This is a genomic window from uncultured Leifsonia sp., from assembly GCF_945957465.1.
GTDB lineage: Bacteria > Actinomycetota > Actinomycetes > Actinomycetales > Microbacteriaceae > Leifsonia.
In genome coordinates, this window is sequence record NZ_CAMFLC010000034.1 from 1 (window position 1) to 41148 (window position 41148).

A 41148-nucleotide genomic window follows, 5' to 3' on the forward strand; every position below is an offset into this window, starting at 1 on the left:
ACCGGCTCACCGGCGAGGAGATCGGCGTGAAGCCCGCCGGCGGCATCCGCTCCTCCAAGGACGCCATCAAGTACCTCGTCACCGTCGCAGAGACGGTCGGCGAGCACTGGCTGCAGCCGCACCTGTTCCGGTTCGGCGCCTCCAGCCTCCTGAACGATGTGCTGCTGCAGCGCCAGAAGCTGCGCAGCGGCCACTACTCCGGCGCCGACTACGTGACGATCGACTGAGACGGACGACAACGACATGAGTTTCCTCGAGTACGCACCGGCCCCCGAGTCGCGCGCGATCCTCAACCTGCGCGACCAGTACGGCCTCTTCATCGACGGCGAGTTCGTCGACGGGCACGGTACGCCGTTCCAGACCATCTCCCCGGCGACCGAGGAGCGCATCGCGACCATCGCGACCGCCGACTCCGCCGACGTCGATCGGGCCGTCGCCTCCGCTCGCCGCGCCTACGACCGGGTCTGGTCGCGCATGAGCGGCAGCGACCGCGGCAAGTACCTGTTCCGTATCGCGCGGATCATCCAGGAGCGCGCCCGCGAGCTCGCCGTGGCCGAGAGCCTGGACAACGGCAAGCCGATCAAGGAGAGTCGCGACGTCGACGTTCCGCTCGTGGCCGCGTGGTTCTTCTATTACGCGGGCTGGGCCGACAAACTGGAGCACGCCGGCCTCGGCCCCGCGCCGCGTGCGCTCGGCGTCGCCGCGCAGGTCATCCCGTGGAACTTCCCGCTGCTCATGCTGGCGTGGAAGATCGCCCCCGCCCTCGCGGCGGGCAACACGGTCGTCCTCAAGCCGGCCGAGACCACGCCGCTGACGGCGCTGCTGTTCGCGGAGATCGTGCAGCAGGCCGACCTGCCGGCCGGCGTGGTGAACATCGTCACGGGAGCGGGGGAGACCGGGCGCGACCTGGTCGCCCACCCGGACGTGAACAAGGTCGCCTTCACCGGCTCGACCGTCGTGGGCCGCGAGATCGCGCGCTCGGTGGCCGGCACCGACAAGAAGCTCACGCTCGAGCTCGGCGGCAAGGCCGCGAACATCGTCTTCGACGACGCACCGATCGACCAGGCCATCGAGGGCATCGTCAACGGCATCTTCTTCAACCAGGGCCACGTGTGCTGCGCAGGCAGCCGGCTGCTGGTGCAGGAGAGCATCCACGACGAGGTCGTGGACCGCCTGAAGCGCCGGCTCTCGACGCTCCGCCTCGGCGATCCGCTCGACAAGAACACCGACATCGGCGCGATCAACAGTGCTGAGCAGCTGCAGCGCATCCGCGAGCTCTCCGACATCGGTGAGGCGGAGGGTGCCGACCGATGGACCGCCGAGTGCGCGATCCCCGAGAACGGCTTCTGGTTCGCGCCGACGATCTTCGACAACGTGTCGACCAGCCACCGCATCGCGCGCGAGGAGATCTTCGGCCCGGTGCTCTCCGTGCTGACCTTCCGGACGCCCGCGGAGGCGATCTCCAAGGCGAACAACACGCCCTACGGCCTCTCGGCGGGCATCTGGACCGACAAGGGCAGCCGGATCCTCGCCGTCGCCGACAAGCTGCGCGCCGGCGTGGTCTGGGCCAACACCTTCAACCGCTTCGACCCGGCGAGCCCGTTCGGCGGTTACAAGGAGTCGGGCTACGGCCGCGAGGGCGGCCGCCACGGCCTCGGCGCCTACTTGATCCCCGGGCGGTCGCTGCCGGCGGTCACGGCGGCGCGTCCCTCCGCCGCGCGCACCTCCACCCGCCCCTCCACCCGCAAGGGAGTCACGAAATGAGCCGACTGGCCGTGCCGAAGACCTACAAGCTCTACATCGGCGGGAAGTTCCCCCGCTCCGAGTCCGGCCGCAGCTACGAGGTCGTGTCGTCGAAGGGCGCGTTCCTGGCGAACGCCGCGAAGGCCTCCCGCAAAGACGCTCGCGACGCCGTCGTGGCCGCGCGCGCCGCGCTCTCCGGCTGGGCCGGCGCGACCGCCTACAACCGCGGTCAGGTGCTTTACCGCATCGCGGAGCTCATGGAGGGCCGCAGGGCGCAGTTCGTCGATGAAATCCAGAAGGCGGAGGGCGCCTCTGTCGCCGCCGCCGGTGCGCAGGTCGACGAGGCGATCGATCGCTGGGTCTGGTACGCGGGCTGGGCGGACAAGTTCGCCCAGGTCGCCGGCAACGCCAACCCCGTCGCCGGCCCGTATTTCAACATCTCGGTGCCCGAGCCGACCGGCGTGGTCGCGATCATCGCACCGCAGGATTCCAGCCTCCTCGGCTTCGTCAGCGCGATCGCGCCCGCACTCGTCGCGGGCAACACGGTCGTGGTGGTGGCGAGCGAGCGCTTCCCGCTGTCGGCGATCAGCCTGAGCGAGGTGCTCGCGACGAGCGACGTCCCCAGCGGAGTGGTCAACATCCTCACCGGTTCGCCGGCCGAGATCGCGCCGTGGTTGGCCTCGCACGCCGACGTGAACGCGCTCGACCTCGTCGGGGCGGGCGCGCTGGAGTGGGTGGACCTGCAGATCGCCGCCGCGGACACGTTGAAGCGCGTGCTCGCACCCGAGAACGGGCCGGACGCCGCTGCACCATCGCTCGATCGCATCGCGTTCTTCACCGAGACCAAAACGGTGTGGCACACGAAGTCGCTGCTTTAGAGTCACCTGTGCCTCCCTTCCGGCGCTCCCTCAACTGAGGGAGGATGGGGGGATGAGCGACGGCTGGGGATCGGAACACGGGACGCTCGCCCTGGTGGGCGACAGTCTGACGCAGGGCGGCGACTGGGAAGCCTGGCTGCCCGGCGAGGACGTCCGCAACTTCGGCGTCGCAGGCGACACCACGGACGACGTCGTCGCACGGCTCGACGCGGTGATCGAGACGCGACCGGCCACGGTCGCGCTGTTGATCGGCACCAACGATCTCGCCTGGCGGAGGTCGGCCGAACATGTGGTGCGCAATGTGGAGACCATCCTGGTCACGCTGCGCAAGGAGCTTCCCGAGGCGCGCATCCTGGTGCAGTCGGTGATGCCGCGCGGCCACGAGTTCGCCGATCAGATCCGCGACATCAACCGCCATCTCTGGCAGTTCGCCCCGACCGTCCATGCGGCCTGGCTCGACCTGTGGCCGGCGATGGCGCTGGAGGACGGCGAGCTGAACCCGGCGTACACCGACGACCGGCTGCACCTCAATGCCGACGGTTACCGGGCGTGGCTGAACGAGCTCGTGCCGGGCCTGGAGCGCGCCAGGCAGCTGCCGCCGAACAGTCGGGCGATCCAGCTGCCCGACCTCGGCGGGGCCGCCTGATCGTCGCCGCCGCTGATCAGAGCGAGCGCAGCAGCATCTCGTAGAACCGGATTCCGCGCAGCCAGGTGGTGACGCGGATGCGTTCGTTCTTGGCGTGCAGGGTGCCGCGTTCCTCCGAGCTCATCTCGAACGGGGTGAAACGGTAGACAGCGTCGCTGATGGTCGTGAAGTGCCGACCGTCGCTGGCGCCCAACATGATGTACGGGGTCACGACGGCGTCCGGGTGAACCGCACCGATGGCGGCGGCGACGCGCTCCCACTGCGGTCCGGAGGTCGGCGAGACCGGCGACGGCTCGTTGGCGTCGACGGCCTCGATCCGCACCAGCGGGTCATGGACGGCGCGTCGCAGGTGGTCGAGGGTCTCCGCAACGCTCGAGCCGACGGCGATGCGGACGTTGACGACCGCCTCCGCGGTCTCCGGCAGCGCGTTCGCCGCCAGGCTGCCGCTCAGTTGCGTGACGGCGGTGGTGGTGCGCACGATGGCGCGGGTCTCGTCGCCCAACCGGGCGAACACCGCCCGGAGCACGGGCTGGAGCATCCGGGCCCGGGCGAACACGAACCGCAACGGGCCGCTCGCGTGCCCGCCGAGTGTCTCCACCATCCGCAGATTCGTCTCGGTCAATCGGGCGGGGAACGGGTGCGCGTTCAGCCGGGTGATGGCCCTGGCCAGGCGTACGGTCGCCGTCATCCGTGGGGGAGTGGACGCGTGGCCGCCCTGCTGTTCGACGGTGAGCCGGACCGTGGTGATGCCCTTCTCGCTCACACCGACGACCGCGATCGGTTTGCGGACTCCGGGGAACACCTTCTCGATGACCGCGCCGCCCTCGTCGACGACGATCGCCGGGCGGACGCCGCGCTCGCGGAGGGCGGCGACGATGGCGCGCGCGCCGGATCCCACGGTCTCCTCGTCGTGGCCGAAGGACAGGTACACATCGTTCTCGGGAGTGAACCCGTCGGCGAGGAGGGACTCGACGGCCTCCAGGATGGCGACGACCGCGCCCTTGTCGTCCAGCGTGCCGCGGGACCACAGCAACCGCTTCTCGCCCTGTCCGGTCAGCTCGGCGGCGAACGGCGGGTGCTCCCACCCGTCGGCGGTGGCCGGCACGACGTCGTAGTGCGCCAGGAGGACGGCCGGGGGCGCTTCGGCGTCGCGTCCGTGCCAGTGGTACAGCAGGGCATGACCGAACCGCTCGCGTTCGAGGCGGGCGTGGAGCAGCGGGTACAGGGTCGGCAGCGTCTCCACGAACTCGTCGAACGCGGCCCAGTCGGTCGCCTCGACGGCGTTGCGCGACATCGTGGGGATGCGCAGCAGAGCCCGGAACCGCTCGAGCGCGGCGTCCTGCGCGCCCGTCACTCGCCGGCCGCCCGGCGGAAGGCGGTGAGGGCGTCTTCGTTGAAGAGCACGAACCGTACGAACTCGACCGACCCGACGCCGGAGGAGAGCACCGCGCGCACGGTGCTGATCGCGATGCGGGCGGCGTCCTCCAGCGGCCACCCGTAGACGCCGGCCGAGACGGCGGGGAAGGCGACGGTGGCGGCACCGAGCTCGCGAGCGACCCGCAGCGAGGAGCGGTAGGCGTTCTGGAGGTCGGGCGTGCGATCGTCCTCACGCGACCAGACCGGCCCCACGGTGTGGATGACCCACCGCGCCGGAAGATCACCGGAGGTCGTCGCGACCGCCTGCCCTGTCGGGAGTCCGTCGGGCAGCGTGGTGGCCCGCAGCTCCCGGCAGGCGGCGAGGATGGCGGGGCCGCCGCGCCGGTGGATGGCGCCGTCGACGCCGCCGCCGCCGAGCAGCGAGCTGTTGGCGGCGTTGACCACGGCGTCCACGGCCTGGTCGGTGATGTCTCCGCGGACGATCTCGATCGGGTCCGACACGTCAGCCTCGGTTGTTCGAGAGCTCGTAGACCTTGAGGAGTTCCGCGATGGCGTCGTCGCGCTTGTCCCCGCCCTCCTCGAACATCGCGGAGACATGGGTCTTGAGGTGGTTCTCGACCAGGAGCTTGTTGAGCGAGCCGAGCGACTTCTGGATGGCGAGGGACTGGGTGATGATGTCCACGCAGTAGTCCTCGTTCTCGATCATCTTCTCGAGCCCGCGGAGCTGTCCCTCGAGGATTCGCGTGCGGTGGAGGGCGCGCTTCTTGATGTCTGCGATCACGGCACCAGGATACCGCTGCGCGACGATACCCCTGCGAGGTATCCGGCGCCCGGGGATGTATCCGCCTTGCGGCATGGTGAGCAAAGTTCATATTCCGCGAGGTTCATGCAGACGTATCAGATCGGATGGATCGGCGCCGGTAAGCGGATCGGCGCGTCGCGGTGAGGCCCCCTAATGGGGGGTGGGGGAGGACATACCGTTGGGTCTATCCTCCCCGTAGGGGTTGAGAAATATTCGTTTTACAGGAAAGGCCCGACTTTGCTGAAGAACCTCAGCCCGCTGCTGTCCGGCGCGCTCTTGAGCGCGCTCGACGCGATGAAAGATGGCGACACACTTACCCTTGTCGGCAGCGGCTATCCCGAAGAATCACTCACAGCGCCCATCGTCCACCTGGGGGAGGACGTCACCACTGAAGCGGCCGCCGAGGCCATCCTCAGTGTGTTCCCGCTCGACACCGCCGACCCGTCGCCGATCGTCTTCCTCGACCTCGCCGACGAGCCGTACGACGTACCCGACGTCGCCTTCGCGGTGAACGGCATCGCCTCGGACGCGGAACTCCGACGCATCCCGATGACCCGGCTCGACCTCGAGCCGTTCGTCGAGCTGGCGTCGCACTCCGCGGTCATCGTCCGGGTGGGATCGGACGCGCCGCCGTGCGCGTTCCTGTTCCGCCGCGGCACCCTCTGAGGCGGATCGCACGAACAGCCCACCGTGCCCCCGGGACAGGTCTCGTCCCGGGGGCGCGGACCGTGTCACTAGAGTTGACGCGTGCCGTACACCCCGCAGCCGCCCGCCTACAACCGCGCCGCCCTCGCGCCGGGCCTCATCGGAGCGCTCGCGCTGCTGTTCGGGCTCGGGATCGCGTCGTGGTACGTGTGGGTGCAGTACGTGGTCTGCGTGCTCGCGCTCATCCTCTGCGTCTTCGCCTGGCAGGCGAAGCGCCGTTGGTGGCTGGCCGGCCTGATCCCGATCGCGGTGCTCTGGAACCCCATCTGGCCGATTCCGGGTCTGGCTCCTGCGCTCGCCGTCCTCAGTCTCGCTGCAGCGGCCGTCTTCGTGGTCGCGGGACTCACCATCAAGATTCCCGCCGAGACGCGCCGCTGAGGCGTCCGCATACGGTAAAATAGCGGTTGCACGGCCGTCCTGCGCCGTGCGCCCGGCGTTCGTCGTTGCTCGGCCCGGACCACTCGGTTCCGTTCCCTGCTGCACTGCCGGCCCTCACGCTCTACGGCGTCGCGTCCTCTGACAGCGCGCGGCGCCTCCACTGGAGGACCATGTCTCGATCGGGTCAGCGCACGTCGGGTCAGCGCACGTCGGCTCAGCGCACGGCGACGCGCCCGCAGCAGCAGCGGCGCAACCGGCACGCCAACAACGACGGGCTCATCCCCGTCCTCGCGCGCAAGGTGCGCGAGGTGGAGGCCAAAGCGGCGGACGGCAAGAAGCTCGGGCCGACCAACCGCACCAAGTTCCAGGTGATCGCCTTCCTGATGCGCGAGGAGCGCGCCAGGGCGAAGGCCGACCCGGAGCTGAGCGACGCCTCCCGTGCCGAGCAGCTCAAGCGGCTGGACGGCATCGCCACGATCCTGGCGAAGACGGCGGCTCGCGACACCTCCCTCATCTCGCTGCTCGAGAGCGAGGCGCCGCCGACGGCGACCGCTCAGAAGATCCGGCGCGACTGGCTTCTGGAGTCCGGCACCGAGCTCAGCCCCGACGACCTCATCATCACGGTCGAGCGGCCCACCGCGCCCGACAGCGTCATCCCGCCGGAGCTGGCGGAGAAGCAGGTCGTGCCCGCGTCGGTGAAGGCCCGGCAGCTGTCCAACCCCTTCCTCGCGCCCGACTTCAACCGTGCGGCCTCGACGGCCCCCGCTCCGCGCCGGCGCCTCGATTCGTGGGAGCTGCTCGGGCCGCTGTTCAAATCGTTCGAGTACGGCGCGGGGGGGCAGGCCGCGAGCATGGAGCTTCCTCCCGCACCGCTGATCGACCGCTACTCGCCTCCCGGGCTGGAGCTCATGCACCACCAGTCGCGGTTCATCGAGAGCGTGCGCCAGGGTCATCGCCGTTTCCTCCTCGCCGATGAGCCGGGTCTCGGCAAGACGGCCCAGTCCGTGCTCGCGGCGTCCGTCGCGAACGCCTACCCGCTGCTCGCGGTCGTCCCCAACGTCGTGAAGATGAACTGGGCGCGCGAGGTCGAGCGCTGGACCCCGCACCGCAGGGCGACCGTCATCCACGGCGACGGGGAAGGGCTCGACGCCTTCGCCGACGTGGTCGTCGTGAACTACGAGGTCCTCGACCGGCACCTCTCCTGGCTGCGCACGCTCGGCTTCCAGGGAATGGTCGTCGACGAGGCGCACTTCATCAAGAACCTGCACTCGCAGCGCTCACGGCTGGTTCTCGGGCTCGCCGAGGCGATCCGCGACAAGGCGGCCGACCCGCTGCTGATCGCCCTCACGGGCACCCCCCTGATCAACGACATCGACGACTTCAAGGCCATCTGGCAGTTCCTCGGCTGGATCGACGGCAACAAGCCGACCGCCGAACTGATGGAGGGCCTGGAGGAGACCGGGCTCACCCCGGCCGACTTCGGGTTCTACGCCGCGGCGCGCGAGGCGGTCATCGACCTCGGCATCGTCCGCCGGCGCAAGCTCGACGTCGCCGCCGACCTGCCGAGCCGTCGGGTCGTCGACCTTCCCGTCGAGCTCGACGACGATCTCGGCCGCTCGATCAAGCAGGCGGAGAAGGAGCTCGCGGCACGACTGGTCACCCGCTTCCACCGCGCTGCAGCGGCGGGCCGTCCCGAGTCCTTCGACGGCGACGACGAAGCCCACCGCAGGCACCTCATCCGCCTCGTCGCCCAGTCGGAGCTCGAGGAGTCGAAGTCGGCCAAGACCGGCGACAACGTCTTCACCATGGTCCGCAAGATCGGTCAGGCGAAAGCCGGGCTGGCGTCCGACTACACCGCGCAGCTGGCACGCTCCGTCGGCAAGGTGGTGTTCTTCGCGAAGCACATCGACGTGATGGATGCCGCCGAGGAGGCGTTCGCGGCGCGCGATCTGAAGACCATCTCGATCCGCGGCGACCAGTCGGCGCTGGCGCGGCAGAAGGAGATCGACGCGTTCAACAACGACCCGGAGGTGGCGGTCGCCGTCTGCTCGCTCACGGCCGCCGGTGTCGGCCTCAACCTCCAGGCGGCCTCCAACGTCGTGCTCGCGGAGCTCTCCTGGACGGCCGCCGAGCAGACGCAGGCGATCGACCGTGTGCACCGCATCGGCCAGGACGAGCCCGTCACGGCGTGGCGGATCATCGCCGCGCAGACGATCGACTCCAAGATCGCCGAGCTGATCGACTCCAAGCAGGGCCTTGCGGCCCGAGCGCTCGACGGGAGCGACGTCGAGCTCGGTTCGGCCGACTCCGTGCAGCTGGACGCGCTCATCCACCTGCTGGAGGACGCTCTGGGCGCCTGATTCCGGAGTCGGGCGCCGACACGCCGCGCGGTCGTCCGTTCTTCCGGAGAGCGGGACCGAGCCGCAGGCACCGGAATCACGGTCTGTGGGGCCCTGATCCGGGAGAAGTCTCCGCAGTTACGCGATCTCGGCGTCGTCGGGGTCGAGCGGCACAGGCCGCTCGTCGTCCGGCACGATGCGGTCGTCGTCCTCGTCGTCGACGGGGAGGTCGTCCGGGTCGTGGATGACGGCCTCCGGCTCGTAGTCGCCCTCCTGCGCCTCGACGAAGTCGTCGTCCGGGGTGCGCTCGGTGTCGCTCATGGCACGAGGGTACCGCGCACGCCGTGGTTGCACGAGGGTGCACGCGTGCGGAGCCGGCCGCGCTGATTTCGCTCCACGGCAGAAGTGGACTAGACAGGGGACATGGCGAAGCACCGTTCCCAGCTCGAGATCGAGCGCAAGTACGACGTGGACGCCGACCTCCGCATCCCCCCTCTCATCGGCGTCGGGGCGGTTGCCGTCGAGCGCGAGCCGCACACGGCGGAGCTCGTCGCCACGTACTACGACACCGAGGAGCTGCGGCTCGCCCGGCAGCGGATCGCCGTGCGCGCGCGCCGGGGCGGCGGCGACGAAGGCTGGCACGTCAAGCTTCCACCGGGGGAGGAAGGCCGCACGGAGCTGCACTGGCCGCTCGGGGACGGCGCACAGCCGCCCGCGGAGCTGCTGGAGGTCATCCGCGAGGAGCTGGGCGACGACCGACTGGTCCCGGTCGCCCGCGTGACCAACCGGCGCGACACCACCGTGCTCACCGACGCGGCCGGCTTCGAACTGGCCGAGCTGTGCGACGACCACGTCCACAGCGAGAACCTGCGCACCGGAGCGCGCGACGCCTGGCGCGAGTGGGAGGTCGAGCTGCTGAGCGGCGCCCCGGACTCGCGGGAACGCCGCACCGCGCTCCTCGACGGTATCGAGGCGGAACTGCTGACGGCCGGCGCCCGGCCGTCGGCCAGCGGCTCCAAGCTGCAGCGCGCGCTGGGGCTCTGACGGCCACGGCCGACGCGGATTTTGGTGCTCCGGTATGCGTCGGGCATGATGCTCAGGGGTGCAATGCAGCACAGGGGCGTCAAACACGAGCAGACGGCGCGCACTGACAGGCACAGCAGCGCACCGAGGAACGGAGCAGCATGAAGATCGGCATCCTCACGAGCGGTGGCGACTGTCCTGGACTGAACGCGGTCATCCGCGGGGCCGTCCTCAAGGGCGACCGCGTGTACGGCTCCGAGTTCGCCGGCTTCCGCTACGGCTGGCGCGGCGTCGTCGAGGGCGACATCATGCCGCTCGACCGGCACAGCGTCCGCGGCCTCTCACGCCAGGGCGGCACGATCCTCGGCTCCAGCCGCACCAACCCGTTCGAGGGCGACAAGGGCGGCCCCGAGAACATCCAGCGGATGATGGACGAGAACGGCATCGACGCGATCATCGCGATCGGCGGCGAGGGCACCCTCACGGCCGCCCGCCGGCTCACCGACGCCGGCCTCCGCATCGTCGGCGTGCCCAAGACGATCGACAACGACCTCGCGGCGACGGACTACTCGTTCGGGTTCGACACGGCCGTCGAGATCGCGACCGAGGCCATCGACCGGCTCCGCACGACGGCCGAGTCGCACCAGCGCTGCATGGTCGTGGAGGTCATGGGTCGTCACGTCGGCTGGATCGCCCTGCACTCGGGCATGGCCGGCGGGGCGCACGCCATCCTCATCCCGGAGCAGCCGCAGTCCATCGAGCAGATCTGCGAGTGGGTCGAATCGGTACGCGACCGCGGCCGTGCACCGGTCATCGTCGTCTCCGAGGGATTCCACCTCGACACCATGGAGGAGGCGCACTCGCACAAAGGCCTCGACGCGTTCAACCGTCCGCGCCTCGGCGGGATCGGCGAGATGCTGGCGCCCATGATCGAGGAGCGCACCGGAATCGAGTCGCGCGCCTCGGTGCTCGGCCACATGCAGCGCGGCGGAGTCCCGAGCGCTTACGACCGCGTGCTCGCCACGCGTCTCGGAATGGCGGCTGTCGACGCCGCCTACGAAGGCCGGTGGGGCTCGATGGTGTCGCTGCGCGGGACCGACGTGGTCAACGTGTCGATCGCCGACGCGACCGGCGGCCTGAAGACGGTTCCGCCGGCGCGCTACGAAGAGGCCGCCCTCCTCTTCGGCTGATCGTGCCGGCGCGCCTCGTCCTCGTCAACGGCGCCCCGGGATCGGGGAAGTCGACCGTGGCGCGCGCACTGGCCGAGCGCGCGTCCGTCGGCGGAGCGGAGGCCCTGGCGCTGGCCCTCGACGTCGATCAGCTGAAGCACGCGCTCGGCGGCTGGGAGAACGACCCGACGGCGTCCGGTCTGCACGCGCGCCGGCTGGCGCTCGCCCTCGCGGCCGAGCAGCTGCGTTCCGGTCGCGATGTCTTCGTCGGCCAGTACCTCGCGCGGCCCGAGTTCGTCGAGGCCCTGGATGCGCTCGCGCAGCGCTGCGCGGCCTCGTTCCACGAGTATGTCCTCGTCGTCGACGCCGAACGGCTGGCGGCGCGGCTGCGCTCGCGTGCCCTCCGCCCGACGCGGGCCGAGCACGACGTGAACAACCGGCTCGTCGGTCCCGCCGACGTTCCCGAGCTGATCCGGTCGCTGGAGCCCCTGCTGGCCGTGCGACCGCGGACCGTCCGCATCGATGCGAACGGGGCGCTCGAGGAGACGGTGGCCGCGATCGACGCGACGCTGCGATGAGACGCCGTGCCCGGGTCCCGTCGGCGGCGGGAGAGGTCTAGGCTCCTCCTACGAGACGAAGGAGCGGCCCGTGCCCAGATTCATCCAGCTCGAGGAGTTCGGGTCCCGGGACTTCCTCCACCTCGTGGAGCGGGAGCGGCCGTGGCCGGGGCCCGGCCAGGTGCTCGTGCGTGTGCTCGCCGCCGGGTTGAACCCGATGGACTGCAAGGCGTATCGCAGCGAACAGGCCGCCGCTCGCATGGGCGTCACCCTGCCGAGCGGGATGGGCCAGGACTTCGCCGGGTTCGTGGAGGAGGTGGGCGACGGCGTGGTGCGATTCCACGCCGGTCAGGCCGTGCTCGGCACCGCTCCCTTCGCCGCGATCGCCGACTTCGTGGTCGTTCCGGAGGACGGCCAGGTCGTCGAGAAGCCCGACGCGCTCACCTTCGAAGTCGCCGGCTCGCTCGGAGTGGTCGGCCGCACCGCGATGGCGAGCGAAGCCTCCCTCGATCTGTCCGAGCAGGACACCGTCCTCGTGAGCGCGGCGGCCGGCGGTGTCGGCGTGCTCGCGGCGCAACTCGCCGTCCGCAGCGGCGCGACGGTCATCGGCACGGCGAGCGAGGAGAACCACGAGTTCCTGGAGACGCTCGGGATCACGCCGGTCGCCTACGGCCCGGGCCTGGCAGGGCGCGTCAGGGAGGTCCTGGACGACGGCGCCCGGGTGACAGCGGTCCTCGACAATCACGGATCCGACACGATCGACGTCGCACTGGAACTGGGCGTCCCTCCCGAGCGGATCAACACGATCGCGGCGTTCGGCCCGGACGCCCGCGGCGCCCGCACGGTCGGCGGCCGTGCGGCGGGCAACGCGGAGCTCGCCGAGCTGGCGGACCTCCTGGCGCGCAACGAGCTCATGCTGCCCATCGACTCGATCTTCCCGATCGAGCGGACCGCCGAAGCCTACGGAAAGCTGGAAGCGGGCCACGTGCGCGGCAAGATCGTGATCGTGACCGACTGAGGCGGAAGCCGTCGAACGAACGTAAGGTGAATGCGGGGGCCGCGTGCCGCGATCGGATCTCGGCGCGCGGGCGGGAGAAGGCCGAGAGGAGCGACCATGATCGATGAGGACATCGCGCGCCTGCTGCGCGCTGCCGGGTTGCGCTGGCAGCCGGCGTCGGGCGACACCTTCGCCATCGACCGGCCCGGGATGGCGGGCGAGCGGTTCACCGTCAGCGAGATGACCATCGAGCCGCATCACTTCGACACCGGCACGATCCTCGGGTTCAACGGGACCACCGAGTGGGCCCTCGACTCTCTCGCGGTGGAGGACGCCCTGTGGATCCCGCGGGAGGACCAGTTGCGCGAACTGCTGGGCGGCTCGTTCCGGCACCTCGCCCGCACCCCGGACGGCTACCGGGTGACGCTGGAGATCGACGGCGCCGAACGGTTCTTCGAGGAGGAGGACGCGGCGACCGCGTACGCGCAGGCACTGCTGTCGCTCATCGCGGCAGCCGTGGCGTAGCCGCTACGGCCCGGGAGCCGGCTCTCGTCCCGCGAGCACCGATCCGTCGAGGTCGGCGGCGCGCCGGACGCCGGCGAGGCCCAGCGTGATGTCGAGCTCGGCCATGACATTGCGAAGCAGTTCGCGCACGCCCCGCTCGCCGGCGACGGCGAGAGCGTAGGCGTACGGTCTCCCGATCGCCACGGATCGCGCACCGAGTGCGAGCGCGATCACGGCGTCGGCGCCGCCGCGGATGCCGCTGTCGAACAGCACCGGCATCCGGCCTGCGACCGCTTCGACCACGCCGGGCAGGGCGTCGAGCGCGGCGACCTCTCCGTCGATCTGGCGACCGCCGTGCGTCGACACCTGCACGGCGTCGACTCCCGCATCGACGGCCCGCCGGGCGTCGTCCGGGTGCAGGACGCCTTTCAGCACGATCGGGAGCCGGGTGCGCGCTCGGAGGAACGCGAGGTCGTCCCAGCCGAGCGACGGATCGGCGAAGACGTCGAGGAAGGTCTCGACCGCTGCCAGGGGCTCTCCGGATCGCAGCCCCTTCCGCAGGGCGCCGGGATGGCGCCGCACGATGCCGGCGAACGAGGCGATCGCCGCGGGTGTGATCGGCGTGCGCTCGCGGGGGACGGAGCTCGCCATCCGCTCGCGGACCAGCTCGCGGAAGACGGGGTCGCTGGTGTACTGGGCGATGCCCCGTCCGCGGCTGAACGGCAGGTAGCCGAGATCGAGGTCGCGCGGCCGCCAGCCGAGGACATGCGTGTCGAGGGTCACGACGATGGCCTCGCACCCGCACGCCTCCGCCCGGGCGACGAGGCTCGCGACGAGGTCGCGCGACGAGCTCCAGTACAGCTGGTACCACCGCGGCGCGCCGGGACGGGTGGCGTCCATCGCGGCGGCGACGGCCTCCATCGGCGCGGAGGCTTGCGTGGAGATCGTGAAGGGGATGCCGAGCGCGGCGGCGGCCCGCGCGGCGGCGATGTCGCCTCCGCGCCGGGCCAGCTCCAGCACTCCGATCGGCGCCAGGAGCACCGGGGCGGGCACCGTGCGGCCGAACAGGTCGACCGTCAGGTCGCGCTCGGCGACGTCGCGCAACACGCGCGGGACGATGCGATGCCGGCCGAAGGCCGCCGTGTCGGCGGCGTCGGTGCGCTCGAGCCCGGCAGAGCCGGCGATGTACGCGAAGGCGGTGCGGGACAGGCGGCGGCGTGCCGCGCGCTCGAGTGCGGGGAACGCGACCGGGACGGCGGGACGCCGGCCGATCACGCCCGCACGGTACACCGCGCTCTGCGCGGCGCGACCGATGCTCGTGCCGAGTGCGGCGGCCCCCGTGGAGATCGTCGTCGTTGTCGTCGTGGTCGTGCCTTCGTCGGCCGTCATGCAGCCATTCTCGTCAACGAACCGGCAGGACGGGCAGTGCGACGTCGCCGGCAGGCGGCGTGTCCTGCCGCGGCGCCGTCCTCAGCGCTTGGGACGCGGACGCTTGCCCGACGATCGTCTCGCCGCCGCCGCGCGCCTGGCCTGCTTCGCGGCCCGCGCGGACTGCGTGGCCGCGACCTTCGCCGCCTTGGCGGCCTTGGCATCCCGAACGGCTTGCTCGGACTCGGTGGCCGCCACGTCGGGGTTGCGGGAACTGTGCGCCGTGCGGCCGCGCACGATGCCGATGAACTCGTCGACGAGGGGATGCTGCGCGTCGCGCGGCCAGGCCAGACCCACGCGCGAGACCGGGCCGTCCTCGAGCCGCATCGCCTCGACATCCTTGCGGCGCAGCGCCTTGGCGACCGAAGCCGGCAGGAGCGCGACGCCGTCGCCTGTCGCCACGCTGCGCATGAGGGCCTCGGAGGGTGCTCCCTCCACCCGTGCGTGGCCGGCCAGGTCGGCGAGGTGCAGTTTCTCCTCCAGCGTCAGAAGGTGCTCGTGGTTCGTGACCACGACGACGTCCTCGGTGTAGAGCGGGATGAGGTGCCGGTCGTCGTCGGCGTCCGCATCGCGCACGAACACCATGTCGGCTTCGCCGCGCGCCAGCAGACCGAGAGGGTCGTCCGACGGCGTCACCACCAGCTCGACGCCCGGCTGACGCTCGGCGAACACGCGCGTCCACTTGCCGATCGTGACGCCGAGCGGGAACGCGAGGGTGAAGCGGGAGGCCATGCAGGCCAGGGTATCGAACCGTCGCGCGTCGCAGCGGGCGATACCCTTGAACCCATGAAACCCCAGACCATGAAGGCGGCCACCGCGGCCAAGAAGCTCGGCATCCTGCTGCCGGCGGCACCGGAGGAATTCCGCGACCGCGACATCAGCCGCACCGAGCTCGACGAGCTGAACGCCAACCCGCCCGCCTGGCTGGTCACCCTGCGCGCCGACGGCCCGCACCCTCGCGACGTCGTCGCCCGCAAACTCGGCGTCAGCAACTCCGGTCTGGCCCGTGGCGGGGTGACGGAACCGCTGACCACCGCCGAGATCAAGGCGCTGCTCGCCGACCCGCCCGCCTGGCTGGTGGCGGAGCGCGCGACCCAGGCGCAGGTCCGCGCCGAGAACGCGCGCGTCAAACAGCGCGATGCGGAGCGCGCCGCCGCACGCGCCGAGCACGACTGAGTCCGGGCCTCAGGCCTCGGGCGTTCCGTTCGTCGTGCCCCTCGCGGCGGTGGCCGTCGCCTTCCTCGCAGCGCGGGCCAGCACCTCCGGGCCGGTGACCAGAGCGCGTCGCCAGGGCGCGACGCCGTCGATCTCCACCTGCAGCGAGAAGCTCAGGATGGTGCGGATGACGACGATGATCCCGAGAACGATGGCGTCGGTCAGGGTCGGGCTGGAGGTGACCGTCTTGACGAGGTCGGCCGCGACCAGCAGTTCGAGCCCGAGCAGGATCGTCCCGCCGAACGACTCGCGCAGCGTGCGGAACGCGGTGCTCCCGTTCCCGGTGCGGATCCAGACGGACAGCGCGAGCACGAGCGACACGATGAAGCCGATCGCCAGGGCGGCGACGCCGACGAACTCGAAGGCGATGCCGATCGTCTCGAAGATCGCGTGCGAGTCCATGCGCACATCGTGCCACAGCGGTGACGGTGCGGTCAGGCCACGTGCACGGCGGGGCGCCGCTTGACGTCCTTCTCGGCCTCCCGGAGCACCTCGCGCGTCACCGGGGCGACCTCGCCCACGCCGGTGATCAGGTAGCGGAACATGTTCGAGATCGGGTTGCCTTCCGTCCACTCGAAGTAGACCGTCGGCACGACGCCGGTGACGTCGCGCATCTCCAGCAGGACCGCCGCGATGGTGTTCGGGACGTTGCCGCTCGACACCTGGAGCACGCGGTAGCCGTATTTGACGACACCGTGGACGACCAGATCCTCCTCGAAATCGGAGGAGTCCGACTTCAGGACCTCGAGGAAGATGGTGCGCGAGCGCTGCGGGATGTGGCTGTACTTGCGCTCGTCCTTGTTCTTCTCCTCGTACTCCTTCGTCGTGTCGACGTCGGGCTCGTGGGAGATGATCCGGATCTCGCCCTCCTCTGCGTCTTCGAGGATGAAGTCGAGCGCCGTGACGTCGAACGTGACGCTGGTCGCCCGCAGCTGGAACGAGCGGCCGATGCGCGACACGATCGACACCACGAGGATGCCCAGGATGAAGAGGGTGGCGATGCGCAGGCCATCGGGGCGCTCGATGATGTTGTCGATCGTGGTGTAGACGAAGATCGCGGTGATGATCGCGAAGAGCACGGTGCGCTTGGGCTGCTTCTTGCGCCAGGCGGAGAGGCTGACCGCGAGCGAAGCCGAGGTGATCAGCACGAGGACACCGGTTGCGTAAGCGCCGCCCTGGGCGTCGACGTTGGCGTCGAAGACCAGCGTGATGAGGAATGCGATCGCCGTGAACACCAGGACGAGCGGACGCACCGCCCGCGCCCACTGCGGCGCCATCCCGTACTTGGGCAGGTAGCGCGGCACCAGGTTGAGGAGGCCGGCCATGGCGGATGCGCCGGCGAACCACAGGATCAGGATGGTGCTGATGTCGTACACGGTGCCGAACGCGTTGCCCAGGTACTCGTGCGCCAGGTAGGCCAGGGCGCGGCCGTTGGCGGCGCCTCCCGCCTGGAACTCCTTCTGCGGGATGAGCAGCGTCGTCGTGAAGCTCGACGTGATGAGGAAGACGCTCATGATGATGGCGGCCGTGGTGAGCAGGCGACCGGCGCCACGGATGCGGCCGACCGGGTGGTCCGGGTCGTCGCCGGGCTTGCCCTTGATCTGCGGCATGACCGCGACGCCCGTCTCGAACCCCGAGAGGCCGAGCGCGAGCTTGGGGAACACCAGCAGCGCGACACCGACGATGATCAGGGGATTGCCGTTCTGCTGGAACAGCGCCGTCCACCAGTCGTCGACCGCGGTCGGGTGCTCGAAGACCTGCACGATGGAGGTCGCGACCACGACCACATTGAGCGCCAGGTAGACGGCCACCAGCACGACCGCGATGCCGATGGCCTCCCGGAACCCCTTGAGGAACACGGCGCCGAGCAGAGTGAGCAGGACGAGCGTGATGATGACGTTGTTGCCGTGGAACCACGACGGCGCGAACGGGTTCTCGATCGCGTGCGCGGAGGCGTCGGCCGCCGACAGCGTGATCGTGATCATGAAGTCGGTCGCCGCGAAGCCGAGGAGCACGAGCACGAACAGCTTGCCCGCCCACCACGGCAGGAACCGTTCGAGCATCGCGATCGAGCCGGAGCCCCGGAAGCTCTCACGGGCGACCCGGCGATAGACGGGGAGGGCGCCGAGGAGCGTGAGCGCCACCAGCACCAGGGTCGCGAACGGCGAGACCAGCCCGGCGGCGAGAGCTGCGATGGCGGGCTGGTAGCCGAGGGTCGAGAAGTAGTCCACGCCGGTGAGGCACATGACCTGCCACCAGGAGTGCGTCCGCTCCGGGTTGCGGCCGTGCGGCCCCTGCTGGGTGCCCTTCTCGTCGATCATCCCCCGCAGCAGCCAGTGCTTGAACCGCCCGCCGTGCGCGGCGGAGGGGGCGACTGCGTGCGCCTGCCCGGGGATCGGCACGGGCTCCTTGGGGCGCACGCGCGGCGGAACGGCCCCGCCGGGTTCGGCCGGCGCCGGGGAGCTGGACGGGTCGCCGGGGGCTGCAGAGCCGATACGCTGCACCTTGTCGCCGGACGGGGTATTGCTCGACATCGGCTGCCCTTCGTTTGCCTCTGTGCCACACTGTACGTTCTGCTCGCCGGCGCCCGGAAGACCTCGGGAAGGTCTCCAGCGGCCTCCCCGCGATGCCTGCGACAGTCTACATTCGCGCCGGATGTCGCGTTGCACGGCGCTCATCGCCACCTGCGGCGCACCCGTCTTGCGACGTCACCAGGCCGACGGCTTGTAGTCCTTCAGGAAGACGCCCTGGAGGTCCTCGCCGGCCTCGCCGCGGACGATCGGGTCGTAGACGCGCGCAGCGCCGTCGACGAGGTCGAGCGGGGCATGGAAGCCCTCCTCGGCGAGACGGACCTTGGTGTAGTGCGGGCGCTCGTCGGTGATCCAGCCGGTGTCGACACTCGTCATCAGGATGTTGTCGGTGTCGAACAGCTCCTGAGCACTCGTGCGCGTGAGCATGTTGAGCGCCGCCTTCGCCATGTTGGTGTGCGGGTGCCCTGCGCCCTTGTAGCGGCGGCCGAAGACGCCCTCCATCGCCGAGACGTTCACCACGTAGGAGCGGCCGGCGGCGGCGAGGGAGGGGCGCAGCCGGTCGATGAGGATGAACGGCGCGGTCGTGTTGCAGAGCTGCACCTCCAGCAGCTCGAGCGGGTCGACGGAGCCGACGGCCAGGGTCCAGGTGTTGACGCGCTGCACGTCGGGCACGAGCCCTCCCGCATCGATGGCGGTGCCGTCCTGGTGGCGCTCCAGCGACGACGATCCGGCGGCCATCGCCGCGGACGCCAGGTCGTCGGCCGTCAACGCTGCAGCACCCACCAGCTCGGCGACCGTGCCGTGCACGTTCGCCGACGACAGCAGCGGGTGCGCGGCGACGGACGCCTGCAGGGCCTGCGGGTGCGGATCCGCGGTGTGCCCGAAGGTCTCGAGTTCGGGCAGCGGGCCGTCCGGCAGCGGGTGCGACTCGGCCTCCGCCAGCAGCGAGTAGGCGCCGGGTGAGCGGCGCACGGTCTGGGCGGCGTTGTTGATGAGCACGTGCAGCGGTCCGCGCGACGCCACCGAGTCGGCCAGGCCGATGACCTGTGCGGGGTCGCGGAGGTCGATGCCGACGACGCGGAGGCGATGCAGCCACTCCGCCGCGTCGGGCAGCTGCGAGAACCGGCGCACCGCGTCGCGCGGGAAGCGCGTGGTGATGGTGAGGTCGGCGCCGTCGCGCAGCAGCCGCAGCGCGATGTGCATGCCGATCTTCGCGCGGCCGCCGGTGAGGAGTGCACGCTTGCCGGTGAGGTCGGTGCGTGCCGTGCGCTTGGCGTGGCTGAAGGCGGCGCACGACGGACAGAGCTGGTGGTAGAACCAGTCGACCTGCGTGTAGTGCTGCTTGCAGATGTAGCAGGCCTGCGAGTTGAGCAGGGTGCCCGCAGTCGTCGACCCCGAGGTGGGTGAGGTCAGGTCGCGGCCCCGTGTCTCGTCGTCGATGCGGTCGGGGGCGCCGGTGGCCGTCGCGGCGATCACGGCGCGGTCGGCGGCGAGCTCGGCCTCCCGGAGCTCGCGCCGCCTGGCCTGCTTGACGGCCTTGAACATGTGCGCGGTCGCGCGGCGCACCGAGATGAAGTCGGGGTGCTCCTGGTCGAGCTCGTGGAGCTGGGCGAGGACGCGGAGGGTGGTCGCGAGGTCGTCGGGGTCGAGGCTCGCGGAGGTTTCGGCTGGCACCGGACGATTGTACGGGCAGCGGATGACCGCCTGCTGGGGGAGCCGGGCGGTGTCAGACCGCCAGCTCGAGCCAGTCGAGGCCGCGCAGGTCGAGGCAGAGCCTGCCGTCGCGCTCCGAGGCCGTCGCGATGACGTCGCCGCAGATCCGGCAGCGCAGCACCATCCCGTGATCGTCGGCGTACAGGTGAGCCCGTGCGATGACCGTCACATCGCCGCAGTGGGCGCACTTGCCGCGCGCAGAGGTGACGTCGGCCGCGAACACCTCGGAGAGCAGGCCCGCCGCCGCATTGCCGTCGAGGTAGTCCATGTCGGTCACTGTGCTCCTCCGATCCCGCCGTAGCGTTCGGTGCGGACGCGGTCCGGGTCGTGGCCCGCATCGACGAGCCAGCCCGAGACCGCCTCGACGAAGGGGGTGGACCCGCAGACGTAGAACGTGGGGGATTCCGCGGCCGGCAGCACGAGTGCGTTCAGCCCGGCGGCCGTCAGCCGGCCCGCCGGTGTGGGCCAGTCCGGCGGCGTCTCGCGCGTGAACACGTAGTCCACGCGCAGGGGCGCCGTTGCTTCGCCGAGCGTCATCAGTTCGTCCCGGTAATAGACAGACATCGGGGTGCGCGCCGAGTACAGCAGCCGGAACGGCGCCGGACTGGCCGCCGCGGCGTGCGCTCGCGCCATCGACATCAGCGGAACGACCCCGGAGCCGCCCGCGATCAGCTGCACGGGGCCGGCATCACCGGTGCGCCAGACGAACCAGCCGCCCACCGGGCCCCGCACCTCCAGCTGGTCACCCACGGAGAGGCCGTGGACGAGGTAGGGCGACACCTCCCCGTCGGGCAGCTCCTCCACGGTCAGCTCGAACTCGTCCACCGCCAGGCCGTCCGCCCCGGAGGCCGAGGCGATCGAATACGACCGCACAGCCTGGTACCCGTCCGGGGCGGTGAGCCGGATGTCCACGTGCTGGCCGGCCAGATGCCCCGTGAGCCCGGGGATGCGCAACCGGATGGTGCGCGCCGTCGCCGTCTCTTCGTGCGCGGCCACGACCTCGGCCACCCGCCACGCCGTCGTCACCAGTAGCGCTCTTCCTTCCAGGGGTCCCCGTACATGTTGTAGCCGTTCTGCTCCCAGAAGCCCGGTTGATCCTGCGGCAGCATCTCCAGACCGCTGACCCACTTTGCGCTCTTCCAGAAGTACAGGTGGGGCACCAGCAGCCGTGCGGGGCCGCCGTGCTCGGGCGGGAGGTCTGCGCCGTCGAAGGTGTGCGCCACCCATGCCTTGCCGTCGAGCAGATCCTTCAGCGGAACGTTCGTCGTGTAACCGCCGTACGAGTGCGCCATCGTGTACTCGTAATCCGTGTCGACCTTCTCGAACAGCGTGTCCAGCGCCACGCCGCGCCACGACGTCCCGAGCTTCGACCAGCTCGTGACGCAGTGGATGTCGGTTCCGACGTCGTCCTGCGGCAGCGCCAGGAACTCGTCCCAGCTCCACCGGTGCACGACGCCCTTCTCCGTGGTGATCGTGAACGCCCAGTCGTCTTTCGCGATCCGCGGGGTCGGCCCGGCGGACAGCACCGGGAACCCCTCCGTCACGTACTGCCCGGGTGGGAGGCGCGAGTCCTCGGAACGGCGCCGGCCGAGGAAGCCGGACGAGATGATTCCCATGCGCGCAGCATATTCCGCGGCCGGGGCGCGGGTCTACCGTCGCCGTCGGTCTACGCTGAAGTCATGGCCGCCGTGAATCTCGGACTCCCGCGCCGCCCGCGCGCGAGCGAAGAGCCGCGAGTGGACGGCCGCCCGGACGTCTCCGACCTCGTCGACCGCTTCGGCCGGGTCGCCCGCGACCTGCGGGTATCGGTCACCGAGAAGTGCTCGCTGCGGTGCACGTACTGCATGCCGGCGGAGGGCCTGCCCGCCATCCCGCGCGACGACCTGCTGACGCCCGCCGAGATCGCACGGCTCGTCGGCATCGGCGCCGACGAGCTCGGCATCCGCGAGGTGCGGTTCACCGGCGGCGAACCCTTGATGCGCGCCGATCTCGCCGAGATCATCGGACTGTCGCACGCGGCGGCTCCGCGCATCGACATCAGCATCACCACCAACGGCATCGGCCTCGACCACCGGCTGCCCGCGCTGGTGGCGGCGGGCCTGAACCGCGTCAACATCTCGCTCGACACGGTCGATCGCGAGCACTTCGCCGCGCTCACCCGGCGCGACCGGCTGCCCGCGGTGTTCGCCGGGATCGCCGCCGCCCACGCCGCGGGCCTCACCCCGCTCAAGCTCAACGCGGTGATGATGCGGCAGACCCTCGCCGGCGCCCCCGACCTCCTCGCCTGGGCGCTCGAGCACGGCTGCCGGCTGCGGTTCATCGAGCAGATGCCGCTCGACGCCGACCACACCTGGATGCGCGAGAACATGGTCTCCGCCGAAGAACTGCTCGGCGTCCTCCGCACCCGCTTCGACCTGCGGGAGGCCGGCCGGGACGATCCGTCCGCGCCCGCCGAGGAGTGGGTCGTCGACGGCGGCCCGGCGACCGTCGGCATCATCGCGTCCGTCACGCGCTCGTTCTGCGCGGCGTGCGACCGCACCCGGATCACCGCCGAGGGCACCGTGCGCTCGTGCCTGTTCGGCGACGACGAGACCGACTTGCGCGGTCTTCTGCGCGGCGGGGCGGACGATGCCGAGATCGCCCGCTGGTGGCGCGGCGCGATGTGGAACAAGCAGTCGGGTCACGGGATGGAGCGCGCCGGGTTCGTCCCCCCGGTGCGGAGCATGGGAGCGATCGGTGGCTGAGACGACGGTTCTGGTGCGGTACTTCGCGGCGGCCGAGGAGGCGGCGGGACGCGAGGAGGAGCGCCTGGTCGTGAGCGACGCCACGGTCGCCGGCCTTCGCGAGGCGCTCGCCGAACGGTACGGCGACGCGATGCGGCTGGTGCTGCGCAACGGCTCGTTCCTGGTCGACGGCGTCGTCTCCCGCGATCCGGCGGCCGTGCTCGGCGAGCGCGTGGACGTGCTGCCGCCGTTCGCGGGCGGCTGACGCGCGGGCGTCCCCGGAGTTAGGCTTCAGCACGAGGCTTCGGCCGATATCGGGGGAGGTCGCCATGGGCGAGCACATGCAGGAGTTCGACCGGATCAGCCGCAGGAAGGCTCGAACCCGGTGGCTGGTCGTGGCCGCTGTCATCGCCGGTGTCGGAGCGTGGGCGACACTGCCGTTCGGGATCGTGCTGCTGACCCGCAGCGAGGCTGCTGGCTGGGCGTTCGTCGCGACAGGTCTGGTGCTGGTGGCGGCGTGTGCCACGGCGATCGTCGGGGCGGTGCGCTCCCGGGTGGCAGCGCAGAGCCTCCCGGGCAAGGCGAACCCGGCGTTCGACGAGCCGCGTCCGTCGGCGAACCCGAACGGCGGCTACTCCACCGCGGGGATGCAGCTCGGCTCGCACTGACCAGGTGCCCCGCACATTCGTGACGAATCGCGGCTTTCGTGGCACGAATATGGACATTCGTGACGAATCGCGGGTGGCTTACGCGGGGGAGATGCTGACGTCGGCCGGCGGCACGGTGAGCGTGACGTGAGCGCCGGCGCTGAGCCGCAGCTCCGCGACCACAGCGGCGGGCACCAGCGCGGTGAGACGGTCGGTGCGCACGCGCACCAGGTCGTCGCGAGGTTCCAACGCCGTGACCGTGGCGGCGATCCCGGCCACGGCCTCCTGCGCATCCGCCATGGCCGCGCCCGGCCGAAGCGTCACCGACGACGGGCGCACCACCGCCGTCACCCGCCGGCCTTCCGGAATCGGCGCGGTCGGCGTCCCGCCGAGAGCGAGGCCGTCGTCGGTCACGAGACCGCTCGCCGTGCGCACACCGGTCAGGAGGCTGAGGCCGGTGAGCTCGGCGGTGAACGGGTTGCGCGGGTGCATCAGCACCTCGCGCGCATCGCCCTGCTCGACGACCCGGCCGTTCTGCAGCACGGCGACGCGGTCGGCGAGCAGGTAGGCGTCGAGCGCATCGTGCGTGACGACGATCGCTGTGCGCCCGGCGAGCACGTCGGCCAGCATTCCGCGCAGCTCACCGGCGACCGCGACGTCGAGGGAGGCGAGCGGCTCATCCAGGAGGATCAGCTCCGGCTCGGCCGCGAGAGCCCGGGCGATGGCCACGCGCTGCGCCTGTCCGCCCGACAGGCCGCTCGGCCGGCGGTCCGCCAGCGCCCGGACGCCGGTGCGGTCGAGCCATTCGGCTGCCTTCGCGCGGGCGTCGGCGCGTGAGGCGCCGGACGACCGCGGTGCGAACTCGACGTTGCCGCGCACCGTGAGATGCGGGAACAGCAGGGCGTCCTGCGCGAGCAGCGCGATGGCGCGCCGGTGCGGCGGGAGCCAGACGGCGGGGAGGTCGAAGAGGGTCTCGTCCGCCAGCGTCGCCCGGCCGCCGTCGGGTCGGACCAGCCCGGCCAGCATGCCGAGCACGGTCGACTTGCCCGCCCCGTTCGGGCCGAGCAGGGCGAGGGTCTCGCCCTGCTCCACAGCCAGGTCGACGGCCACGTCGCGCTCATCGACCCGGGCCGAGAGCCGCAGCGTCACGACGTCCTCCTGCGCAACGGCTCGCCTGCGCCGTGCGCGACGGCGACCACGGCGATCGCGACGGCGATCAGGACGAGCGACAGCGCCACCGCGGCGTCGGGGTCGGTCTCCCGCTGCAGATAGATCTCGAGCGGGAGGGTGCGGGTGGTGCCCTGGAGGCTGCCGGCGAAGGTCAGCGTCGCACCGAACTCGCCGAGCGCCCGCGCGAACGACAGGATCGCACCAGAGACGATTGCCGGGGCGACGAGCGGGAGGGTCACGCGGAACAGCGCGGAGGTCGGCCCGGCTCCCAGCGTGGCGGCGACGGCCTCGTAGCGTTCGCCCGTGGTCCGCAGTGCTCCCTCCAGGCTGAGGACGAGGAACGGTAGCGCCACGAAGGTCTGCGCGATGATGACGGCCGGAGTCGAGAACGCGATCGGGATCGCGCCCTCGAGCAGCCCGCGCCGGCCGTAGAGGGCGAGCAGGGCGAGGCCTCCGACGACCGGCGGCAGAACGAGCGGAAGCAGCACGATCGCACGGACCAGCCCGCGCCCGCGAAACGGGACGCGGGCGAGGACGACGGCCATCGGGATGCCGAGCACGAGACAGGCGGCGGTGGCGAGAAGGGAGGTGCGGAGACTGAGCAGGAGCGCATCCACCGACTCCGGCGAGGTGATGAGCGCGCCGAACTGTCCCCAGTTCACGCGTGTCACCATCGCGATGATGGGCAGCAGCACGAACAGTGCGCCGACCGCCGCGACGAGGAGAACCCAGCCGGGGACGCCGGTGGCAGCCCTCTCAGCGGCGCGCCGCGTCCTCACGGCGCGCCGAACCCGGCCGCCTCGAGCACCTTCCTGCCCTCCGGGCCGGTCACGAAGGCGATGAACGCTGCGCCACCCGTGGCGTTGGGGCCGTGCTCGATCGAGGCGATCGGGTAGGTGTTGACCACGTCCCTCGCCTCGGGGAACGGCACCGAGTCCACGCTGTCGCCCGCGCCCTTCACATCGGTGGCGTAGACGACACCGGCGTCGGCCTCGCCGGAGGACACTTTGCCGAGCACGTCCGTGACCGACGACTCCTGGCTGACCGGATGCAGCTTCACGCCGGTCGTGCTCTCGACGGTGGCGGTCGCCGCCCCGCACGGCACCTGCGGAGCACAGACGACCGTCTTGACGCCCGGCTCGGCGAGGTCTGCCCAGGCCGAGATGTGCGCCGGATCGCCGCGCGGCACGGCGATCGCGAGGACGTTCGTCGCGAAGTCGACCGGATCGCCGTCCGTCACGCCCGCGCCGATCGCTTTCTTCATGTTCTTCTCGTCGGCGGAGGCGAACACGTCGGCGGGAGCGCCCGCGGTCAACTGCGTGACCAGGTCGGAAGAGCCGGCGAAGCTGAAGGTGACGGTGCTTCCGGGGTTCGCCTTCTCGAACTCCCGGCCGAGCTCGGTGAACGTCTTCGTCAGGGAGGCCGCGGCGAAGACCGTGATCGTGCCCGTCACCGCGTGCGTGGTCGGTGTCTGCGAGGTCACGGGGGCGCCCGCGCCGGCCGAGCACCCGGTGGCGGCGAGCAGCAGCGCCGCAAGTGCGGCCCCGGAGATCGCGAGCCGTCCTCGGCCTCGCGTGCCGATGGTCCTGTCGGGCCGTTCGGTCTTCATCCTGTCGCTCCTCGTTCTGTGACCGCCGAGGTCTCGACGATGACGTTGGTCGCCTTGATCGCGGCGACGGCCACGGATCCCCGTTCCAGCCCGAGCTCGCGCACGGCCTCGCTGCTGATGAGCGAGACCACGCGGTGCGGGCCGCACTGCAGCTCCACCTGCGCCATCACCGTGTCCATGACGATGTCGGTGACGATCCCGACGAACCGGTTGCGGGCCGACCGGCCGACCGCCGACGGATCGGTGGGGAGGACGGCGTTCTGCTTGGCGATCCCGGCGAGCTCCAGGCCATCGACCACGGTTCGTCCGACATCGTCTTTGGAACTGGTCAGCATTCCGGCGTCGATCCAGCGGCGCACGGTGTCGTCGCTCACCCCGAGAAAGCTCGCGGCATCCTTCACCCGTATCTGCGGCATGAAAGCAACTCTAGACCCGCATCCGCGGGGAATCGAGGTGCGGTGTCAGAGGCCGACCCACTCCGACTCACCGTCGGAGAAGTGCTGTCGCTTCCAGATCGGCACGCGCGACTTGATCTGCTCGACCAGCTCGGCGCACGCGGCGAACGCCTCGGCGCGGTGCGGAGCGGCGACGGAGGCGATGAGGGCGAGGTCGCCGATCGTGAGCGAGCCCACCCGGTGCACCGCCGCCACGCGCAGCCCCGTCCGCTCGGCGACCTCTTCGCAGCACGACCGCAGGAACTCCGACGCCTGCGGATGGGCGCGATAGTCGAGGGACACGACCGGCCGGCCGCCGTCGTGATCGCGCACGATTCCCTGGAACGAGACCACGGCGCCGGCCTCCCGCCGCCAGACGAACTCGTCCAGTGTCGACGGGTCGAGCGGACGGTCGGAGACGTCGGCGAACACGTCGCTCATCGCACCGCTCCTTCGTGGTCGCCGCCGGCCAGCTGGTCGAGCAGGTGCGCGAGCACGGGTTGCAGCACGGCCAGCCCGTCGTTCACCCCGCCGCGCGAGCCGGGGAGGTTGACGACGAGCGTCGTTCCCGCGACGCCGGCGCGCCCCCGGCTGAGCGCCGCGAGTGGCGTGGAGGCCGCCCCGCGCGCACGCAGGGCGTCGGCCAGGCCGGGCAGGTCGCGATCGATCACCGCGGCCGTCGCCTCGGGTGTGCGATCGTCGGGGGCGACACCGGTGCCTCCGGTGGTGAGGACGACGCGGGGACGTTCCGCGACGGCCGTGCGCACCGCGGAAGCGATCTCGGCGTCCGGCACGACCCGGACGTCCGCCCGCAGCCCCTGGACGGCCAGCCACTCCGCAATGACGGGTCCGGTGGTGTCGGCAGCCTCGCCGGCGGCCGCCCGCGTGGACGCGACGATGACGACCGCCGCGTCCGGCGCCGCCGGCGCCGCCGGGTCGGTCGGGGGTGCGAGCGCGGGCGCGGGGTCGACGACGGTCTCCTCGCCCGGACGTCGCCAGTCGCCGCGCTTTCCGCCGCTCTTGGCGACCAGCCGCACGTCCGTCATGCTCGCGGCCGGATCGACGGCCTTCACCATGTCGTGCAGGGTCAGTCCGGCGACGGCGACGGCGGTCAGCGCCTCCATCTCGACGCCCGTCCGGCCGTGGGTGCGCGCGACCGCCTCGACCGCGATGGTGCCGGCGGCCGGGTCGAGCGTGAAGTCCACCTGCACCGAGGTCAGCGGCACCGGGTGGCAGAGCGGGATGAGGTCGCTCGTGCGCTTGGCGCCGGCGATCCCCGCGATGCGCGCGGTCGCCAGCACATCGGCTTTGGGAAGATCGTCGGCCGCGACCAGCCGGACGACCTCGGGCGTGGTCACCAGACGCCCGCGGGCGAAGGCCTCCCGATCGGTCTCCGGCTTGGCGCCCACGTCGATCATGCGGGCTCGGCCGTCGGCGTCCAGGTGGGTGAGTCGGCTCATAGTGTCCAGACTGTCACGTCCGCGCCCGCTTCGACGTCCTCCGCCTCGGCGGCCAGGTCGATCAGCACGTCGGCGTTCGCCATCGCGGCCACCAGGTGCGAGCCGGGACCGGAGACCGGTGCGACGCCGTCCGGCGTGAGCCGGCCGCGCAGGAACTGCCGCTTGCCCGGCACGGAGCGTACCGCTTCGGTCAGGGGGGCATGGCCGAGCGGCAGCTGCGGCAGCCCGGCGGCTTCGCGCAGCGGGCCCCGCAAGAACACCGCGAACGACACCTGCGTGCTGACCGGGTTGCCGGGGAAGCACAGCACAGGAACACCGTCGACGACCGCCGTCGCCTGCGGGCCGCCCGGCTGCATCGCGACGGTCGTGACCTCGGCCCCACGAGGGAGGAGCACCTCGCGCACCACCTCGTACGCCCCCTTCGAAATGCCTCCGGAGGTCACGACGAGATCGCTGGAGGCCACGGCCGCGTCGAAGGCCCGCGCGAACGCCTCCGGGTCGTCATCGCTGCTCGCGCGCACCGACACCACGGCTCCTGCCTCCTCGACGAGCGCGGCGAGGGCGACGCCGTTCGCGTCGAAGACCTGCCCGAAGCGCACACTCTCGCCGGGCGCGGCGAGCTCGGACCCGGTGGTGAGGATCGCGACGCGCAACCGCGCCCGCACGTCCACCGTCGTCACGCCGGCCGCCGCCAGCGCGGCCAGATGCCGCGGGGCGAGACGGGTGCCCGCCCGCACCAGCACTTCGCCACGGCGGAGGTCGCTGCCGCGCTCCCGGACGAACTCGCCGCTCGTACGGGGCCGCCGTATCTCGACCACGGCGCCGGAGAGGTCGTCGTCTCTGCCGAGGATGAGCTCGGTGTCCTCCACGGGCACGATCGCGTCGGCTCCGCTCGGCACCGGAGCCCCCGTCATGATGCGGATCGCGGTGCCGGCGGCCAGGATGACGGGAACCTCGTGCCCGGCCGGCACGTCGCCGGTGACCTCCAGCGCGACAGGCACGTGCGCGACGTCCGCGGCGCGAACGGCGAAGCCGTCCATCTGCGAGTTGCGGAACAGCGGCAGGTCGACCTCCGATCGCACATCGCCGGCGGCGACCCGGCCGCGCGCCTCGGAGAGCGGGACGGCCTCCACAGCGGGCTCGGCCGTCAAGGGCGCCAGGAGGCGGGTGACGTGTTCGGCGTGCTCGTCGACGCTGCGCGGTGGGGTCATGGGTTCAGTATCCCGCGGGCTTCCGAGCCGTGCGAGGCCCGCACCGCACCGGGGTCGCGACGCGCCGCTTCGCCGGCTGCCTGACGGCGTGTTGCGACCCCTGTGCTGCGCACGCGCGTCAGTAGCGGGGGAGGGTCGGGTCGACGTCGCGCGACCACGCGTCGAGGCCCCCGGCGAGCACGACGCCCGACGTGCCCGCCGCGGCGAGCGCGCGACGCGCGGTCTCCGCCCGCACGCCGTGGTGGCAGATGATCACGATCGGGTCGTCGCTGAGGCGCTCGGCCACGCCGGCGGCGTCGCGGACGACGACGTCGAGCGGCACCAGGAGTGAGCCGGGCAGCGCGGCGATGTCGGCCTCCCACGGCTCGCGCACGTCGAGCAGCGTGTGCGGCCGCCCGGCGGCCAGACGCGACGCCAGCTCGGCCGGCGAGATCGAGACGGCGGCGGCCGAGGTGGAGGCGGCCGAGGCGGCCGAGGCGTCCGGCGCGGGCGCGAGCCCGCAGAACAGGTCGTAGTCGATCAGCTCCGTGATGGGCTCGGCGGCCGGGTCGGACGCGTACGCCAGCTCCCGGAACGTGCCGCGTAGCCCGTCGTGGACCACGACGCGGCCGAGCAGGAGGTCGCCCTCCCCGGTCACGACCTTGATCGCCTCGCTCGCCATCAACGACCCGATCACGCCGCACACGCTCGGCAGCACCCCCGCCTCCGCGCAGCTCGGAACCGTGCCGGGTTCGGGCGGCTGCGGGAACAGGTCGCGGTAGTGGGGACCCTGCCCGGCCCAGCTGAGGCCCACCTGGCCGCCGAACCGGTGGACCGCACCCCACACGACGGGGAGGCCGGCGAGCAGCGCCGCGTCGTCCACCAGGTAGCGGGTGGGGAAGTTGTCGCTCCCGTCGAGCACCAGGTCGAACCCGCTCAGGATGGCCTCGGCGTTCGCGGACGTGAGCCGCTCGGGGAACACCCGCACGGCGATGCCCGCGTCGATCGCGCGGATCGTGTCGGCCGCCGACGCCGTCTTCGGCCGGCCGAGGTCGCGCTCGCCGTGGATGGTCTGCCGGGGGAGGTTGCTGACCTCCACGCTGTCGTCGTCGACGATCCCGATCGTCCCGAATCCGGCTCCCGCGAGCAGGGGGAGGACAGCCGAGCCGAGCCCGCCGGCGCCCACCACGAGCACGCGGGCGGCGCGCAGGCGGCGCTGGGCGATCTCCCCGAAGCCCGGGAGGATCTCGGTACGCGAGTAGCGTGCGCGCAGCGCGGACGGGAGGGCGGGTCCTGGCTCCACGAGGGGGTGCGGACGGACGGGGGAGGCCATGGAGCTAGTCAAGCACTAGACGACCGTCACGCTGATCGTGTGCAGCCCCGTCGCGCCGTCGGGAACGACGTCCTGCACCTTCGCCGTCTGCACCGTGCCGTGCGCGTCGGTCGCGCGGACCTTGATCGTGTGCGAGCCGGGGGTGGCCTGCCACGCGTACTTCCACTGCCGCCACGTGTCGGCCGAGATCGCGTCCGCGAGGGTCGCCTGCTGCCAGGCGCCGCCGTCGACCTGCACATGCACCGCGCTCACGCCGACGTGCTGCGACCAGGCCACGCCCGCGACGGCGACCGTGCCCGCCTTCACCTGGCGGCCGTCCGCCGGCACGTCGATGCGCGACTGGAGCTTGACCGGGCCGCGCTCGGACCAGCCGCGGTCGGTCCAGTACGACGTGGCCTTGTCGAAACGCGTCACCTCGAGCTGGACGACCCATTTGGTCGCCGAGACGTACCCGTAGAGTCCCGGCACGACCATGCGCACCGGGTAGCCGTGCTCGAGCGGGAGGGGCTGGCCGTTCATGCCGACGGCGAGGATCGCGTTGCGCTCGTCGGTCAGCGCCTCCAGCGGGGTGCCGGCCGTCCAGCCGTCCTGGCTGTGCGAGAGGACCATGTCGGCGTCGGCCGACGGCCGCGCACGGGCCAGCAGGTGCCGGATGGGGTAGCCGAGCCAGACCGCGTTGCCGATCAGGTCGCCGCCGACCTCGTTGGAGACGCAGGTGAGGGTGGTGATGGACTCCTCCAGCGGCAGCGCCAGCAGTTGCGCGAAGGTCAGCTCGACCTCCTCCTCGACCATCCCGGTGATCCGCAGCTTCCAGTGCTGCGGCTGGATGCCGGGAATCTGCAACGCGGTGTCGATGCGGTAGAAGTCGGCGTTCGGCGTGATGATCGGCGACAGGCCGGCGACGTCGAAGGAGGCGCCGGCCGGCACCGGGGGAGCCGCGACCGCGGCCTTCGGCAGGTGGAAGGCGGCGCGGGCGGCCGCGGCCGCGCGGTACCCGCCCGCGATCACCTGGCCGACCACGGTGGCGAGGATGCCGCCGAGCGCGGTGCCCGTCGCGGCCGCCACGAACCGGCGTCGCGAGACGGCCCCTTGCGGAGCGATCCGGGTCGGCTCGGTGCCGCGCAGCAGCTCGATCAGCCAGCCCAGGAAGAGGGTGCCGACCAGCGCGGCCAGCACCGACGGCAGCACGTCGACGATCCCGCCCCCGGAGCGCGTGATCGCGGCGAACGCGCCGACGACTCCGCCGATGCCGATCAGCACCCGGCCCAGCGGCGGGCGACGCAGCTCGGCCCAGCCCGCGAGCCCGCCTCCCACGGCGAGCGCGACCGCCAGGGACACGATGAGGAAGGCTTTGTCGCCGGTGCCGAACACTCCGATGACGGCGTTCTTGAGCCACGCCGGAGTGAGGTCGATCACCAGGGAGCCGACCACCAGGATGGGGCTGCCGTCCTGCACGCCGACGGCGCTCACGATCTCGGCCGCGCCGACGCCTGCGGCCACGCTCGCGACACCCGCCGCGGCGGACCTCCAGAAGGCTCTCACCGGTCCCGCCAGGACGCTCTCATAGCGGAAGGATAACCGCGCGATCCGGTGGATACGCCGAACGTCCGCGCCGGACGCGCCTGCCGGCTGTGACAGGCTTGAGCGCATGGCCTCCCTGCGCGTCGACGACCTCCCCGGCTGGACCGGCCCCGGATCGGTCGGCGAGGACGCCGTCTACGAGGCGTTCGTCGCGTGGGTCGAGGGAACGGGCATCACCCTCTATCCCGCCCAGGACGAGTCGCTCATCGAGATCGCGGGCGGCTCCAACCTCATCCTCTCCACACCCACCGGAACGGGGAAGTCGCTGGTCGCGGTCGGCGCTCACTTCGCGGCGCTCGCCCGCGGCGACCGCAGCTTCTACACCGCGCCCATCAAGGCGCTCGTCTCCGAGAAGTTCTTCGCGCTCGTCGACGTCTTCGGCGCCGAGAACGTCGGGATGATGACCGGCGACTCCTCGGTCAACGCCGACGCGCCGATCATCTGCTGCACGGCGGAGATCCTGGCCAACCTCGCGCTGCGGGAGGGCGACGACACACCGGTCGGCCAGGTGGTCATGGACGAGTTCCACTTCTACGCCGACCCGGACCGCGGCTGGGCCTGGCAGGTGCCGCTCCTCATCCTGTCGCGCGTGCAGTTCGTGCTCATGTCGGCCACCCTCGGCGATGTCACCGCGCTCGCCGCCGACCTCAGCCGCCGTACCGGGCGCGAGACCGCGACGGTCACCGGTGTCGAGCGGCCCGTGCCGCTGCATTACTACTACGAGCTGACCCCCGTCCACGACACCGTCGAAGACCTGCTCCACACCGGTCAGGCGCCGATCTACATCGTGCATTTCTCACAGCTCGCCGCGCTCGAACGCGCCCAGTCGCTGTCCAGCGCGAAGATCGCCGGTCGCGAGCAGCGCGACGCCATCGCCGACGCGATCGGGGAGTTCCGGTTCACGACCTCGTTCGGCCGGACCCTCTCACGATTGCTGCGCCAGGGCATCGGCGTGCACCACGCGGGCATGCTGCCCAAGTACCGCCGCCTGGTCGAGCAGCTCGCCCAGCGCGGGATGCTGCGCGTGATCTGCGGAACCGACACGCTCGGCGTCGGCATCAACGTCCCGATCCGCACCGTGTTGCTGACGGCACTCACGAAGTTCGACGGCACCAGGATGCGGCAGCTGAACGCCCGGGAGTTCCACCAGATCGCCGGACGCGCCGGACGCGCGGGCTACGACACCGCGGGAACGGTGGTCGTGCAAGCGCCCGAGCACGAGAGCGAGAACGCCAAGGCGCTCGAGAAGGCGGGCGACGACCCCAAGAAGCGCCGCAAGATCGTGCGCAAGAAGGCCCCGGAGGGCTTCGTCTCATGGGGCGAGCCGTCGTTCCGCAAGCTCGTGGAGGCCGAGCCGGAGACCCTGACGTCGTCGATGCAGATCACCAGCGCCATGCTCATCAACGTGATCGGGCGTGGCGGCGACGTCTTCCGCCACGTGCGCGACCTCGTCTTCGACAACCACGAACCGTGGAGACGTCAGCTCGCGCTCGCTCGCCGCGCGCTCGGCCTCTATCGCTCGCTCGTGACGGCGGGGGTGGTGGAGGTCGTCGGCGGCGAGATCCGGCTGACGGTCGACCTCCAGCCCAACTTCGCCCTCAACCAGCCGCTGTCGCCGTTCGCGCTGGCCGCCTTCGAGCTCTTCGACAGCGAGTCGCCCACGTACGCGCTCGACATCGTCTCGGTGGTGGAGGCCACGCTCGACGATCCCCGACCGGTGCTCTCCGCACAGCAGTTCCAGGCGCGCGGGGAAGCCGTTGCGGCCATGAAGGCGGAGGGGATCGAGTACGACGAGCGCATGGAGGCGCTCGAGACGGTGACCCACCCCAAGCCCCACGACGAACTGCTGAACGAGGCGTTCGTCACCTATGCCTCCAGCCAGCCCTGGGTCGCCGACTTCGAGCTCAGCCCGAAGGCGGTGGTCCGCGACCTCTACGAGCGCGCGATGACGTTCGGCGAGTTCATCGCGTTCTACCGGCTCGCGCGCTCGGAAGGCGTCGTGCTGCGCTACCTGTCCGACGCGTACCGGGCCCTCAATCAGACGGTGCCGCTGGACCTGCGCACCGAGGAACTGCGCGACATCATCGAGTGGATCGGCGAACTCGTCCGGCAGGTCGATTCGAGCCTCCTCGACGAGTGGGAGGAGCTCGTCCACCCCGATGCCGCGAAGCACGCCTCCGAGGCCGGCGAACTCGCGCCCCCGCCGCCGCGCACGATCACCGCCAATCGGCGCGCGTTCTTCGTGCTGGTACGCAACGAGCTGTTCCGCCGTGTCCAGCTCGCGGCCCTCGATCGCGTGCAGGAGCTCGGCGCCCTCGAGAACGAGGCGGCGCAACTCGCCGAGGCCGCGGCTCCGTCGTTCACGGAACTGCAGTGGGATGAGGCTCTGGAGGCCTACTACGCCGAGCACGACGAGATCCTCACCGACGCCTCGGCGCGGTCCGCTGCGATGATCGTCGTCGACGAGAGCCCGGCCGAGTCCGAGGGACTCTGGCGGGTGCGTCAGATCATCGCCGACCCGGCGGGCGATCACGATTGGGGAATCGCCGCGGACGTGCTGCTGGCCGACTCCGCTCGGGTGGGCGCTGCTGTCGTCCGGGTGACCGGTGTAGACCGGTTGTGACGGTTTGACGCGCGCGAGACGCGCGTGCGAGCATCTACTCGGTCGCCTCACGGCACCAGGCACTCCGCATGAACCTCCGGTGAACTCTTGCCGGCGGTCCGACTCCACACGAGAAAGAAACCGGTGGATCTCACCCTCATCATCGTGCTGGTCATCGCGCTGGCCCTGTTCTTCGATTTCACCAACGGATTCCATGACACCGCGAACGCGATGGCGACGCCCATCGCGACCGGTGCCATGCGGCCGAAGGTCGCGGTCGCGCTCGCCGCGGTGCTGAATCTCGTCGGAGCGTTCCTCTCCACGGAGGTCGCCAAGACCATCTCGGGCGGCATCATCAACGAGGGCCCCGGCGGTGTGCTGATCTCGCCGGAGCTGATCTTCGCCGGACTGGTCGGCGCGATCGTGTGGAACATGGTCACCTGGCTGTACGGGCTGCCGTCGTCCTCCAGCCACGCCCTCTTCGGCGGTCTGATCGGGGCGGCGATCGTCGGCGCCGGGATCGGCTCCGTCAACTTCTTCGTCGTGCTCGAGAAGGTCGTGCTGCCCGCCGTCGTCGCGCCGTTCACGGCCGGCATCGTCGCGTACGCCGCCACGCGCCTCGCCTACTGGATCACGCGCCGCTACGACGGCCGCCCGGACGGGCGGGGCGGCTTCCGCTACGGGCAGATCTTCTCGTCGTCGCTGGTCGCCCTGTCGCACGGAACCAATGACGCTCAGAAGACGATGGGCGTCATCACGCTCCTGCTGATCTCGGCCAACCTGCTCCCCGCGGGCAGCGGGCCGCCGTTCTGGGTGGTCGTGTCGTGCGCGCTCGCGATCGCGATCGGCACCTATTCGGGCGGCTGGCGGATCATCCGCACACTCGGTCGCGGACTGACCGAGGTCAAGCCCGCGCAGGGCTTCGCGGCCGAGACCAGCACGGCCGCCACGATCCTGGCCTCCAGCCACCTCGGTTTCGCGCTCTCGACGACGCAGGTGGCGTCGGGTTCGGTGATCGGCTCCGGCCTCGGACGGCGAGGCTCGTCGGTGCGCTGGGGCACGGCCGGGCGGATCGCGATCGGCTGGGTGCTGACACTCCCGTCGGCGGCCATCGTGGGCGGTGCCGCCGCCTTCGTCGCGACGCTCGGGCCGGTCGGCATCGCGATCGACACCGTCGTCGGCGTCGCCGTCGTGACGTACATCTTCTGGCGCTCGCGCCGCAACCAGGTCTCCAGCGCCAACGCGGTGGCTCCCGTTCAGGGTCAGAGCGACGTCGCCGCATCGGCTCGCGTCGTCAAGATCAAGAAGGTCAAGCCGCTCAAGAGGGAGCGCGGCCGGAGGGAGTCGGCATGAGCGCGTTCCTGTCCTTCGTCGTGGTGTTCGCGGCCTCGCTCATCGGGTCGTGCGTCATCGTGGGCTTCTATTCGCTCGGCACCCGGCTGCTCGCGGTCGCGGGCCGCGCCCTGTTCGTCGAGCCGGCCGAGTTCACCGACGCGATCACGGTGATCACTCCGGAGCAGGCGGCGAAAGCGCAGAAGAAGGCCGACAAGGCGCGCCGCAAGAATCCGCTCAGCGACGGCCAGAAGCGCGCCGCTCTCGCGGGCGCGTACGCCTGCTTCGTGCTCTGCGGGCTGGGCGTCCTCTACGGCCTCTACCTGATCATCCCGTACTTCCACCACTGAAGGTTCCGCGCCGAGGGGCGCCTTAGCGCCGCTAAAAGCGGGTTTTAGGGGCGTTGACGCGCCCCTCGGCGGAGGGCGCCGGCTCAGTCCGTGCCGCGCACGCGCGCGATCCCGTACATGACGTGGTAGACCACGATCGCCGCGATGGCGCCGAGCGCGATGCCGTTGAACGTGAGCTGCCCGAGGTTCAGCGTGAAGTCGCCGATGCCGATGATGAGCGCGGTCGCCGCCGTGAACTGGTTGACCGGCTTTGAGAAGTCGACCTTGTTGTCCAGCCAGATCTTGACGCCGATGATGCCGATGAGGCCGTACAGCGCGGTCGTGACCCCGCCGAGCACGCCCGCCGGGATCGTGTTGATCACCGCACCGACCTTGGGGGAGAGGCCCAGCAGCACGGCCACGATGCCCGCCACCCAGTACGCGGCCGTGGAGTAGACGCGGGTCGCGGCCATGACGCCGATGTTCTCGCCGTAGGTGGTCGTCCCGGAACCGCCGAAGAAGCCCGCGATCGTCGTCGCGAGTCCGTCGGCGAACAGCGCCCGGCCGGTCAGCTTGTTCACCGATGGATCGGTCAGCTGCGCCACGCCGCGGATGTGGCCGACGTTCTCGGCGATCAGAACCAGCACCACCGGCAGGAACGCGGGCAGGATGCCCCAGGTCGCGGCGGGAGCGGTGAACGGGTCGGCCGGCAGGGTGAACTGCGGGAGGCCGAGCCACGGCGCGTCGGCGACCTTGCTGAAGTCCACCTGCCCGACGATCACGGCGAACACGTAGCCGACCAGCACACCGAGGAAGATCGAGAGCCTGCCCAGCATCCCGCGGAACAGCACCGTGCACAGGATGACCGCCGCCAGCGTCACCAGCGCGGTGACCGGCGCCTGCACGAAGTTGTTCTTCGCCGCCGGAGCGAGGTTGAAGCCGATCAGTGCCACGATCGCGCCGGCCACGATCGGCGGCATCAGGCCGTCGATCCACTTGGTGCCGGTGGCGACGACGATCAGGCCGACGATCGCGAGCAGGACTCCAGTGGCGACGATCCCGAAGAGCGCCGACGGCATCCCGTGCGCCTTGGTCGCCGCGACGATCGGCACGATGAAGGCGAACGACGAGCCCAGGTAGCTGGGGAGCCGGTTGCGGGTGATCAGCAGGAAGAGCATCGTGCCGACGCCCGAGAACAGCAACGTGGTGCTCGGCGGGAACCCGGTCAGCAGCGGCACCAGGAAGGTCGCGCCGAACATGGCGACGACGTGCTGGGCGCCGAGCCCGATCGTGCGCGGCCACGTCAGCCGCTCGCCGGGCAGCACGATCTCGTGCGCCCCGACCTTCTTGCCGTCTCCGTGCAGCTTCCAAGGCAGAGCCATGCGTGTCCTTATCGTGTCGGGAGGGGAATTAGGCTGGTACGGCGCTGTGACATGTCTTCGAATGCGCCCCAAGCCTCATCGATCCTATGGGAGACCACCATTTCCTCTTCGACTTCGACACCCGCGCCCACCGCGACGGGACGCCTTGACCGGTTCTTCGAGATCACCTCCCGCGGCACCACGTGGGCGACGGAGATCCGCGGCGGCCTGCTCACGTTCGTGACGATGGCCTACATCGTCATCCTGAACCCGATCATCCTGAGCTCGACGCCCGACGTGGCGGGTCACTCGCTGGGCTTCGAGCAGGTCGGCGCCGTCACCGCGTTGAGCGCCGGCGTCATGACCGTGCTGTTCGGTCTGGTCGCGCGTCTCCCGTTCGCGTTCGCCGCGGGCCTCGGCATCAACTCGTTCCTCGCTGTGAACGTCGTGAAGGTGCTCACCTGGCAGGAGGCCATGGGCCTCGTCGTCATCAACGGGCTGATCATCGTCCTGCTCGCCGCGACCGGCCTGCGCCGCCTCATCTTCAACGCCGTCCCGCCGCAGCTCAAGACCGCCATCACGGTCGGGATCGGCCTCTTCATCGCGTTCATCGGCTTCGTCGACAGCGGTTTCGTGCGCAGCACCAAGGCCGCATCACCGCCCGTGCAGCTCGGGGAGGCCGGCTCCATCGCGACTCTCCCCACCCTGGTGTTCCTGATCGCGCTGGTGATCATGGGCGTGCTGATGGCGCGCAAGGTGAAGGGCGCCCTGCTCATCGGCATCGTCGTCGCGACGGCGGTCGCCATCATCATCGAGGCGATCTTCCATCTCGGCTCGTCGGCGAAGAACCCCGACGGCTGGAACCTCTCGGTGCCTGCGCTGCCGACGTCGATCATCTCGGTGCCGAACCTCAGCCTCGTCGGCCAGTTCGACCTGTTCGGCTCCTTCGCGCGGATCGGCGGCCTCGCGGCGATCATGCTCGTCTTCACGCTCGTGTTCACGAACTTCTTCGACGCCATGGGCTCGATGACCGGCCTCGCCCGCAGTGCGGGGCTCGCCGACGAGGACGGCACGTTCCCGCGCCTGCAGTCCGCGCTCATCGTGGAGGGCGTGGGCGCCGTCGTCGGCGGCGGCACGTCGGCCTCATCGAACACGGTCTTCGTCGAGTCGGCCTCCGGCATCGGCGAGGGCGCGAAGACCGGCTTCGCGAGCGTCATCACCGGAGTGCTCTTCCTGCTCGCCATGTTCTTCACACCCCTGACGAGCGTGGTGCCGAGCGAGGTCGCCGCAGCCGCTCTCGTCATCGTCGGTGCGCTGATGGTGGTGCAGATCCGCCACATCGACTTCCACGAGTTCTCCAGCACGCTCCCGGTGTTCCTCACGATCATCGTGATGCCGCTGACGTACTCGATCGCCAACGGCATCGGCGTCGGCTTCATCTCCTGGGTGCTCGTGCGCTCGCTGTCGGGCAAGGCGCGCGAGATCAGCCCCCTGCTCTGGATCGTCGCGGCCGGCTTCCTGGTGTACTTCGCGCGCGGCCCGATCGAGGCGATCCTGCCGCACTGAGCCGGGCGTCCCGGGTAACCCCTGAGCACAACCGGGGGTTACCCGGATGTGCTCAGGGGCCCGGTCCCGCTTGACTGGATGCATGACAACCACCGGCTCCGCACCCACTCCCCAGTTCACCGACAGCCGCTACACGACCGCACCGGCACGCACCCTCAGCATCACGAGCTTCGCGCTCGGCCTCGCCTCCATCGTCTTCAGCTGGACCTTCCTCGCGCCGATCGCCGGTCTGGTCCTCGGCGTCCTCGCGCTCGGCCGCGAGCCGCAGGGCCGCACGTTCGCGATCTGGGGGATCGTGCTCAACGCCGTCATGCTCGCGGGCATCCTGATCGGCCTCCTGATCGCGGTGGTCGGCTTCGGCGTCGGTCTCGCGTTCCTGCCTCTGCACTGGGCGATCCCGAACCTCTGAGCCCGGTCCGGCCGCCAGGAGTTCCGGACGGGCGCGGTTGCTCGGCCTGCGAGAATGGAGGGATGGAACCGTCCCCTCTCGTCCGGCCGCGCAGCTTCGTCATCCGAGGCAGGAAGACCGAAGCCCAGCAGCGGGCCATCGACGAGCACTGGGGCGAGTTCGGCGTCGACTTCGATGGTTCGCCCCTCGAGCTCGACATCCTCTTCGGGCGCACGGCGCCGCGGGTGGTCGAGATCGGCTTCGGCAACGGAGAGAACCTGCTCGCCCTCGCCGCGCGTCATCCCGAGCGGGACTTCCTCGGGGTCGAGGTGCACGGGGCGGGCGTCGGCCGGGTGCTCGCGGCGGCGCACGAGAAGGGGCTCGCGAACATCCGGGTGATCCGCCACGACGCGGTGGAGGTGTTCGAGCGCGGGCTTCCCGCCGACAGCGTCGACGAGGTCCTGATCTTCTTCCCCGACCCCTGGCCGAAGGCCCGCCACCACCGTCGCCGGCTCGTGCAGCCCGACGTCGTGCGCCTCCTGGTCGGGGCGCTCAAGCCCAGCGGAGTCCTGCGACTCGCGACCGACTGGGAGCCGTACGCCGAGCACATGATCGCCGTCCTCGACGCCGAGCCCGCCCTGGTCAACGTCGCGGGCCTCGGCGGGTTCATCCCGCGGCCGGACGCGCGGCCCGTCACCAAGTTCGAGCGCCGGGGCGAGCGGCTCGGGCACGCCATCTTCGACCTGGAGTACCGCCCGCGCGGTTGAGCGGCGCGGTCGTGTGATGATGGGCGCATGACGTCCGAGTCCACGCTTCCAGCCGGCACCGCGACCGGCGCTTCCGCCGACAAGGCCAGCGGCATCGCCCAGACGGTCGCGGCCCTCCGCACGACCTTCGATGCCGGGCGCACCAAGCCGCTGCGCTGGAGGCTGGCACAGCTCGACGGCCTGCGCCGCATGCTCGTCGAGCGCGCGGCCGAGTTCGAGGACGCGCTCCTCGAGGACCTCGCGAAGAACCCCACCGAGTCGCAGATCGCCGAGGTCGGGTTCGTCGTGGGCGAGGTCGACCATATGCGCCGCAATCTTCGGCGCTGGCTGCGCCCGCGTCGCGTCGCCGTCCCCGCCGCGCTGATGCCCGCGCGCGCCCGGGTCGTGCTGGAGCCGGTCGGGGTCGTGCTCGTGATCGCCCCGTGGAACTATCCGGTGCAGCTGCTGCTCGCTCCGCTCGTCGGTGCGCTGGCCGCGGGCAACGCGGTCGTGCTGAAACCGAGCGAGCTGGCGCCCGCGACCTCCGCGGCGATGGCGCGGCTCGTCCCGCAGTACCTCGACCCCGCGGCGGTCGCCGTGGTCGAGGGCGCGGTCGAGGAGACGACCGAGCTGCTCGCCCAGCGCTGGGACCACATCTTCTTCACCGGCAAC

44 protein-coding genes and 1 pseudogene are annotated in these 41148 nt (G+C 71.0%); 23 read left to right on the top strand and 22 right to left on the bottom strand.

Translation table 11 applies throughout. The annotated features are described in order from the left end of the window. The 4 genes and pseudogenes from Q0Q23_RS14330 to Q0Q23_RS14345 all read left to right on the top strand — a co-directional run. Positions 1-227 (top strand): annotated as a pseudogene (locus Q0Q23_RS14330) (deoxyribose-phosphate aldolase); the annotation flags it as partial. A 16-nt stretch (positions 228-243) separates the two neighbouring features. After that, positions 244-1764, top strand: coding sequence for an aldehyde dehydrogenase family protein (locus Q0Q23_RS14335; RefSeq protein ID WP_295125242.1), 1521 nt, complete (start codon positions 244-246; stop codon positions 1762-1764). Next, on the top strand, positions 1761-2621 hold the full coding sequence (locus Q0Q23_RS14340) for an aldehyde dehydrogenase family protein (protein WP_295125245.1): 861 nt from the start codon (positions 1761-1763) through the stop codon (positions 2619-2621). Before Q0Q23_RS14335 ends, Q0Q23_RS14340 begins: the two co-directional genes overlap by 4 nt. Positions 2622-2673: 52 nt before the next feature. Continuing rightward, entirely contained in the window at positions 2674-3267 is a 594-nt protein-coding gene (locus tag Q0Q23_RS14345; RefSeq protein WP_295125248.1) for an SGNH/GDSL hydrolase family protein, read from the top strand. A 16-nt stretch (positions 3268-3283) separates the two neighbouring features. On the opposite strand, the gene Q0Q23_RS14350 is transcribed toward Q0Q23_RS14345, so the two are convergent. The 3 genes from Q0Q23_RS14350 to Q0Q23_RS14360 are packed head-to-tail and all read right to left on the bottom strand — an operon-like array spanning position 3284 to position 5425. Continuing rightward, entirely contained in the window at positions 3284-4561 is a 1278-nt protein-coding gene (locus Q0Q23_RS14350; protein ID WP_295125406.1) for a M20/M25/M40 family metallo-hydrolase, read from the bottom strand. A 56-nt stretch (positions 4562-4617) separates the two neighbouring features. Then, positions 4618-5145, bottom strand: a complete 528-nt coding sequence (locus Q0Q23_RS14355) for an O-acetyl-ADP-ribose deacetylase (RefSeq protein WP_295125251.1) — start codon at positions 5143-5145, stop codon at positions 4618-4620. 1 nt (position 5146) lies between these two features. Beyond that, on the bottom strand, positions 5147-5425 hold the full coding sequence (locus Q0Q23_RS14360) for a metal-sensitive transcriptional regulator (RefSeq protein ID WP_295125254.1): 279 nt from the start codon (positions 5423-5425) through the stop codon (positions 5147-5149). 258 nt (positions 5426-5683) lie between these two features. Between Q0Q23_RS14360 and Q0Q23_RS14365 the strand changes: the two genes are divergently transcribed. The 3 genes from Q0Q23_RS14365 (at position 5684) to Q0Q23_RS14375 (ending at position 8889) form a co-directional block, all read left to right on the top strand. After that, the gene (locus Q0Q23_RS14365) at positions 5684-6112 is read left to right on the top strand and encodes an RbsD/FucU domain-containing protein (RefSeq protein ID WP_295125257.1); all 429 of its coding nucleotides are present in this window, start codon (positions 5684-5686) and stop codon (positions 6110-6112) included. A gap of 81 nt (positions 6113-6193) precedes the next feature. After that, complete coding sequence (locus Q0Q23_RS14370) at positions 6194-6529, top strand: DUF6804 family protein (RefSeq protein ID WP_295125260.1); 336 nt, start codon at positions 6194-6196, stop codon at positions 6527-6529. 170 nt (positions 6530-6699) lie between these two features. Continuing rightward, positions 6700-8889: a DEAD/DEAH box helicase gene (locus Q0Q23_RS14375; protein WP_295125263.1), complete on the top strand. Its 2190-nt coding sequence runs from the start codon at positions 6700-6702 to the stop codon at positions 8887-8889. A 117-nt stretch (positions 8890-9006) separates the two neighbouring features. Here Q0Q23_RS14375 and Q0Q23_RS14380 read toward each other — a convergent pair whose 3' ends face one another. Beyond that, positions 9007-9189, bottom strand: a complete 183-nt coding sequence (locus tag Q0Q23_RS14380; RefSeq protein WP_295125266.1) for a hypothetical protein — start codon at positions 9187-9189, stop codon at positions 9007-9009. A 102-nt stretch (positions 9190-9291) separates the two neighbouring features. On the opposite strand from Q0Q23_RS14380, the gene Q0Q23_RS14385 reads away from it, so the two are divergent. The 5 genes from Q0Q23_RS14385 to Q0Q23_RS14405 all read left to right on the top strand — a co-directional run bounded on the left by Q0Q23_RS14385 (position 9292) and on the right by Q0Q23_RS14405 (position 13139). Then, entirely contained in the window at positions 9292-9912 is a 621-nt protein-coding gene (locus tag Q0Q23_RS14385) for a CYTH domain-containing protein (protein WP_295125269.1), read from the top strand. 140 nt (positions 9913-10052) lie between these two features. Beyond that, complete coding sequence (locus Q0Q23_RS14390) at positions 10053-11081, top strand: 6-phosphofructokinase (RefSeq protein WP_208041894.1); 1029 nt, start codon at positions 10053-10055, stop codon at positions 11079-11081. A gap of 2 nt (positions 11082-11083) precedes the next feature. Further along, positions 11084-11638, top strand: coding sequence for an AAA family ATPase (locus Q0Q23_RS14395; protein ID WP_295125275.1), 555 nt, complete (start codon positions 11084-11086; stop codon positions 11636-11638). 70 nt (positions 11639-11708) lie between these two features. Continuing rightward, on the top strand, positions 11709-12635 hold the full coding sequence (locus Q0Q23_RS14400) for an NADP-dependent oxidoreductase (protein WP_295125278.1): 927 nt from the start codon (positions 11709-11711) through the stop codon (positions 12633-12635). 96 nt (positions 12636-12731) lie between these two features. Beyond that, the gene (locus tag Q0Q23_RS14405) at positions 12732-13139 is read left to right on the top strand and encodes a hypothetical protein (RefSeq protein WP_295125281.1); all 408 of its coding nucleotides are present in this window, start codon (positions 12732-12734) and stop codon (positions 13137-13139) included. A 3-nt stretch (positions 13140-13142) separates the two neighbouring features. On the opposite strand, the gene Q0Q23_RS14410 is transcribed toward Q0Q23_RS14405, so the two are convergent. Together Q0Q23_RS14410 and Q0Q23_RS14415 are read right to left on the bottom strand one after the other, a co-directional pair. Then, positions 13143-14507: an alpha-hydroxy-acid oxidizing protein gene (locus tag Q0Q23_RS14410; RefSeq protein ID WP_295125284.1), complete on the bottom strand. Its 1365-nt coding sequence runs from the start codon at positions 14505-14507 to the stop codon at positions 13143-13145. An 81-nt stretch (positions 14508-14588) separates the two neighbouring features. After that, positions 14589-15278, bottom strand: coding sequence for a LysR family transcriptional regulator substrate-binding protein (locus tag Q0Q23_RS14415; RefSeq protein ID WP_295125287.1), 690 nt, complete (start codon positions 15276-15278; stop codon positions 14589-14591). A gap of 54 nt (positions 15279-15332) precedes the next feature. Here Q0Q23_RS14415 and Q0Q23_RS14420 point away from each other — a divergent pair, with 54 nt between their 5' ends. After that, entirely contained in the window at positions 15333-15722 is a 390-nt protein-coding gene (locus Q0Q23_RS14420; RefSeq protein WP_295125330.1) for a DUF5997 family protein, read from the top strand. A gap of 9 nt (positions 15723-15731) precedes the next feature. Here the strand turns inward: Q0Q23_RS14420 and Q0Q23_RS14425 are convergent, their stop codons facing one another. From Q0Q23_RS14425 to Q0Q23_RS14450, 6 genes are all read right to left on the bottom strand, one after another. Further along, entirely contained in the window at positions 15732-16163 is a 432-nt protein-coding gene (locus Q0Q23_RS14425; protein WP_295125333.1) for a DUF1622 domain-containing protein, read from the bottom strand. Positions 16164-16195: 32 nt separating this feature from the next. Continuing rightward, on the bottom strand, positions 16196-18082 hold the full coding sequence (locus Q0Q23_RS14430; protein WP_295125408.1) for an amino acid transporter: 1887 nt from the start codon (positions 18080-18082) through the stop codon (positions 16196-16198). Positions 18083-18469: 387 nt separating this feature from the next. Next, positions 18470-19966 carry an SDR family NAD(P)-dependent oxidoreductase gene (locus tag Q0Q23_RS14435; RefSeq protein ID WP_295125336.1) on the bottom strand — a complete coding sequence of 499 codons (1497 nt, stop codon included), beginning with the start codon at positions 19964-19966 and terminating at the stop codon, positions 18470-18472. A 52-nt stretch (positions 19967-20018) separates the two neighbouring features. Beyond that, complete coding sequence (locus tag Q0Q23_RS14440) at positions 20019-20273, bottom strand: DUF6510 family protein (protein ID WP_295125411.1); 255 nt, start codon at positions 20271-20273, stop codon at positions 20019-20021. Positions 20274-20278: 5 nt separating this feature from the next. Continuing rightward, positions 20279-21031: a ferredoxin reductase gene (locus tag Q0Q23_RS14445; RefSeq protein ID WP_295125339.1), complete on the bottom strand. Its 753-nt coding sequence runs from the start codon at positions 21029-21031 to the stop codon at positions 20279-20281. Continuing rightward, positions 21028-21621 carry a sulfite oxidase-like oxidoreductase gene (locus Q0Q23_RS14450; RefSeq protein ID WP_295125342.1) on the bottom strand — a complete coding sequence of 198 codons (594 nt, stop codon included), beginning with the start codon at positions 21619-21621 and terminating at the stop codon, positions 21028-21030. The genes Q0Q23_RS14445 and Q0Q23_RS14450 overlap by 4 nt, the downstream gene beginning before the upstream one ends. 63 nt (positions 21622-21684) lie before the next feature. On the opposite strand from Q0Q23_RS14450, the gene moaA reads away from it, so the two are divergent. From moaA to Q0Q23_RS14465, 3 genes are all read left to right on the top strand, one after another. Further along, entirely contained in the window at positions 21685-22749 is a 1065-nt protein-coding gene (gene moaA, locus Q0Q23_RS14455; protein WP_295125345.1) for a GTP 3',8-cyclase MoaA, read from the top strand. Beyond that, complete coding sequence (locus tag Q0Q23_RS14460; RefSeq protein WP_295125347.1) at positions 22742-22993, top strand: MoaD/ThiS family protein; 252 nt, start codon at positions 22742-22744, stop codon at positions 22991-22993. The genes moaA and Q0Q23_RS14460 overlap by 8 nt, the downstream gene beginning before the upstream one ends. 64 nt (positions 22994-23057) lie before the next feature. Further along, entirely contained in the window at positions 23058-23396 is a 339-nt protein-coding gene (locus Q0Q23_RS14465; RefSeq protein ID WP_295125350.1) for a hypothetical protein, read from the top strand. Between the two features lie 78 nt (positions 23397-23474). Here Q0Q23_RS14465 and Q0Q23_RS14470 read toward each other — a convergent pair whose 3' ends face one another. From Q0Q23_RS14470 to Q0Q23_RS14510, 9 genes are all read right to left on the bottom strand, one after another. Next, on the bottom strand, positions 23475-24524 hold the full coding sequence (locus tag Q0Q23_RS14470; RefSeq protein WP_295125353.1) for a sulfate/molybdate ABC transporter ATP-binding protein: 1050 nt from the start codon (positions 24522-24524) through the stop codon (positions 23475-23477). Continuing rightward, on the bottom strand, positions 24521-25324 hold the full coding sequence (locus Q0Q23_RS14475; protein ID WP_295125356.1) for an ABC transporter permease: 804 nt from the start codon (positions 25322-25324) through the stop codon (positions 24521-24523). The genes Q0Q23_RS14470 and Q0Q23_RS14475 overlap by 4 nt, the downstream gene beginning before the upstream one ends. Further along, positions 25321-26154: a molybdate ABC transporter substrate-binding protein gene (gene modA / locus Q0Q23_RS14480; protein ID WP_295125359.1), complete on the bottom strand. Its 834-nt coding sequence runs from the start codon at positions 26152-26154 to the stop codon at positions 25321-25323. Before modA ends, Q0Q23_RS14475 begins: the two co-directional genes overlap by 4 nt. Then, a complete protein-coding gene (locus Q0Q23_RS14485; RefSeq protein WP_295125363.1) occupies positions 26151-26570 on the bottom strand; it encodes a molybdopterin-binding protein in 420 nt (139 codons plus the stop codon). The genes modA and Q0Q23_RS14485 overlap by 4 nt, the downstream gene beginning before the upstream one ends. Positions 26571-26615: 45 nt before the next feature. Continuing rightward, positions 26616-27029 carry a molybdenum cofactor biosynthesis protein MoaE gene (locus Q0Q23_RS14490; RefSeq protein WP_295125366.1) on the bottom strand — a complete coding sequence of 138 codons (414 nt, stop codon included), beginning with the start codon at positions 27027-27029 and terminating at the stop codon, positions 26616-26618. Beyond that, a complete protein-coding gene (gene moaCB / locus Q0Q23_RS14495; RefSeq protein WP_295125369.1) occupies positions 27026-28048 on the bottom strand; it encodes a bifunctional molybdenum cofactor biosynthesis protein MoaC/MoaB in 1023 nt (340 codons plus the stop codon). Before moaCB ends, Q0Q23_RS14490 begins: the two co-directional genes overlap by 4 nt. Further along, complete coding sequence (glp, locus tag Q0Q23_RS14500) at positions 28045-29259, bottom strand: gephyrin-like molybdotransferase Glp (RefSeq protein ID WP_295125372.1); 1215 nt, start codon at positions 29257-29259, stop codon at positions 28045-28047. Before glp ends, moaCB begins: the two co-directional genes overlap by 4 nt. Before the next feature lie 118 nt (positions 29260-29377). Beyond that, positions 29378-30571 (bottom strand): ThiF family adenylyltransferase, encoded by a 1194-nt coding sequence (locus tag Q0Q23_RS14505; protein WP_295125375.1) that lies wholly within the window; start codon positions 30569-30571, stop codon positions 29378-29380. A 15-nt stretch (positions 30572-30586) separates the two neighbouring features. After that, complete coding sequence (locus tag Q0Q23_RS14510) at positions 30587-32113, bottom strand: molybdopterin-dependent oxidoreductase (RefSeq protein ID WP_295125380.1); 1527 nt, start codon at positions 32111-32113, stop codon at positions 30587-30589. Between the two features lie 106 nt (positions 32114-32219). Between Q0Q23_RS14510 and Q0Q23_RS14515 the strand changes: the two genes are divergently transcribed. The 3 genes from Q0Q23_RS14515 to Q0Q23_RS14525 all read left to right on the top strand — a co-directional run bounded on the left by Q0Q23_RS14515 (position 32220) and on the right by Q0Q23_RS14525 (position 36436). After that, positions 32220-34775: an RNA helicase gene (locus tag Q0Q23_RS14515; protein ID WP_295125383.1), complete on the top strand. Its 2556-nt coding sequence runs from the start codon at positions 32220-32222 to the stop codon at positions 34773-34775. Between the two features lie 123 nt (positions 34776-34898). Beyond that, positions 34899-36107 (top strand): inorganic phosphate transporter, encoded by a 1209-nt coding sequence (locus Q0Q23_RS14520; protein WP_295125386.1) that lies wholly within the window; start codon positions 34899-34901, stop codon positions 36105-36107. Then, positions 36104-36436, top strand: coding sequence for a peptidase (locus tag Q0Q23_RS14525; protein WP_295125389.1), 333 nt, complete (start codon positions 36104-36106; stop codon positions 36434-36436). Before Q0Q23_RS14520 ends, Q0Q23_RS14525 begins: the two co-directional genes overlap by 4 nt. Before the next feature lie 83 nt (positions 36437-36519). Here Q0Q23_RS14525 and Q0Q23_RS14530 read toward each other — a convergent pair whose 3' ends face one another. Further along, positions 36520-37797 (bottom strand): uracil-xanthine permease family protein, encoded by a 1278-nt coding sequence (locus Q0Q23_RS14530; protein WP_295125392.1) that lies wholly within the window; start codon positions 37795-37797, stop codon positions 36520-36522. 51 nt (positions 37798-37848) lie between these two features. Here Q0Q23_RS14530 and Q0Q23_RS14535 point away from each other — a divergent pair, with 51 nt between their 5' ends. From Q0Q23_RS14535 to Q0Q23_RS14550, 4 genes are all read left to right on the top strand, one after another. Continuing rightward, entirely contained in the window at positions 37849-39342 is a 1494-nt protein-coding gene (locus tag Q0Q23_RS14535; protein ID WP_295125395.1) for an NCS2 family permease, read from the top strand. An 82-nt stretch (positions 39343-39424) separates the two neighbouring features. Then, complete coding sequence (locus Q0Q23_RS14540) at positions 39425-39751, top strand: hypothetical protein (RefSeq protein ID WP_295125399.1); 327 nt, start codon at positions 39425-39427, stop codon at positions 39749-39751. Positions 39752-39813: 62 nt separating this feature from the next. Further along, positions 39814-40497: a tRNA (guanosine(46)-N7)-methyltransferase TrmB gene (gene trmB / locus Q0Q23_RS14545; RefSeq protein ID WP_295125402.1), complete on the top strand. Its 684-nt coding sequence runs from the start codon at positions 39814-39816 to the stop codon at positions 40495-40497. A 27-nt stretch (positions 40498-40524) separates the two neighbouring features. After that, positions 40525-41148 (top strand): aldehyde dehydrogenase family protein (locus Q0Q23_RS14550; RefSeq protein WP_295125404.1); only part of this gene is annotated, 624 nt, incomplete at its 3' end.

What these genes read in the sequence shown, in the direction of transcription:
- Q0Q23_RS14505 (WP_295125375.1), bottom strand. Translation starts at nt 30,571, where the DNA reads ATGGCCTCCCCCGTCCGTCCGCACCCCCTCGTGGAGCCAGGACCCGCC.
- Q0Q23_RS14430 (WP_295125408.1), bottom strand. Translation starts at nt 18,082, where the DNA reads ATGATCGACGAGAAGGGCACCCAGCAGGGGCCGCACGGCCGCAACCCG.
- Q0Q23_RS14530 (WP_295125392.1), bottom strand. Translation starts at nt 37,797, where the DNA reads ATGGCTCTGCCTTGGAAGCTGCACGGAGACGGCAAGAAGGTCGGGGCG.
- Q0Q23_RS14485 (WP_295125363.1), bottom strand. Translation starts at nt 26,570, where the DNA reads ATGCCGCAGATACGGGTGAAGGATGCCGCGAGCTTTCTCGGGGTGAGC.
- moaA (WP_295125345.1), top strand. Translation starts at nt 21,685, where the DNA reads ATGGCCGCCGTGAATCTCGGACTCCCGCGCCGCCCGCGCGCGAGCGAA.
- Q0Q23_RS14410 (WP_295125284.1), bottom strand. Translation starts at nt 14,507, where the DNA reads ATGACGGCCGACGAAGGCACGACCACGACGACAACGACGACGATCTCC.
- Q0Q23_RS14515 (WP_295125383.1), top strand. Translation starts at nt 32,220, where the DNA reads ATGGCCTCCCTGCGCGTCGACGACCTCCCCGGCTGGACCGGCCCCGGA.
- Q0Q23_RS14335 (WP_295125242.1), top strand. Translation starts at nt 244, where the DNA reads ATGAGTTTCCTCGAGTACGCACCGGCCCCCGAGTCGCGCGCGATCCTC.
- Q0Q23_RS14345 (WP_295125248.1), top strand. Translation starts at nt 2,674, where the DNA reads ATGAGCGACGGCTGGGGATCGGAACACGGGACGCTCGCCCTGGTGGGC.
- Q0Q23_RS14540 (WP_295125399.1), top strand. Translation starts at nt 39,425, where the DNA reads ATGACAACCACCGGCTCCGCACCCACTCCCCAGTTCACCGACAGCCGC.
- moaCB (WP_295125369.1), bottom strand. Translation starts at nt 28,048, where the DNA reads ATGAGCCGACTCACCCACCTGGACGCCGACGGCCGAGCCCGCATGATC.
- Q0Q23_RS14465 (WP_295125350.1), top strand. Translation starts at nt 23,058, where the DNA reads ATGGGCGAGCACATGCAGGAGTTCGACCGGATCAGCCGCAGGAAGGCT.
- Q0Q23_RS14405 (WP_295125281.1), top strand. Translation starts at nt 12,732, where the DNA reads ATGATCGATGAGGACATCGCGCGCCTGCTGCGCGCTGCCGGGTTGCGC.
- Q0Q23_RS14380 (WP_295125266.1), bottom strand. Translation starts at nt 9,189, where the DNA reads ATGAGCGACACCGAGCGCACCCCGGACGACGACTTCGTCGAGGCGCAG.
- Q0Q23_RS14340 (WP_295125245.1), top strand. Translation starts at nt 1,761, where the DNA reads ATGAGCCGACTGGCCGTGCCGAAGACCTACAAGCTCTACATCGGCGGG.
- Q0Q23_RS14415 (WP_295125287.1), bottom strand. Translation starts at nt 15,278, where the DNA reads ATGGCCTCCCGCTTCACCCTCGCGTTCCCGCTCGGCGTCACGATCGGC.
- glp (WP_295125372.1), bottom strand. Translation starts at nt 29,259, where the DNA reads ATGACCCCACCGCGCAGCGTCGACGAGCACGCCGAACACGTCACCCGC.
- Q0Q23_RS14440 (WP_295125411.1), bottom strand. Translation starts at nt 20,273, where the DNA reads ATGGACTACCTCGACGGCAATGCGGCGGCGGGCCTGCTCTCCGAGGTG.
- Q0Q23_RS14490 (WP_295125366.1), bottom strand. Translation starts at nt 27,029, where the DNA reads ATGAGCGACGTGTTCGCCGACGTCTCCGACCGTCCGCTCGACCCGTCG.
- Q0Q23_RS14535 (WP_295125395.1), top strand. Translation starts at nt 37,849, where the DNA reads ATGTCTTCGAATGCGCCCCAAGCCTCATCGATCCTATGGGAGACCACC.
- Q0Q23_RS14390 (WP_208041894.1), top strand. Translation starts at nt 10,053, where the DNA reads ATGAAGATCGGCATCCTCACGAGCGGTGGCGACTGTCCTGGACTGAAC.
- Q0Q23_RS14350 (WP_295125406.1), bottom strand. Translation starts at nt 4,561, where the DNA reads ATGTCGCGCAACGCCGTCGAGGCGACCGACTGGGCCGCGTTCGACGAG.
- Q0Q23_RS14375 (WP_295125263.1), top strand. Translation starts at nt 6,700, where the DNA reads ATGTCTCGATCGGGTCAGCGCACGTCGGGTCAGCGCACGTCGGCTCAG.
- trmB (WP_295125402.1), top strand. Translation starts at nt 39,814, where the DNA reads ATGGAACCGTCCCCTCTCGTCCGGCCGCGCAGCTTCGTCATCCGAGGC.
- Q0Q23_RS14425 (WP_295125333.1), bottom strand. Translation starts at nt 16,163, where the DNA reads ATGGACTCGCACGCGATCTTCGAGACGATCGGCATCGCCTTCGAGTTC.
- Q0Q23_RS14450 (WP_295125342.1), bottom strand. Translation starts at nt 21,621, where the DNA reads ATGGGAATCATCTCGTCCGGCTTCCTCGGCCGGCGCCGTTCCGAGGAC.
- Q0Q23_RS14385 (WP_295125269.1), top strand. Translation starts at nt 9,292, where the DNA reads ATGGCGAAGCACCGTTCCCAGCTCGAGATCGAGCGCAAGTACGACGTG.
- Q0Q23_RS14420 (WP_295125330.1), top strand. Translation starts at nt 15,333, where the DNA reads ATGAAACCCCAGACCATGAAGGCGGCCACCGCGGCCAAGAAGCTCGGC.
- Q0Q23_RS14525 (WP_295125389.1), top strand. Translation starts at nt 36,104, where the DNA reads ATGAGCGCGTTCCTGTCCTTCGTCGTGGTGTTCGCGGCCTCGCTCATC.
- modA (WP_295125359.1), bottom strand. Translation starts at nt 26,154, where the DNA reads ATGAAGACCGAACGGCCCGACAGGACCATCGGCACGCGAGGCCGAGGA.